49 protein-coding genes, 1 tRNA gene and 1 pseudogene are annotated in these 52,865 nt (G+C 72.4%); 25 read left to right on the forward strand and 26 right to left on the reverse strand.

Going from position 1 to position 52,865, the window contains the following annotated elements; all coding sequences use genetic code 11:
- Positions 1–146: 146 nt before the first annotated feature.
- From mshC to ACFXPL_RS28115, 4 genes are all read right to left on the reverse strand, one after another.
- A complete protein-coding gene (mshC, locus tag ACFXPL_RS28100; protein ID WP_384924776.1) occupies positions 147–1,376 on the reverse strand; it encodes a cysteine--1-D-myo-inosityl 2-amino-2-deoxy-alpha-D-glucopyranoside ligase in 1,230 nt (409 codons plus the stop codon).
- A gap of 137 nt (positions 1,377–1,513) precedes the next feature.
- Positions 1,514–2,449: an SCO1664 family protein gene (locus tag ACFXPL_RS28105; protein ID WP_384924777.1), complete on the reverse strand. Its 936-nt coding sequence runs from the start codon at positions 2,447–2,449 to the stop codon at positions 1,514–1,516.
- Complete coding sequence (locus ACFXPL_RS28110; RefSeq protein ID WP_384924779.1) at positions 2,413–3,003, reverse strand: DUF3090 domain-containing protein; 591 nt, start codon at positions 3,001–3,003, stop codon at positions 2,413–2,415. Before ACFXPL_RS28110 ends, ACFXPL_RS28105 begins: the two co-directional genes overlap by 37 nt.
- 120 nt (positions 3,004–3,123) lie before the next feature.
- A complete protein-coding gene (locus ACFXPL_RS28115; protein WP_384924781.1) occupies positions 3,124–3,810 on the reverse strand; it encodes a histidine phosphatase family protein in 687 nt (228 codons plus the stop codon).
- Positions 3,811–3,901: 91 nt separating this feature from the next.
- Between ACFXPL_RS28115 and ACFXPL_RS28120 the strand changes: the two genes are divergently transcribed.
- Positions 3,902–4,894, forward strand: a complete 993-nt coding sequence (locus ACFXPL_RS28120; RefSeq protein WP_384924783.1) for a magnesium and cobalt transport protein CorA — start codon at positions 3,902–3,904, stop codon at positions 4,892–4,894.
- 105 nt (positions 4,895–4,999) lie between these two features.
- Here ACFXPL_RS28120 and ACFXPL_RS28125 read toward each other — a convergent pair whose 3' ends face one another.
- Positions 5,000–5,785 (reverse strand): ferritin-like domain-containing protein, encoded by a 786-nt coding sequence (locus ACFXPL_RS28125; RefSeq protein ID WP_384924785.1) that lies wholly within the window; start codon positions 5,783–5,785, stop codon positions 5,000–5,002.
- A gap of 223 nt (positions 5,786–6,008) precedes the next feature.
- Positions 6,009–7,061, reverse strand: coding sequence for an LLM class F420-dependent oxidoreductase (locus ACFXPL_RS28130; protein ID WP_384924787.1), 1,053 nt, complete (start codon positions 7,059–7,061; stop codon positions 6,009–6,011).
- A 198-nt stretch (positions 7,062–7,259) separates the two neighbouring features.
- On the opposite strand from ACFXPL_RS28130, the gene ACFXPL_RS28135 reads away from it, so the two are divergent.
- Positions 7,260–8,243, forward strand: a complete 984-nt coding sequence (locus ACFXPL_RS28135; RefSeq protein WP_384924789.1) for an aldo/keto reductase — start codon at positions 7,260–7,262, stop codon at positions 8,241–8,243.
- Positions 8,244–8,281: 38 nt separating this feature from the next.
- A complete protein-coding gene (locus tag ACFXPL_RS28140) occupies positions 8,282–10,519 on the forward strand; it encodes a helix-hairpin-helix domain-containing protein (RefSeq protein WP_384924863.1) in 2,238 nt (745 codons plus the stop codon).
- A 50-nt stretch (positions 10,520–10,569) separates the two neighbouring features.
- Here the strand turns inward: ACFXPL_RS28140 and ACFXPL_RS28145 are convergent, their stop codons facing one another.
- The gene (locus ACFXPL_RS28145) at positions 10,570–11,220 is read right to left on the reverse strand and encodes a hypothetical protein (protein WP_384924791.1); all 651 of its coding nucleotides are present in this window, start codon (positions 11,218–11,220) and stop codon (positions 10,570–10,572) included.
- A gap of 47 nt (positions 11,221–11,267) precedes the next feature.
- On the opposite strand from ACFXPL_RS28145, the gene ACFXPL_RS28150 reads away from it, so the two are divergent.
- A complete protein-coding gene (locus tag ACFXPL_RS28150; RefSeq protein WP_114625034.1) occupies positions 11,268–11,456 on the forward strand; it encodes a DUF5703 family protein in 189 nt (62 codons plus the stop codon).
- 109 nt (positions 11,457–11,565) lie between these two features.
- Here ACFXPL_RS28150 and ACFXPL_RS28155 read toward each other — a convergent pair whose 3' ends face one another.
- From ACFXPL_RS28155 to ACFXPL_RS28165, 3 genes are all read right to left on the reverse strand, one after another.
- Positions 11,566–12,417, reverse strand: coding sequence for a chaplin (locus ACFXPL_RS28155; RefSeq protein WP_384924793.1), 852 nt, complete (start codon positions 12,415–12,417; stop codon positions 11,566–11,568).
- Between the two features lie 138 nt (positions 12,418–12,555).
- Positions 12,556–12,789, reverse strand: a complete 234-nt coding sequence (gene chpH / locus ACFXPL_RS28160) for a chaplin ChpH (RefSeq protein ID WP_384924795.1) — start codon at positions 12,787–12,789, stop codon at positions 12,556–12,558.
- Positions 12,790–12,931: 142 nt separating this feature from the next.
- Positions 12,932–14,257 (reverse strand): M20/M25/M40 family metallo-hydrolase, encoded by a 1,326-nt coding sequence (locus ACFXPL_RS28165; protein ID WP_384924797.1) that lies wholly within the window; start codon positions 14,255–14,257, stop codon positions 12,932–12,934.
- Positions 14,258–14,454: 197 nt separating this feature from the next.
- On the opposite strand from ACFXPL_RS28165, the gene ACFXPL_RS28170 reads away from it, so the two are divergent.
- Together ACFXPL_RS28170 and ACFXPL_RS28175 are read left to right on the forward strand one after the other, a co-directional pair.
- Positions 14,455–14,539: transfer RNA gene (locus ACFXPL_RS28170), tRNA-Leu, on the forward strand.
- A gap of 145 nt (positions 14,540–14,684) precedes the next feature.
- Positions 14,685–15,704, forward strand: a complete 1,020-nt coding sequence (locus tag ACFXPL_RS28175) for a DUF5954 family protein (protein ID WP_384924799.1) — start codon at positions 14,685–14,687, stop codon at positions 15,702–15,704.
- Positions 15,705–15,738: 34 nt separating this feature from the next.
- Here the strand turns inward: ACFXPL_RS28175 and ACFXPL_RS28180 are convergent, their stop codons facing one another.
- Complete coding sequence (locus ACFXPL_RS28180) at positions 15,739–16,563, reverse strand: CDP-alcohol phosphatidyltransferase family protein (RefSeq protein WP_384924865.1); 825 nt, start codon at positions 16,561–16,563, stop codon at positions 15,739–15,741.
- Positions 16,564–16,717: 154 nt separating this feature from the next.
- Between ACFXPL_RS28180 and ACFXPL_RS28185 the strand changes: the two genes are divergently transcribed.
- From ACFXPL_RS28185 to ACFXPL_RS28205, 5 genes and pseudogenes are all read left to right on the forward strand, one after another.
- A complete protein-coding gene (locus tag ACFXPL_RS28185) occupies positions 16,718–17,716 on the forward strand; it encodes a zinc-binding alcohol dehydrogenase (RefSeq protein WP_384924801.1) in 999 nt (332 codons plus the stop codon).
- A gap of 205 nt (positions 17,717–17,921) precedes the next feature.
- The gene (locus tag ACFXPL_RS28190) at positions 17,922–18,320 is read left to right on the forward strand and encodes a 6-pyruvoyl tetrahydropterin synthase family protein (protein ID WP_384924803.1); all 399 of its coding nucleotides are present in this window, start codon (positions 17,922–17,924) and stop codon (positions 18,318–18,320) included.
- Entirely contained in the window at positions 18,317–19,480 is a 1,164-nt protein-coding gene (locus ACFXPL_RS28195) for a glycosyltransferase family 4 protein (RefSeq protein ID WP_384924805.1), read from the forward strand. Before ACFXPL_RS28190 ends, ACFXPL_RS28195 begins: the two co-directional genes overlap by 4 nt.
- Positions 19,477–20,364: a methyltransferase domain-containing protein gene (locus ACFXPL_RS28200; RefSeq protein ID WP_384924807.1), complete on the forward strand. Its 888-nt coding sequence runs from the start codon at positions 19,477–19,479 to the stop codon at positions 20,362–20,364. The genes ACFXPL_RS28195 and ACFXPL_RS28200 overlap by 4 nt, the downstream gene beginning before the upstream one ends.
- Before the next feature lie 74 nt (positions 20,365–20,438).
- A pseudogene (locus tag ACFXPL_RS28205) lies at positions 20,439–21,251 on the forward strand (lysylphosphatidylglycerol synthase domain-containing protein); the annotation flags it as partial.
- Here the strand turns inward: ACFXPL_RS28205 and ACFXPL_RS28210 are convergent.
- Together ACFXPL_RS28210 and ACFXPL_RS28215 are read right to left on the reverse strand one after the other, a co-directional pair.
- Positions 21,180–22,250, reverse strand: a complete 1,071-nt coding sequence (locus ACFXPL_RS28210) for a RibD family protein (protein WP_384924867.1) — start codon at positions 22,248–22,250, stop codon at positions 21,180–21,182. The pseudogene ACFXPL_RS28205 and the gene ACFXPL_RS28210 sit on opposite strands and share 72 nt — an antisense overlap.
- Complete coding sequence (locus ACFXPL_RS28215; RefSeq protein WP_384924809.1) at positions 22,247–22,996, reverse strand: creatininase family protein; 750 nt, start codon at positions 22,994–22,996, stop codon at positions 22,247–22,249. Before ACFXPL_RS28215 ends, ACFXPL_RS28210 begins: the two co-directional genes overlap by 4 nt.
- A gap of 157 nt (positions 22,997–23,153) precedes the next feature.
- Between ACFXPL_RS28215 and ribA the strand changes: the two genes are divergently transcribed.
- Complete coding sequence (gene ribA, locus ACFXPL_RS28220) at positions 23,154–23,843, forward strand: GTP cyclohydrolase II (RefSeq protein ID WP_384924811.1); 690 nt, start codon at positions 23,154–23,156, stop codon at positions 23,841–23,843.
- A gap of 89 nt (positions 23,844–23,932) precedes the next feature.
- Here ribA and ACFXPL_RS28225 read toward each other — a convergent pair whose 3' ends face one another.
- On the reverse strand, positions 23,933–24,802 hold the full coding sequence (locus tag ACFXPL_RS28225) for a DMT family transporter (RefSeq protein ID WP_384924813.1): 870 nt from the start codon (positions 24,800–24,802) through the stop codon (positions 23,933–23,935).
- A 117-nt stretch (positions 24,803–24,919) separates the two neighbouring features.
- Here ACFXPL_RS28225 and ACFXPL_RS28230 point away from each other — a divergent pair, with 117 nt between their 5' ends.
- Positions 24,920–25,846, forward strand: a complete 927-nt coding sequence (locus ACFXPL_RS28230; protein ID WP_384924815.1) for a pseudouridine synthase — start codon at positions 24,920–24,922, stop codon at positions 25,844–25,846.
- 67 nt (positions 25,847–25,913) lie between these two features.
- On the opposite strand, the gene ACFXPL_RS28235 is transcribed toward ACFXPL_RS28230, so the two are convergent.
- The 3 genes from ACFXPL_RS28235 to ACFXPL_RS28245 form a co-directional block, all read right to left on the reverse strand.
- Positions 25,914–26,543 (reverse strand): MBL fold metallo-hydrolase, encoded by a 630-nt coding sequence (locus ACFXPL_RS28235; RefSeq protein ID WP_384924817.1) that lies wholly within the window; start codon positions 26,541–26,543, stop codon positions 25,914–25,916.
- Positions 26,543–27,628: an S-(hydroxymethyl)mycothiol dehydrogenase gene (locus tag ACFXPL_RS28240; protein WP_384924819.1), complete on the reverse strand. Its 1,086-nt coding sequence runs from the start codon at positions 27,626–27,628 to the stop codon at positions 26,543–26,545. The genes ACFXPL_RS28235 and ACFXPL_RS28240 overlap by 1 nt, the downstream gene beginning before the upstream one ends.
- A 132-nt stretch (positions 27,629–27,760) precedes the next feature.
- Positions 27,761–28,462 (reverse strand): FadR/GntR family transcriptional regulator, encoded by a 702-nt coding sequence (locus tag ACFXPL_RS28245; RefSeq protein ID WP_384924821.1) that lies wholly within the window; start codon positions 28,460–28,462, stop codon positions 27,761–27,763.
- A gap of 178 nt (positions 28,463–28,640) precedes the next feature.
- On the opposite strand from ACFXPL_RS28245, the gene ACFXPL_RS28250 reads away from it, so the two are divergent.
- Complete coding sequence (locus ACFXPL_RS28250; protein WP_384924823.1) at positions 28,641–29,150, forward strand: gluconokinase; 510 nt, start codon at positions 28,641–28,643, stop codon at positions 29,148–29,150.
- A 20-nt stretch (positions 29,151–29,170) separates the two neighbouring features.
- Positions 29,171–30,568 (forward strand): gluconate:H+ symporter, encoded by a 1,398-nt coding sequence (locus ACFXPL_RS28255; RefSeq protein ID WP_384924825.1) that lies wholly within the window; start codon positions 29,171–29,173, stop codon positions 30,566–30,568.
- 107 nt (positions 30,569–30,675) lie between these two features.
- Here ACFXPL_RS28255 and ACFXPL_RS28260 read toward each other — a convergent pair whose 3' ends face one another.
- The 3 genes from ACFXPL_RS28260 to ACFXPL_RS28270 form a co-directional block, all read right to left on the reverse strand.
- Positions 30,676–32,214, reverse strand: coding sequence for an APC family permease (locus ACFXPL_RS28260; RefSeq protein WP_384924827.1), 1,539 nt, complete (start codon positions 32,212–32,214; stop codon positions 30,676–30,678).
- A gap of 89 nt (positions 32,215–32,303) precedes the next feature.
- The gene (locus ACFXPL_RS28265; protein WP_384924829.1) at positions 32,304–33,377 is read right to left on the reverse strand and encodes a hypothetical protein; all 1,074 of its coding nucleotides are present in this window, start codon (positions 33,375–33,377) and stop codon (positions 32,304–32,306) included.
- Between the two features lie 250 nt (positions 33,378–33,627).
- A complete protein-coding gene (locus ACFXPL_RS28270) occupies positions 33,628–35,283 on the reverse strand; it encodes an FAD-binding dehydrogenase (protein ID WP_384924831.1) in 1,656 nt (551 codons plus the stop codon).
- An 85-nt stretch (positions 35,284–35,368) separates the two neighbouring features.
- Here ACFXPL_RS28270 and ACFXPL_RS28275 point away from each other — a divergent pair, with 85 nt between their 5' ends.
- From ACFXPL_RS28275 to ACFXPL_RS28285, 3 genes are read left to right on the forward strand one after another with little or no spacing between them, the layout of a single operon-like run.
- Entirely contained in the window at positions 35,369–35,968 is a 600-nt protein-coding gene (locus ACFXPL_RS28275) for an NUDIX domain-containing protein (protein ID WP_384924833.1), read from the forward strand.
- Positions 35,969–35,978: 10 nt separating this feature from the next.
- Positions 35,979–36,371 (forward strand): YidH family protein, encoded by a 393-nt coding sequence (locus tag ACFXPL_RS28280; protein WP_384924835.1) that lies wholly within the window; start codon positions 35,979–35,981, stop codon positions 36,369–36,371.
- Complete coding sequence (locus tag ACFXPL_RS28285) at positions 36,368–36,691, forward strand: DUF202 domain-containing protein (RefSeq protein WP_384924837.1); 324 nt, start codon at positions 36,368–36,370, stop codon at positions 36,689–36,691. The genes ACFXPL_RS28280 and ACFXPL_RS28285 overlap by 4 nt, the downstream gene beginning before the upstream one ends.
- A gap of 113 nt (positions 36,692–36,804) precedes the next feature.
- Here ACFXPL_RS28285 and ACFXPL_RS28290 read toward each other — a convergent pair whose 3' ends face one another.
- A complete protein-coding gene (locus tag ACFXPL_RS28290) occupies positions 36,805–37,731 on the reverse strand; it encodes an NADP-dependent oxidoreductase (RefSeq protein ID WP_384924839.1) in 927 nt (308 codons plus the stop codon).
- Between the two features lie 329 nt (positions 37,732–38,060).
- Here ACFXPL_RS28290 and ACFXPL_RS28295 point away from each other — a divergent pair, with 329 nt between their 5' ends.
- The 3 genes from ACFXPL_RS28295 (at position 38,061) to ACFXPL_RS28305 (ending at position 41,391) form a co-directional block, all read left to right on the forward strand.
- On the forward strand, positions 38,061–38,972 hold the full coding sequence (locus tag ACFXPL_RS28295; protein ID WP_384924841.1) for an MBL fold metallo-hydrolase: 912 nt from the start codon (positions 38,061–38,063) through the stop codon (positions 38,970–38,972).
- Positions 38,973–39,126: 154 nt separating this feature from the next.
- Positions 39,127–40,149, forward strand: a complete 1,023-nt coding sequence (locus ACFXPL_RS28300) for a phosphotransferase family protein (RefSeq protein WP_384924843.1) — start codon at positions 39,127–39,129, stop codon at positions 40,147–40,149.
- 9 nt (positions 40,150–40,158) lie between these two features.
- On the forward strand, positions 40,159–41,391 hold the full coding sequence (locus ACFXPL_RS28305) for an acyl-CoA dehydrogenase family protein (RefSeq protein ID WP_384924845.1): 1,233 nt from the start codon (positions 40,159–40,161) through the stop codon (positions 41,389–41,391).
- Between the two features lie 132 nt (positions 41,392–41,523).
- Here the strand turns inward: ACFXPL_RS28305 and ACFXPL_RS28310 are convergent, their stop codons facing one another.
- The 3 genes from ACFXPL_RS28310 to ACFXPL_RS28320 all read right to left on the reverse strand — a co-directional run bounded on the left by ACFXPL_RS28310 (position 41,524) and on the right by ACFXPL_RS28320 (position 44,619).
- On the reverse strand, positions 41,524–42,117 hold the full coding sequence (locus ACFXPL_RS28310; protein ID WP_384924847.1) for a TetR/AcrR family transcriptional regulator: 594 nt from the start codon (positions 42,115–42,117) through the stop codon (positions 41,524–41,526).
- An 82-nt stretch (positions 42,118–42,199) separates the two neighbouring features.
- Entirely contained in the window at positions 42,200–43,876 is a 1,677-nt protein-coding gene (locus ACFXPL_RS28315; protein WP_384924849.1) for a class I adenylate-forming enzyme family protein, read from the reverse strand.
- Complete coding sequence (locus ACFXPL_RS28320; protein ID WP_384924851.1) at positions 43,855–44,619, reverse strand: SDR family oxidoreductase; 765 nt, start codon at positions 44,617–44,619, stop codon at positions 43,855–43,857. Before ACFXPL_RS28320 ends, ACFXPL_RS28315 begins: the two co-directional genes overlap by 22 nt.
- Before the next feature lie 247 nt (positions 44,620–44,866).
- Here ACFXPL_RS28320 and ACFXPL_RS28325 point away from each other — a divergent pair, with 247 nt between their 5' ends.
- The gene (locus tag ACFXPL_RS28325; RefSeq protein WP_384924853.1) at positions 44,867–46,150 is read left to right on the forward strand and encodes an exo-beta-N-acetylmuramidase NamZ domain-containing protein; all 1,284 of its coding nucleotides are present in this window, start codon (positions 44,867–44,869) and stop codon (positions 46,148–46,150) included.
- Between the two features lie 175 nt (positions 46,151–46,325).
- Entirely contained in the window at positions 46,326–47,645 is a 1,320-nt protein-coding gene (locus tag ACFXPL_RS28330) for an MFS transporter (protein ID WP_384924869.1), read from the forward strand.
- 130 nt (positions 47,646–47,775) lie between these two features.
- Here the strand turns inward: ACFXPL_RS28330 and ACFXPL_RS28335 are convergent, their stop codons facing one another.
- Positions 47,776–50,628 carry a penicillin acylase family protein gene (locus ACFXPL_RS28335; RefSeq protein WP_384924855.1) on the reverse strand — a complete coding sequence of 951 codons (2,853 nt, stop codon included), beginning with the start codon at positions 50,626–50,628 and terminating at the stop codon, positions 47,776–47,778.
- Between the two features lie 251 nt (positions 50,629–50,879).
- Here ACFXPL_RS28335 and ACFXPL_RS28340 point away from each other — a divergent pair, with 251 nt between their 5' ends.
- Positions 50,880–51,491: a hypothetical protein gene (locus tag ACFXPL_RS28340; protein WP_384924857.1), complete on the forward strand. Its 612-nt coding sequence runs from the start codon at positions 50,880–50,882 to the stop codon at positions 51,489–51,491.
- A gap of 148 nt (positions 51,492–51,639) precedes the next feature.
- Here ACFXPL_RS28340 and soxR read toward each other — a convergent pair whose 3' ends face one another.
- Positions 51,640–52,128 carry a redox-sensitive transcriptional activator SoxR gene (gene soxR / locus ACFXPL_RS28345; RefSeq protein WP_384924859.1) on the reverse strand — a complete coding sequence of 163 codons (489 nt, stop codon included), beginning with the start codon at positions 52,126–52,128 and terminating at the stop codon, positions 51,640–51,642.
- 122 nt (positions 52,129–52,250) lie between these two features.
- Here soxR and ACFXPL_RS28350 point away from each other — a divergent pair, with 122 nt between their 5' ends.
- Positions 52,251–52,712 carry a MaoC family dehydratase gene (locus tag ACFXPL_RS28350; RefSeq protein ID WP_384924861.1) on the forward strand — a complete coding sequence of 154 codons (462 nt, stop codon included), beginning with the start codon at positions 52,251–52,253 and terminating at the stop codon, positions 52,710–52,712.
- The last annotated feature ends 153 nt before the right edge of the window (positions 52,713–52,865 follow it).

Genomic DNA, 52,865 nt, shown 5'->3' on the forward strand with positions numbered 1-52,865 from the left:
CTCTCCGGGTGTGTGTTGGGTTTGCGTGTGTGTGTTTTTTTGTTTTAGGCGCTGGGGTGGGGCGCCGTGCGTCTCGTGCCGGGGGCGGCCGGGGGGCCGCCCCCCCCCTCCTCTCCGTACAGCCGTTCAGTGTTCCGTACGACGTGTCAGAGCGCGACGCCCAGAAGGGCGTCGACCGTACGGGACACCACGCCGGGCGCCCCCTCGTCCGTACCGCCCGTGGTCTCCTGGAGCACCGCCCAGCGGTCGACGGCCGCGAGCGCGGCCGGGGCGTCCAGATCGTCGGCCAGTGCCTCTCGGACCTCTTCGACCAGCGCCTCGGCCGAGGGGCCGTCGGGCCGCGACACCGCGGCCCGCCAGCGCGCGAGGCGGTCCACGGCGTCCTGGAGGACCTGGTCCGTCCACTCCCAGTCGGAGCGGTAGTGGTGCGCGAGCAGCGCGAGCCGGATCGCCGCCGGGTCCACGCCGTCGCGGCGCAGCGCCGAGACGAAGACCAGATTGCCCTTGGACTTGGACATCTTCTCGCCGTCCAGGGCGACCATGCCGGCGTGCACATAGGCCCGGGCGAACGGGTGCTCCCCGGTGAGGGCCTGCGCGTGCGAGGCGCCCATCTCGTGATGCGGGAAGGCGAGGTCGCTGCCGCCGCCCTGGACGTCGAAGCCCATGCCGAGATGGTCGAGGGCGATGGCCACGCACTCGATGTGCCAGCCGGGCCGGCCGCGGCCCAGAGAGCCGCCGTCCCAGCTCGGCTCGCCGGGGCGGGCCGCCAGCCAGAGGATCGGGTCGAGGGGGTTCTTCTTGCCGGGCCGGTCCGGGTCGCCGCCGCGCTCGGCCGAAAGCAGCCGCATCGCCTCGGTGTCCAGCCGGGAGACCTCACCGAAGTGCGGATCGGCCGCCACGGAGAAGTAGACGTCGCCTTCGAGTTCGTACGCGGCGCCGGCGTCGCGCAGCCGTTCCACCAGCGGCACGATGCCCGGTATCGCCTCGACGGCGCCGATGTAGTGCTGGGGCGGCAGCATACGCAGGGCGGTCATGTCCTCCCGGAAGAGCGCCGTCTCGCGCTCCGCGAGTCCGACCCAGTCCTCCCCGTCGCGCTGCGCCCGCTCCAGCAGGGGATCGTCGACATCGGTCACGTTCTGGACGTAGTGGACCTGCCGCTTCGTGTCGAGCCACACGCGCTGCACAAGGTCGAACGCGTTGTAGGTCGCCGCGTGACCCATGTGGGTCGCGTCGTACGGCGTGATGCCGCAGACGTAGATACGGGCGACGGGACCGGGCTCAAGGGTGACTCGGCCATCGGTCGACGTGTCATGAATCCTGAGGTCGCGGCCCTTGCCAGGCAGGGCGGGGACCTCGGAAGCGGGCCAGGCATGCATGTCATGAGCGTAACCGGACGGAACTTCCGGATACGAACCGGATACCCGCCATTGGCCGGTTGGGCGCTCTTGCGCGATCCGTCCCGCCGTGCTCCGCGGGGACGGGCGCGGACCGCTCCAGGGGGCCGGCCCCGGTGTCACACCGGCGGCCAGGGGATCGCGGGCCACTGGCCCGACGGCTCGGGGTGACGGCCCGTGTGGCGCAGCTCACGGATTCTGGCCCGTACGGCGTCGGTCTCGGCCGGGGTGATGAGTTCGGCCAGCCGGGTGGCGAGGGGCGCGCCGTCCGCGAGGGCCTCCGTCAGCCGGGCGAGCACGTCCAGCGCCTCACCGGTCAGCGGTTCGCCGGCCCAGCCCCAGAGCAGGGTGCGCAGCTTGTCGTCCACGTTGAAGGTGACGCCGTGGTCGATGGCGTAGAGCCGTCCGCCGGGGGCGGGCAGCAGATGGCCGCCCTTGCGGTCGCCGTTGTTGATCACCGCGTCGAGCACGGCGAGGCGCCGCAGCCGTGCGTCGTCGGCGTGCACCAGCAGGGCGGTCCTGCCCTCGCCCACCTCGGCGGACCCGACGGCCTTCCAGCCGTCGCCGGGCTCGTCGTCCTCGACGAGGGCCAGCAGCGGCGGCGTCCCGTCGGCGCTCCCGTCGTCCTCCTGCGGTTCGATCCAGAGCTGGCACATGCCCTCGCCGTACGGTCCTTCGCGCAGGACCGTCGGCGGGACGAGTCCCCAGCCGGTCGCCTCGGAGACCTCGTACGCCGCCACCTCGCGCTGTGCGAGCGTCCCGTCGGGGAAGTCCCACAGGGGCCGCTCGCCCGCGACCGGCTTGTAGACGCAGTGGGCCGTACGGCCCTCGTAGGAGACGGAGCAGTACAGCACGGCGTTGGACGCCTCGCGTATCCGGCCACGTACGGTCAGCTCCCCGTGGGCGACCAGGTCCCTGTCCGACGGGCCCGGTCCTTCCGGACCGTCTCCGGTCGGACCTGGGGTGACCGGACCTGTGGCGGCCGGACCGGCCGCGGGCGGACCGGCCGCGGGCGCGGTCACGCGTCCCGCCGGTATCCGTTCTGGCGCGGGCATACGTGTCCTTCCGGGTCGAGCGGCAGGCTGCACAGCGGACAGGGTGGGCGGCCCGCGTTGACCACGTCCAGGGCGCGCTTGGCGAAGGCCCTGGCCTGGGCGCCGGAGAGCCGGACGCGGAGCATCGGGGGGCCGTTCTCCTCGTCCTGGAGCAGCCGCTCCTCGGCCTCGGCCAGGTCCTCGTCGGTGTCGGCGTCCAGCTCGACGAGCGCCTGGGCCTCGACGATCATGCGCTGTTCGTCGCCGTCCCAGGCCAGCGCCATCGTGCCGACGCGGAACTCCTCCTCGACGGGGGCGTCGAGCGGGGCGGAGTCGGCGATCTCGGAGGGCGCCATGACCGGTACAGGGGCGTTGCCGCCGGTGCGGCGGACCACCTCGTCCAGCAGTTCGTCGATCCGCTCGGCGAGCGCGGCCACCTGCGTCTTCTCCAGGGCGACGCTGGTCACGCGCCCCGCGGCGGAGGCCTGGAGGAAGAACGTACGACGTCCGGGCAGGCCGACCGTACCGGCCACGAAACGGTCCGGTGGATCGTAGAGGAACACCTGACGGGACACGTTCTGTCTCCCTCGGAAATCGTCGGAAAAGGCAAGGGGGAAGGGCATCGGGCGGACCGGAGGCCCAGGAGGGCAGTCCGGATCACGCGGACGGCCCGTCCACCCTACTGCGCGGAGCGATCACGGTGCTCCCGCGCCGCCCCCCACCACGCCCTCGCCGCCGCTCGCACTCGCGCGCGGCGCCAGCCCGTCGAGATCACCGGTGTCACCGAGGCGCAGGACAAACGGGCGCAACCGGGTGTAACGGACGGCGGTCAGTGAGCACGGATCCACATGGATCCGCTGAAAAAGGTCGAGGTGCATGCCGAGGGCGTCCGCCACGAGCGCCTTGATGATGTCCCCGTGCGAGCACATCAGAAAGACGGCGTCCTCCCCGTGCTCCTCGTCGATCCGCGCGTTCCACTCGCGGACCGACTCGACGGCGCGCGCCTGCATCGCGGCCATCGACTCGCCACCGGGGAACACGGCGGCGGAGGGGTGCTGCTGCACGACCTTCATCAGGGGCTCGTCGGCCAGCTCGGCCAGCTTGCGCCCGGACCAGTCGCCGTAGTGGCACTCGCCGATCCGGTCGTCGGTCCGCACCTCCAGCCCGGGGCGGGCGTCCAGCAGCGGCTGCAGGGTCTCCCGGCACCGTTGCAGCGGGCTGCTGACGACGGCGGCGAGCGGGACGTCCCCGAGCCGCCCGGGCAGCGCGGCGGCCTGTGCGGCGCCCCGCTCGTCCAGGGCGATGCCGGGCGTCCACCCGGCGAGCAGCCCCGCGGTGTTGGCGGTGGACCGTCCATGACGTACGAGGATCAACGTGGCCATGCCCGCAAGGGTAGGCGCTCGGTACGACAGCACACCGGACTCACCTATTCACAGCGGCGGGGGGATGCGGCCGTCATCAGAAAAGGGAAGAATGCCCGCCGTGATCGTGGACTGCGCCATCTACCGCGGCGGACGCCGCACCGACGGGCCCGCCGACTTCTCCGACGCCCTCGCCGAGGCGCGCGCCGAAGGGGACGCGTTCCTCTGGCTGGGGCTGCACGAGGCCACCGAGAAGGAGTTCGCCATGGTGAGCAGCGAGTTCGGGCTGCACCCCCTGGCGGTGGAGGACGCGCTCCACGCGCATCAGCGTCCCAAGCTGGAGGTCTACGACGACTCGCTCTTCGTGGTGCTCAAGCCGGTGGTGTACGAGCCGCAGGGCGACACCGTCACCACCGGTGAGCTGATGGTCTTCATAGGCGATTCCTTCGTGGTGACCGTCCGGCACGGCGAAGGTGCCCCACTGGCGGCGGTACGCGCACGGCTCGAAGCCGAACCCGACGTCCTCAAGCACGGCCCCACCGCCGTGCTGTACGCGGTGAGCGACGCGATCGTCGACCATTACGTCGAGGTCGCCGACGAACTCCAGTTGGACCTGGAGGAACTGGAGGCGGAGGTCTTCGCCCCGGACTCGGGCTCCTCGGCGCCGACGGCGGCGCGGATCTACAACTTCAAGCGGGAGGTGCTGGAGTTCCGCCGGGCCACCGGGCCGCTGGCGGCCCCCGTGGCGCGGCTGGCGGGCGCGGGCGTGCCGTTCGTCCACGAGCACGCGCAGCCGTTCTTCCGGGACGTCAACGACCATCTGCTGCATGTGAACGAGCAGGTCGACGGGTTGGACCGGCTGCTCACCGACATCCTGTCCGCGCACCTCGCGCAGATGGGCGTACGGCAGAACGACGACATGCGGAAGATCTCGGCGTGGGCGGCCATGGCCGCCGTACCGACGATGGTCGCGGGCATCTACGGCATGAACTTCAAGCACATGCCTGAACTGCGGTACGTGTGGGCGTACCCGGCGGTGATCGCCCTCATGGCGGTGGCGGTCGTCGGACTGCACCGGCAGTTCAAGCGGCGCGGCTGGCTCTGACCGTACGCGGGACGCCCACGCCCCTGACCGCGGACGGGGCCGGGGACGGGGCCGGCTCACGGTCCCGAGAGCCGGCTCAGAAGGCTCACGGTCCCGTAGGGCCGCTCAGAAGGCCGGTGCGGGCGTCGCGGGGCCGCCCAGCGGGTCGCGGCGCTCCGGCATCGTGAGGCCGACCATCCGGCGCCAGCCGACGAGGCGCTCGTACCCGTACACGGCGTGGATGCCGGCGGCGAGCAGACGGGCCTTCGGCGCCGGCCAGCCGAGTAGCCGGCCCATCCGGTCCATCACCGCGAGACTCACCTGTCGGTAGACCTCGATCTCGGCCAGGGCGCACTCCCGCAGGGCGCGCTGGATGGCGCGGCCGTGGCCGCGTCGGGCGAGCCAGAGCAATTCCTCGTGGCAGTAGGCGAGATGGTTCTCCTCGTCGGCGCGGATGATCCTGAGGGCCTTGCCGACCTCGGAGTGGTCGCCGAAGTACCTGACCAGCATCTCCATCTGGCCGGCGGCCCGCTGCTCGGTGATCCGGCTGTGGGCGAGGTACACGAGGATGTCGTGCTCCGTCAGCGTCTCGTCCCGGCGCAGCTTCGTATGGGCGAGTCCGATCCCGCGCCGCTCCAGCAGCATCGTGTAGTCGGCCTCGCTCGGGACCTCGGACGGTTCGAGCCCGCGCTTCTTCAGGAGGGCGTGAAAGATCCGCCCGTGCTTGTCCTCGTCGGCGCCGTGGCGGGTGATCTTCGGGGCGAGGTACCGCAGGGACTCGGGCACCAGGGCGGCGATCCGGCCGTTCTCCCAGCCGCCCTGCGCCTCGCCGCTGGCCGCGATGGAACAGAACAGCCGGAAGGAACGATCGTCGTCCAGGATCTCCTGGAACAGGCTTCGGGCCGAGAGCATCACTGCCACCTCCTTGCAGGCGTCCGCCCAAACGAGTCAACGGGCGTGCGCGGCGCGCGGCAACAGCAGCGGCGCCGCGCTGAGCCGAAAGGAGGAGCGTGACGGAGCGTCCGGCGCGTAACCGGGCGCGGGAGGCGGCGTTGTAGTAGGAGACGGCCGTGGCGGGGAGGACCCCGAGCCCCCGCCACGGCCGCGGACTCCGCCCAGCGGCCTCTCCGTTCGGCTACGAGACGAGACCGGCGCGCTCCAGGGCCTGGGTGCCGACGCGCAGCGCCGTGATCCGCTCGTCGAGGGTGAAGCCGGCGGGCGAGAGGGTCAGCGTGGTGACACCGGCGGCGGCGTAGGCGCTCATCCGGTCGGCGATCCGCTCGACGGGGCCGAGCAGTGTGGTCGAGTCGATCAGCTCGTGCGGTACGGCCGCCGACGCGCCGTCCTTGTCACCGGAGAGGTACGCGTCCTGGATCGCGGCAGCCTCCTTCTCGTACCCCATGCGCCGGGCGAGCTGGTTGTAGAAGTTCTGCTTGCGGCTGCCCATTCCGCCCACGTAGAGGGCGGTGTACGGGCGGAAGGTGTCGGCCAGGGCGTTGATGTCGTCACCGACCGCGATGGGCACGGTGGGGCAGACGTCGAAGCCGTCCATGGTGAGGCCCGCCTTCTCGCGGCCCGCCCGGAGCGGGCGGATCGCGGTCTCCTCCAGATGCTCGGCGGAGGGGAAGATCAGCAGCGCGCCGTCGGCGATCTCGCCGGTCTGCTCCAGGTTCCTGGGGCCGATCGCGGCGATGTAGAGCGGGATGTGCTCGCGCTCCGGGTGCACGGTCAGCTTGAGGGGCTTGCCCGGACCGCCGGGCAGCGGCAGCGTCCAGTGCTCGCCCTCGTACGTCAGCCGTTCGCGGCTCATGGCCCGGCGGACGATCTCGACGTACTCGCGGGTGCGGGCGAGGGGTTTGTCGAAGGTGACGCCGTACCAGCCTTCGGAGACCTGTGGTCCCGAGACGCCGAGGCCGAGCCGGAACCGGCCGCCGGAGAGCGAGTCGAGGGTGGCCGCCGTCATGGCGGTCATCGCGGGCTGCCGCGCGGGGATCTGGAGGATGGCGGAGCCGACGTCGATGGACTCCGTCTGCGCGGCGACCCAGCTCAGTACGGTCGGAGCGTCGGAACCGTACGCCTCGGCGGCCCAGCAGACGTCGTAGCCGAGCCGGTCGGCCTCCTGCGCGACCGCGAGGTTGTCGCTGTCCATCCCCGCGCCCCAGTACCCGAGGTTGATGCCGAGCCGCATGACCACTCCTTTGCCGATTGCGATCACCGGTCGCCGGTCGCCGTACGCCGGTGTTCCGCGGCCGACGGCCGATCAGCGATTACCGATGAGTAACGTCCCTGTGCCGGGGACTCTAGCGCGCGACACGGGCATCCGTCAGGGGGGCGGTTGTCCACAGGCTCTCTCCGCGTGGGGCCATGGCCAGTAATCTCAAGCCGCATGGAGCAGAGGCATCTCGGCCGTACCGGCCTGCGCGTGTCCCGGATCGGGCTCGGCACCCTGACCTGGGGCCGGGACACCGACGAGCATGACGCCGCCGATCAGTTGAAGGTCTTCTGGGAGGCGGGCGGGACGCTGGTCGACACGGCGGACGTGTACGGCGGCGGGGAGGCCGAATATCTGCTGGGCCAGCTCGTCGAGCGGCTGGTCCCGCGCCGGGATCTGATCATCGCGACGAAGGCCGGCAGCGTGCCCGATCCGTACCGCCGTTTCGACGGGTCGCGCGGACACCTGCTCGCCGCGCTGGACGAGTCGCTGGAGCGGCTCGGCACGGATTACGTGGACCTCTGGCAGCTCCACGCCTTCGACAGCGGCACCCCGTTGGAGGAGACCCTGCACGCGCTGGACATCGCGGTCAGCACGGGCCGCGCGCGGTACGCGGGGGTGTCGAACTTCTGCGGCTGGCAGCTCGCCAAGGCAGCCACCTGGCAGCTCGCCTCGCCCGGGATACGGACCCGGCTGGCCAGTACCCAGATGGAGTACTCACTGCTCCAGCGCGGGGTGGAGCGCGAGGTGCTGCCCGCGGCGCTCGATCTGGGGGTGGGGCTGCTGCCGTCGTCACCGCTCGGCCGCGGCGTGCTCACGGGCAAGTACCGGCACGGCACGCCGAGCGATTCACGGGGCGCGTCCGAGCAGATGGCACCGTTCGTCGAGCCCTATCTCGACGAGGCGGCGGGCCGGATCGTGGACGCGGTCGCGACGGCCGCGGAAGGGCTCGCGACGACGACACTGGAAGTGGCCCTGGCATGGGTCAGGGACCGACCGGGCGTGGTGGCGCCGATCATCGGCGCGCGCAACGCGCAGCAGCTCACGGCGGCTCTGTCAGTGGAGAGCCTTAGTCTTCCTGACGAGATCTGCCAGGCGCTCGACGACGTGTCGGCGCCCGTGCACCGCTATCCCGACCAGGACTGGAGCACGCTGTGAGTACGGACCGCGACCCCGCCGCCGAGGAGGCCGGACCCATGGCCGACGCCGCTGCCGCCGAGGGCGGTACGGACACCGACGGCGAGGCGGCCACGACCGGTACGGGGGCCGCCGCCGACGCCGCGGCCGAAACCGGCGCCGAGACCGACGCCAAGAGCGACGCCGAAACCGACGCCGCCAAGACCGACGCCGCAGAGGGCGCGGCCGCGGTCTCGGAGGCGCAGGCCGAGCTGGCCGCGCAGCGCGAGCTGCGGGAGCGGATCGAGCAGCGCAAGGCGGAGAAGGCCGGACCCATCGCCGCCGGGACGAAGCTGAGCGGGCAGGCCGCCGACCTGCTCGCGGCCGTACGGGCCATGGAGAGCGGCGAGCCGGTCGATCCGGCCCTGCTCCGCACGGCCGCGCCCGCGGCCGCCCCGGACCGCCCCCGAGCGCCCGCACAGCCGCAGCCCCGGCCGCCGGCGGAGCAGCGGTCAGCGCGGTCGCGCGCGGCGGCTCCCGAGACCGTGTCCGCCGTGCGGGCCGTGCTCGGGGCGGGCGGCGCGCCCGAGACGCTGGCGGGCGAGGTCTCCGACACGCTCGGGGAGCAGGCCCCGGAGCTGCTGCGGGAGAACCCCTGGCAGTTGCTCGCCGTGCCCGGAGTGCGGCCCGAGCAGGCCGACGGGTTCGCGCGGGCTCTCCTGGGCACCGCCTGTGGCCCCGGTGACGAGCGCAGGGCCACCGCGCTGGTGAGCTGGCTGCTGGAGCGGGCCGCCCTCCAGGGGCACACCGCGCTGGAGGCGTCGGCGGTACGGAGCGCGCTGGCCGGTCACTCCGTGCCCGACCCGGACGGTGCCGTACGGCACGCGGTGGAGGAGTCCGTGGTGCTCCGGTTCCCGGAGGACGACGAGGACGGGGAGGACGAGCCGGACGAGCCGGACGCTGACGAGCCCGTGGACGCCTCGGAGGCCATGGAGCCGGCGGGGAGTCAGGCCGACGGCGCCGGGGAGGGCCGGGAGCCGGCCGCCGAGCCGGCCCCGGTGCTGCTGGCGCTCGACCGGTACGCGCTGGCGGAGGACGCGCTCGCCGACGGCCTCGCGCGGCTGGCGAAGACCGGACAGGACGCCTCCTGGGAGGAGGCCGCGGCGGGCGCCCCGTCGCCTTCGGCGGCCGAGCTGATCCGCGCGGTGGCGGGGCACGGACTGGTCCTCCACTCGGGCGGTGAGGCGGCGCGCGCCGAGCCGGTCGCACTGGCCGTGGCGGCCCGCGCCCTCGGGGTGCGCACGGTCGTCGCGGTCCACAGCGAGAACGGCCGCGACCGGCCGTCGGCCGACGCGGACGCGGTCACGGTGGCCGGACTGCTCGCCGGCACGGAGGGCCCGGGGCGGGACGCGGACGGCCTGTTCGCGCTCGATCTCCTGGTGGTCCTGGACGCGCCGCAGCTCGATGTGGAGACGGCCGCGGTGCTCGTGGAGTCGCTGGCAGACGGCAGCCGGCTGGTGCTCAGCGGCGATCCGGGGGTGCTGTGGTCGGCGGGCGCGGGCCGGGTCTTCGCCGATCTGCTGGCGGCCGGGGTGTGCCCGCGGATCAGTTCCCGTACGCCCGACCCCGGGCCGATCGGCGAGTTGGTCTCGGGGATCGGCGTCGGTGAGCTGAACCAGGTGGCGGCGCCGGGCAAGGAGGTCGTGATCGTGCCCGTGCGCGACGCGGGCGAGGCGGTGCACCGTACGGTCCAGCTCGTCGCGGAATCCGTCCCGCGCGCCTTCGGTACGGAGGCCGGGCAGACACAGGTGATCACGGTGGGCCACGGCGGCTCGGCCGGCACCCGGGCGCTGAACGCGGCGCTCAAGCAGCGGCTCAACCCCGGCCCCGGCCGCTTCGGCGGCTTCGACCCGGGGGACCGGGTCGCGTACGTCCCCGCCCCCGGCAGGACGCTCCAGGGCACGGTGGTCTCCGCCGACGCCGAGGGGCTTCGACTGGAGTGCGGGGGCGCGGCGGTTCTCGTACCCAAGGACCGGGTGGAGCACGCCGTACGCCACGGCTGGGCGCTCACCGCGCACCAGGCGGCGGGGATGCGCTGGCCCGCGGCGGTCGTGGTCCTCCCCGGTGACGCCGCGCAGGGCCTGAGCCGCCCCTGGGTCTACACGGCCTTCAGCCGCGGGGACCATCACCTCTCCGTGGTCCACGGCGTCGACCAGGCCCTGCCGAAGGCGGTGTCGGACATCCCGTCCCAGGACCGCACCACCCGGCTGCGGGGCCAGCTGGAAGCACTGCTGGCCCCGGCGGCACAGCCGAGCTGACACCCGCCGCTCCCGCCGCCGCAGTGAGCGGCAGCGGCGGGAGCGACCGGTCAGGCGTCCTGTTCCTCCAGGTCGTCCAGGTCCGCGTCCAGGTCGTCCTCGTCGAAGACCGCGCTGACGTCGAAGCGGCAGACCACCTGCTGGGGGTCGGCCTGGTCGAAGGGGGCGGAGAGCCACTCCCCCGGTTCCGGGAGGTCGTCCGCGGCCGAGACCCACAGGGTGGAGTCGCCCTCCTCCAGGCCGAACTCCTTGTGCCGGGAGGCGATCTCGTCCGGTTCGTACTCACCGAAGAGCACACCGAGGGCCGCGTGCACACTGCCGCCCACCACCCCTCCGGTGTCGGTGTCGCCCTCGATGTCGGCGATGCGCTGTGCCTGGGCGAGCAGCCGCTGCGGCTCCACCACCGCGTAGTCGCGCCGGATCAGCACGCTGAGGGCGTTCGGTTCCTCGGGGCCGTTGTACGGGGGCAGGGAATCGTCCGGGTCCGGGATCTCGAAGGGCGTGACCTCGTCGTACCGGTTGTAGAGCCGCTCGTCGTAGACCTCGGCCGCGACGGCGAGGGCGTTGAACGCTTCGGAGACGGCCGGGTCGTCCTCACCCGTGCGATGTTCGACCGCCGCGAGGTGGCGGTCCAGGGCTACCTTCACCGCCTCGGCGGCGGCGCGTACCTCGGCAGCGGTGGGCTGCGCAGCATCAGACATAGTGCAGACGCTATCCGTACCGGGGCTCTGCCCGCACAATAGATGCGATGCCGGAATACGAATTTGTCGACGTGTACGTGCCGCGCGGGGTCTCCCGCAAGGATGCGGCCCGTCTGCTCACCGATCACGCCGAGTACGGGCACTGGGAACTGGACCGCCTGAGCCTGCACCGGGACGGCAGCCGCAGGGTGCGGCTGCGCCGGCGCATCATCCGTCAGGTACGCGCCACCTGGTGAACGTGACGGAGCGGGCCCCGCTGCTGCGAGGCCCGCCCTGGCATGCCCTTGGCCCGGTCCCGCCCGTACGCGTGCGTCGGTACGGGGCGGTTACGGGCCGGCCGCGTGGCTACGCGGCGGACCGGGCGCGGCGGTAGAGGATCGTGCCCGCGAGGAGCAGTCCGGCGCCCGCCGGAATCGCGATCCCGAGCCCGCCGGCCCCGGTCGAGGCGAGGACGTCGGTGCCCTCGGTCTGCTCGACGGTCCGGGAGACCGGCTGCGTCTCAGGGGTGCTCGGGGCCGGGGGGATGGCACGTTCCTCGGTGGGACCGCCCGGCCCACCCGGCTCACCCGGCTTGCCCGGCTCGGTCGGCTTGGCCGGGGTGGTCGGCGTGACCGGCTCCTCCGGGCGCTCCGGGCCGGGACGGCTGGGAACCGAGCCGTTGCCGCAGGTGTTGCCGAAGGCCGGGTTGAGCAGCCCGACGAGGTCGACGCTGTTCCCGCACACGTTCACGGGGACGTCGATCGGTACCTCGACGGAGTTGCCGGAACCGACTCCGGGAGAGTCGATCGCGCCGCCTCCCGCGTGGGAGCCGCCGGACGGTTGGGTGTGGGTGGCTCCGGGGTGCGAGCCCCCGGTGTGCGAGCCCCCGCCCGCGTGCGAGCCCCCGCCGTAACCGCCGTTGTCGTTCCCGTGCCCGCCGCCGTGGCCACTGCCGTGGCCGCCGGACGGCTTGCCCGAGAAGTTGCCGCACTTGTTGCCGAAGGCCGGATTGAGCACCCCGACGACATCCACGGTGTTGCCGCACACGTTGACCGGCACATGCACCGGAACCTGCACGTTGTTCCCCGACAGCACGCCAGGGGAGCCGACGGCGGCGCCGTCCGCTCCCGCGTCCGCCTGCGCGTACCCACCGCCGAGCGCGAGCACTCCGCTCGCCGCCGCCACGGTGATCAGGCCCTTGCGCGTGACCTGTCTCATAGCTTCCATCCCTGCCTTCTACCTTGCGGGACTGCCCTGGGCATCGGTGCCGGGGCAGGATGCCCAGCGGCCCCGGAGCGCATGGCACGCGCTCCGGGGCCGCTCGGGCTCAGACCCTCACGGGTGAGAGATACGACGTCACTTGTTGACGCAGGTGTTGCCGAAGGCGGGGTTCAGCAGCCCGATCACGTCGACCGTGTTACCGCACACGTTCACCGGAAGGTGGATCGGAACCTGCACCACGTTGCCCGAGAGCACACCGGGGGAACCGATGGCGGCACCCTGGGCGCCCGCGTCGGCAACGGCCATGCCCGCACCCGCGAGCACCAGACCACCAGTGACTGCCGCAGCAGCGACGACCTTCTTGATCATTATTCCTCCTTGTTGGCAAACGCGGTCCCAGCCGCGGACCGCACACCTGTAACGAAGGGGAAGTAATGAGGCTACGAGCCTATGAGTGCATTCACTCTTCTCAGTCAACGACGCACACGTGGACGATTTTCCGTTCGGCCAGTCAGCTCTGGTCGATGAAGCGGTCGAGGACCCGCACACCGAACTTCAGACCATCCACCGGTACCCGCTCGTCCACCCCGTGGAACATTCCGGCGAAGTCCAGCTCCGGCGGCAGCTTGAGCGGCGCGAAGCCGAAGCCGCGGATCCCGAGGTCGTCGAAGGACTTGGCGTCGGTGCCACCGGAGAGCATGTACGGAACGGCCCGCGCGATCGGGTCCTCCGCCGAGAGCGCGCTCTGCATGGCGTCCACCAGGTTCCCGTCGAAGCTGGTCTCCAGCGCCTTGTCGCCGTGCACGTCCTCGCGCCGCACGCGCGGGCCGAGGATCCGGTCGAGGTCCGTGAGGAACTCCTCCTCGTACCCGGGCAGGAAGCGGCCGTCGACATGGGCGGTCGCCTGGCCGGGAATGACGTTCACCTTGTAGCCGGCGCCGAGCATGGTGGGGGCCGCGGAGTTGCGCAGGGTGGCGCCGATCATCTTCGCGATGCCGCCGAGCTTGGCGAGCGTCGCCTCCATGTCCTCCGGGTCGAGCGGGGTACCGAGCGCGTCGGACAGCTCGTCCAGGAAGGACCGTACGGTCTTGGTCACGCGTACCGGCCACTGGTGGTTGCCGAGCCGGCCCACGGCCTCGCACAGCTCGGTGATCGCGTTGTCGTTGTTGGTCATCGAGCCGTGGCCGGCGGTGCCGTCCACGGTCAGCCGCATCCAGTGCATGCCCTTCTGGGCCGTCTCGACGAGGTAGAGACGCAGGTTCTCGTTGACGGTGAAGGAGAAGCCGCCGACCTCGCTGATCGCTTCCGTGACGCCCTCGAAGAGGCCGGGGTGGTGGTCGACGAGGTAGCGCGCGCCGTACGTGCCGCCCGCCTCCTCGTCGGCGAGGAAGGCCAGCACGATGTCGCGCGGGGGCTTACGGCCGCTGCGCATCCGGTCGCGTACGACCGCGAGGGTCATCGCGTCCATGTCCTTCATGTCGACCGCGCCCCGGCCCCACACGCAGCCGTCCGCGATCTCGCCTCCGAACGGGTCGTACGTCCAGTCCTCGGCGTTGGCCGGCACGACGTCGGTGTGGCCGTGGATGAGCAGGGCGGGCCGTGACGGGTCCTCCCCCTCGATCCTGGCCACGGTGGAGGCGCGGCCCTGGTGCGACTCGAAGATCTTCGGTTCGAGCCCCACCTCGGCGAGCTTCTCCGCGACGTACTCCGCGGCGGCCCGCTCCCCGGGGCCCGAGTGGTCCCCGTAGTTGCTGGTGTCGATCCGGATCAGATCCCGGCAGAGGTCGACGACCTCGTCCTCGCCCGATACGGTCCTGCCCGCGTTCGGCTCGCTCACGCTGCTCACTCCCACGGTCGTTGCTGGTGGTCCTCGCTGGTGGTCCTCCCCATCCTCCCGCGCCGGACCCCCTCACCCAAGGGCGGACCCCACCCGTCACACGCCCGTCACACGGATCGGGGCGTGATCGGGCACCGTCGAATGTTTGCTATGGTTTTCCACGTCGGAACGGCCCAGGGCCTCCCGGCAGACACCTTGTCCGGGTGGCGGAATGGCAGACGCGCTAGCTTGAGGTGCTAGTGCCCTTTATCGGGCGTGGGGGTTCAAGTCCCCCCTCGGACACTCATACAGGCATCGAGGGATCGGGCTGTGACTCAAGGTCACGGCCCGATTTTCTGTTCCCCGCGCTCCACACGTCCCGCACACGGTTCGGGGGATTTGAAGGGATCGGGTCAGATCTGCCCGCCGAACCCACAACAATGTGCGCATGGCTGATGACTGGAAGCGACAGTTGGACCGGCTCCACGCGGGACTGGTGGAGCGTGACGATCCCGCCGCGTGGGTGGCCGAGGCCGACGCCGTCGACGCGTCCCTCCGCTATCCGTACCTCGCGCTGCGTGGGCCGGTCTTCGGTGTGGCCGCGCGGGATCCCAGGACCGACGGGCACTGGCGGCTGATCCAGCAGACGACCGACGGAACACCCCAGCAGGCCCGGGACGCGCTCCACTCGCGTCTCTGGTTCAAGGCCAAGGACGACACCGACGACCGCGCGGTGCGCCGCGAGCTGCTGGCCGCGGTCGCGGTCCTCGAACGTGAGCCGGTCAACGAGCTGGAGGTCCTCGGGGTGCGCTACCGGGTCGTACGGGGGGACGAGTTCGCCCGGAGCGGGGACGACGGTCTGGAGCCGCCCCGGCCGAGCGACCGGGAGCCGGCCGGGCTGTCCTGGGGCGGCGCGGACACCACCTCGTCGCCGGACCCCGGCTTCGTCCTGGACCCGGAGCACGGCGACACCGGCCCTTCGGCGGCCGCCCTGCGGCTGGGGCTGCGGGAGTTCGCCTACTCCGGCGCGCGCTTCCCCGACGACGTACGCGGGGACTCGGAGCGGGCGGTCACCACGCATCCCGACATCGTGATGCTGCCGGTCGGCTTCGGTGTGACCGAACAGGACGAGAAGGGGTGGCGGCCCCGGGGCGCCCTCATGCCCACCCCGCACGACGCGCGGCGGCTGCTGTACCACGGGATGTCCGAGACCTGGCCGCTCGTCCACCGGTTCGACGACGGGCAGAAGGCCGCGTACACCCGGGCCGCCGAGAGGTTCAGGGCCGCCGGCCGCGCCGACGAGGCGCGCGTGGACGGCCTGGTGTTCCGTATCTGCCGCATCGAACGCCTGCTGCGCACCGGCCCGGACGGACCGGAGCCGCCCCGCCCGTCGGACCAGGACGTCGACGGGCCGTGCAAGATGCACCCGACCATGGACGAGGACGGAACCCTGCACTACGAGGAGTGAACGCGACGGACCCCGCGCGCCCGCCTCCCCGGCGCTACTTGTCCGCGGCGGGAGGCGGGGTCCGTACGGCGCCCACCAGGGCGCGCGGTGACACCGCGGGCGGGGTGGCCGCAGTGGTACGCCGGTCGCGTCCCGCCCGCCACAGCCAGACGATGTCGCGGGCGAAGGACCAGGTCAGCAGCGCCAGCGCCGCCAGGACCACGGCGAGCGCGGGCAGGTGAGGAAGGAATCCGGCGGTCGCCACCAGAAGGGCGATGCCCTGGAGCGCGGCGACCGTCTTGCGGGCCATGCTCGGCGGGAGCGCGCCGTTGAGCCACGGGAGGACCCGGGCCGCCGCGACGAAGACGTACCGCATCGCGCCGATGAGCAGCACCCACGGTCCCAGCGACAGGGCGACGTACGCGCTGAGCACCAGGATCAGGAAGGCGTCGACCTCCATGTCGAAGCGCGCCCCGAGGGCGGAGACGGAGCCGATGCGCCGGGCCACCTGGCCGTCGACCGCGTCCAGGACCAGCGCCACCGTGGTGAGCGTGACCAGGAGCGCGACGGGGGCCCGGTGCGTGAAGGCGTCCGCGACCAGCGCGGTCACGGCGCCGACGAGCGTGGCCCGGGTGAGCGTGACGCCGTTGGCCGGGCCGAAGGGTCCCGGCCAGGTGCGGGAGAGCGCGCGGGTGAGCACGGCCCAGGTGCCCGCCGTGAACACCAGGCCCGCCAGCCAGCCGGCCGGGCCCAGTCCGGTCACCGTGGAGACCAGGGCCAGCAGGAGGAGCTGGGCGCCCGCGCCCACGGCCGTCTCCTGGCGGAGCAGCCCCGTGCGGCGCGACAGCCGGGTGGGGTAGGTCTCGTTCAGGTCGTACATGTGGTTCAGGTGGTACTTGTTCAGGTGGTACGTGTCGTTCAGGGCCACCGTTGCACCCTCCGGCCGTGTGACAGAGTCGATTGGCGCCGCGTACCGTGCGCGGCCTCGTGAACTAAGAACGTGAACCGTCACCCCAGCGTTCAGGAGGACATCGATGGAGCGCGCCGCACGCGCCTTCTGGCTCCGCTCACCCGGCCACGGCGAGATACGGGAGGTCGCCCTTCCCGAACCCGGCGACGGCGACGTCCTGGTGCGTACGCTCTGCTCCGGGGTGAGCCGGGGTACGGAGACCCTGGTCTTCCGCGGCGGAGTGCCGCGCAGTCAGCACACCGTGATGCGGGCGCCGTTCCAGGACGGTGAGTTCCCCGGGCCCGTCAAGTACGGCTACCTCAACGTGGGTCTGGTCGAGGAGGGCCCGCCCGAGCTGCGGGGGCGTACGGTCTTCTGCCTCTACCCGCACCAGACGCGGTACGTGGTCCCGGCGAGCGCGGTGACGCCCGTGCCGGACGGTGTGCCCGCCGGGCGGGCCATTCTGGCCGGGACGGTGGAGACCGCGGTGAACGCCCTGTGGGACGCGGCGCCGATGATCGGGGACCGGGTCGCCGTGGTCGGCGGCGGCATGATCGGCTGCTCCGTCGCCGCGCTGCTCGCCCGCTACCCGGGCGTCCGGGTCCAGTTGGTGGACGCGGAGCCCGCGCGGGCCGGGATCGCCGAGGCGCTCGGGGTGGGTTTCGCGCTCCCCGGCGACGCGCTGGGCGGCTGCGATCTGGTCGTCCACGCGAGCGCCACCGAGGCGGGGCTCGCGCGCTCCCTCGAACTGCTCGCCCCTGAGGGGACCGTCGTGGAGCTGAGCTGGTACGGCGACCGGCGGGTCTCCCTGCCGCTGGGCGAGGCGTTCCACTCACGGCGGCTGACCCTGCGCGGCAGCCAGGTCGGCACGGTCTCCCCGGCGCGCAGCGCCCGCCGGAGCTTCGCCGACCGGCTCGCGCTCTCCCTGGAGCTGCTGGCGGAGCCCGCCTTCGACGCGCTGGTCACCGGCGAGTGCGGTTTCGAGGAGCTGCCGCGGGTGCTGCCCGGGATCGCCGCCGGGGAACTGCCGGGGCTCTGCCACCGCGTGGTGTACGGGCCGGACGCGGGCCTGCCGGGCGGCTGACGGGGCTCCTCCTGGCGGGTGGAGTGGTCGCCCCGGGCGGGTGGGGAGGCGGCTCCCGGGCCCGTGGTGGGGTGGCCGGTGTGCGGGGGCGGCCGTGGCTTGAACCCGTCTGAACAGGAGGGACGGATCGGCCGTACTACACAGCATTCCCCGGCTACGCGTGCCGGGGCCGAGGCCAGACGTGCCGCACCTGGAGGGTCATCCGTTGTTCAGCATCACCGTCCGCGACCACATCATGATCGCCCACAGCCTGCGCGGGGAGGTCTTCGGACCCGCGCAGCGCCTGCACGGGGCGACGTTCCTCGTGGACGCCACCTTCCGCCGCCCCGAGCTGGACGCCGACAGCATCGTGGTCGACATCGGCCTGGCCACCAGGGAACTGGGCGGTGTGGTCGGCGAGCTGACCTACCGGAACCTCGACGAGGAGCCCGATCTGGCCGGGATCAACACCTCCACCGAGGTCCTGGCGAAGATCATCGCGGACCGGCTCGCGGACCGGGTGCACGCCGGGGCGCTCGGCGAGGGCGCCCGCGGGCTGGCCACCGTCCAGGTCACCCTGCACGAGTCGCATGTCGCGTGGGCGAGTTACGAGCGCGCCCTGTGAGCGGTGCCGACGCCGGACGCGGTGCCGACGCCTCCGCGTCCGGCGCGCCCGCGCGTACGGCGCCACCCGCACGCGCGGTGCATCTCGTCATGCCCGGTGGCGTCGACGACCCGGCCGCGCCGAGCGGCGGCAACACGTACGACCGGCGCGTCTGCCGGGAGCTGCCCGGCGCGGGCTGGCGGGTCCGTGAACACACCGTGGCGGGCGCCTGGCCCCGGCCCGGGGACGCGGCCCGTACCGGACTGGCCGCTCTGCTGGCCGGCTTCGCGGACGGCGCGGTCGTGCTGCTCGACGGGATCGTCGCCTGCGGCGTCCCCGGTGTCGTCGCCCCCGAGGCCGCGCGGCTGCGGCTGGCGGTGCTGGTGCATCTGCCGCTGGCCGACGAGACGGGGCTCGCGCCCGCCGACGCGGCGGAACTCGACGACCGCGAACGCCGGACACTGCGCGCCGTGCCCGCGGTCGTGGCCACCAGCGACTGGGCGGCGCGGCGGCTCGTACGCCACCACGGGCTCGCCCCGGAGCGGGTCCATGTCGCCGCGCCCGGCGCCGACATCGCGCCCCTGGCGGCGGGGTCGGCGGACGGCTCGCGGCTGCTCTGCGTGGCCACCGTCACCCCGCGCAAGGGACAGCACCGGCTGGTGGAGGCCCTGGCGGCCCTCGCGGACCTGCCGTGGAGCTGTGTCCTCGCGGGCGGGCTCGCCCAGGATCCCGGGTATGTCGCCGGGTTGCGGGAGCTGATCGGGCGGCACGGCCTCGGCGACCGGGTGCGTCTGGCCGGCCCGCTGGCCGGCGTGGAGCTGGCCGAACGGTACGCCGCCGCCGATCTGCTGGTGCTCGCCTCGCACGCCGAGACGTACGGCATGGCGGTGACCGAGGCCCTCGCCCGCGGTGTACCCGTACTGACGACGGACGTGGGCGGGCTCCCCGAGGCCGTCGGGCGGGCGCCGGACGGCACCGTACCGGGGGTTCTGGTCGCCCCGGACGATCCGGCGGCGCTCACCGCGGCGCTGCGGGACTGGCTCGGGGGGCCGGACACGCGGCGCGCGCTGACGGCAGCGGCGCGGGGGCGGCGGACCGCGCTGGACGGGTGGGGGACGACATCACGGAGTCTGGCCGGTGCGCTGGAACAGCTCCGTCAGGAAACCGGGAGGGCCGCGTGACCACTTCAGAAGCTCCGCGTTCAGTAGCTCCGCGCTCGGAGGCGACCCGTTACGCCCCCGCGTGGCTGGAACTGCGGGAGGGCCCGGACGGCGCGGCGCGGGCGACGGAACTCCTCGACGCGCTGCGCGGCAGACTGGCCGGACCCGCCGGAAACGGTGAACGGGCCCTGGTCATCCACGACCTGGGGTGCGGCACCGGCTCCATGGGGCGCTGGCTCGCTCCCCGGCTGGCCGGACCGCAGCGGTGGGTCCTGCACGACCACGACCCCGAGCTGCTGGAGCTGGCCGCCGCGCGGACGCCCCGTACGGCCGCCGACGGCAGCCGGGTCACGGTCGCCACCGAGCGCCGCGACCTCGCGGAGCTGACGGCGGACGGTCTGGCCGGCGCCTCGCTGGTGACGGCCTCCGCGCTGCTGGACGTGCTCACGCGCGAGGAGGTGGACGCGCTCGCCGCCGCCTGCGCCGGGGCGGGCTGCCCGGCGCTGCTGGCGCTCTCCGTGGTGGGCCGGGTCGAGCTGAGCCCGGCCGATCCGCTGGACGCGGAGCTGGCCGAGGCGTTCAACGCGCACCAGCGGCGGGCCGAGCACGGCCGGAGCATGCTGGGCCCCGACGCCGTCGCGGTGGCCGCCGCCGCCTTCGCGCGGTGCGGGGCGACCGTACGGGTGCACGCGAGCCCGTGGCGGCTCGGCGCCGCCGAGTCGGCGCTGGCGGGCGAGTGGCTACGGGGCTGGGTCGGCGCGGCCTGTGAGCAGCGGCCGGATCTCGCGGCGCCCGCCGAGGAGTATCTGCGGCGCCGTCTGGAGCAGTGCGCGGCGGGCGGGCTGCGGGTGGTCGTGCACCACAGCGATCTGCTGGCGCTGCCCCGGACGGGCGGCGCCGCGTGACGGCGCGGGGTGCCGGGACCCCGCGTACGCCGGAGAACGGACCGCTCGGCGGGGCGCTGCGGGGGCGGCTCGGGATGGTCGCGGGTGCGGCCATCCTCGGGGTCCTGGTGTGGCAGCTCGGCACCGGTCCCCTGCTGGACGGGGTGCGCGGGATCGACGGGCGCACGCTGCTGGCCGCGCTCGGACTCGGGCTGGTCACCACCGTGTTCAGCGCCTGGCGCTGGTGTCTGGTAGCCCGTGGTCTGGGCATCCGGCTGCCGCTGCGCGGCGCCGTGGCGGACTACTACCGGGCGCTGTTCCTGAACGCGGCGCTGCCCGGCGGGGTCCTCGGTGACGTGCACCGGGCGGTACGGCACGGGCGGAGCGCCGGTGATGTCGGCCGGGGCGTCCGCGCGGTCGTCCTCGAACGGGTCGCGGGGCAGGTCGTGCTGGTCGCGGTCGGGGTGACGCTGCTGGCAGGGTGGCCGTCGGAGGCTCCGGCGGCGGCCCGCCGGGCCGTGCTGGACACCCTCGGGACGCCGGGCGCGTCGGTGGTGGTCGCGGTGGTGGCCGCTCCGGTTGCTCTGGCCGTGGCCGCCGGGCGGCGGCGCGCGGCGCCCGGCGTCTCGCGGCGGCGCCGCGCGGTGCGGACGGTGCTCGCGGAGGTGCGGCTCGGGCTGCTCGCCCGGCGGAGCTGGCCGGGGGTGGCGTTCGCGTCGGTCGTGGTGCTGGCCGGGTTCCTCGCCACGTTCCTGCTCGCCGCCCGGGCCGCGGGGGTGACGGCGCCCGCGGCCGAGCTGCTGCCCCTGATGGTGCTGGCGCTCCTCGCGATGGCGCTACCGCTGAACGTCGGCGGCTGGGGGCCCCGGGAGGGCGCCACCGCCTGGGCCTTCGGGGCCGCGGGGCTGGGCGCTGCCCAGGGGCTGACCGTCGCCGTGGTGTACGGGATGCTCTCGCTCGCCGCGAGCCTGCCAGGTCTCGGGGTGCTCGCCGTCCAGTGGTGGGCCGGGGCGCGGCGTCCCCAGGTCGAGTTCGAAGAGGGTGTCCTCGCCGAGGGCTGCGCGCCGGGTCGGGGGGCGCAGGGCGTCGCGCATCACCGGCGTACCGGCGAAGCGGAGTCCGGGGACGCCGTCGCCGAGGAGGACCGGCGCCACCGTGACGTAGAGCCGGTGCAGGGCCTGTTCGCTCAGGAAGCGGGAGACGGTGACGCCGCCGCCCTCGATCAGCACCCGGCCCAGGCCGCGCCGCGCGAGCACGCGCACCAGGTTGGCGGGGGCGAACGCGGCGCTGTCCGGAAGGGTCAGCACCTCCACTCCGCAGCCGTGGGCGTCCAGGTCGCCGTCCGCGGTGGTGTGCCCGCGCTCGCGGTCGGCGCTCACCACCCACAAGGTGGGGGCTGACCCGTCGGTGAACACCTTGCGACGCGGCGGTACCCGGCGGTGCGGGTCGAGGACGACCCGTACGGGGTTGGCCCCGGCGCAGGCGCGCACCGTGAGCTGGGGGTCGTCGGCGACGGCCGTACCGGCTCCGACGACCACCGCGTCGGCGAGCGCGCGCAGGCGGTGGAGATGACGGCGGTCCTCCTCGCCGGTGACGTAGTCGGCGTCTCCCGTACGGGTCGCGATGAAGCCGTCGAGGCTCTGGCCGAGCTGGGCGAAGGTGAGGCGCGGTCCGGCCAGGCAGAGCGGCAGATAGCGGTCGGCCAGCTCCCGCGCGCCGGGCGAGGCGTCCCGGTTCCAGCGCGGTGCGCCGTCGGTGTCCCGGAGGAGACCGGCGGCTTCGGCGTCCGCCGCGGTCCTGACCGTACGGAGCAGTTCCCACGCCTCTTCGGTGTCCAGCGCTGTCCGGGACGGCGCCGGTGCGGACGGAACCGGTCGGGACGGCGCGGCGGTGCGGCGGCCGGTCATCGGGACTCCTGGCGGGTGAGAAGGGAAAGGTAGTCACCGAAGGAGTCGACCAGCCCGGCCAGCAGTTCCTTTCCCTTCGCGGCGGACGCCCGCGACGGCCGGCCTATGACGCCGGACTCCGTATAGGCGGCCATGCCGAGCGTGAGGAGATGCTTCCGGTCGTCGGCGACGCAATCGGAGGTTTCATAACCGGGCCGCACGAGTTCGGGATGCGCGTGCAGCAGGATGGATGTCTCGACTTCACCCGCGTGCATATCGCTGTGCGAAGAGGTCTCCACACCCGCCCGGTTCCTCGCCGCGTCCCAGTCGGCCGATCCGGGGAAAAGCGCCATGCGCGTTCCGCTTCCGGCGGATTCCTGAACCACGTTGCGCAGTACGTAATTTCCGCCGTGCGCGTTCACCAGAATCAGGGATTTCATTCCGGACCGGCGGAGGGATCCCGCGATGTCGCGGACGACGGCGTGGAGCGTCGCGGCGGAAATGCTCACGGTCCCGGGCCAGTCGGCGTGTTCGTGCGAGCAGGAGACGGTGATCGGCGGGAGTGGTTGGACCGGGTGCGCGGCGGCTATCTCGCGGGCGATGACGCAGGCCACGACCGTGTCGGTCACCAGCGGGAGGTACGCGCCGTGTTGCTCGAAGCTGCCGACGGGGAGGATGGCGACCTGGGGCCGGGCGGCCCGTATGTCCTCCGTCGTCTCCCGGGGCAGCAGACCGGGCGTCACCGGTGGTGTTCCCGAACCGTTCATTTTCTCCGGTCCTCTCTTTCCGCGTGCGTATCGACGGGAGCAGACTACGCGGCAATGGTGCGGCGATCGTCCGAACGTGACGAAGGCGACCGTCGGTTGATGCCCTTTTACCTTTCTTCCCGTTCACCGGAAGCGGTTCAGCGGATATGATTGGAGCATGACAGACAGTGATGGCGTGTGCCTCGAAAGTACTCGTTCATCAGGTGTCGAACGAGCGGCGAAAGTACGGCTGTCCACCGTGCACGGAGACTTTCTCGCAGTCGGCTACCTGGACCGTAATCGAGGGGATGAACAAATAGCCCTGGTATACGGCGATGTCACGGGGGACGGAGCCCTCACCCGTGTGCATTCGGAGTGTCTGACCGGGGACGCCTTCGGCTCCAAGCACTGCGAGTGCGGTGAACAGCTCGGTGCGGCGCTGGACGCCATCGTGCGCGAGGGGCGGGGCGTCCTCCTCTATCTCCAGGGCCACGAAGGGCGCGGGATCGGCCTGTTGGCGAAGCTGCGGGCGATGCAGCTCCAGGCGGAGGGCCTGGACACGGTCGAGGCCAACCTCGCCCTCGGGCTGCCGGCGGATGCCCGGGACTACCGGGTGGCGGCGGAGATGCTGCACGATCTGGGGGTGCGCTCGGTACGGCTGCTGTCCAACAACCCGCGCAAGAGCGAGGCGTTGCTGCGGCACGGCATCAAGGTCGCCGAACAGGTTCCGCTGCTGATAACGCCGTGCGAGGAGAACCTCTCGTATCTGCGGACCAAGCGGGAGCGGCTGGACCACCATCTGCCGCATCTGGACGGCCCTGTGCGCGAGGGCGCTCCCGTCGACACCGCGGACGCCGTGGCCCCGTGAGCGCCGCGGCCGGCATGTCCGGCTGAGCGGCACCGTCCGCACGCCGCCGCCGTCACCGCCACCCCGCCGCCGTCTCCGCGCCGTCCCGGTCAGCGGACGCGGCGCGGGGGCGGCGGTCCTCCCCCGGCCAGCGGGGAGCGGGCCAGTTCCACACAGCCCGCCGCGATCAGGGCGATCGCGGCGAGTTCGGGCAGCAGCCACCAGCCGGTCCGCACGCTCTCGCCGTAGAGGGTCACGCCGTACGCGATGCTGATCAGCGCGTCGCCAAGAGTGAGCATCGGCTGGGAGGCGGCCAGCGAGCCCGCCTGAAGCGCGTTCTGGAGCAGGAAGAGCGCGCCCACCCCGGCGACGGCCATGGCGTAGAGCTGCCAGGAGGCGAAGAGCGCGCCGGCCCCGCCGTGGTCGAGGCGGGCCACGGCGTCCTTCATCAGGGCGGCGGTCAGCGCGTATCCGCAGGCGGCGGCGAGCCCGAGGAGCGCGGCGCGCGGATTGCCGCGCAGCCGCAGCGCCCAGAAGATCACCAGTGCTTCGAAGACCCCCGTGAGCAGCAGCGCCATGATCCAGGCGGTCCCGGGGACGCTCTCGGAGCCGCCGCCGGGGGCAGCGGCGGCCAGCCCCAGGGCCAGACCGCCCGTGACGGCGGCGGCCCCGACCCAGACGGAGCGGGGCACCCGGATCCTGAAGAGACGGCCCGCGAGCAGCAGGGTGGCGGGCAGTTCGATGACGAAGATCGGCTGGACCACGGCGATCGGCCCGGTCGCGAGCGCCACCGCCTGGCAGACCGCGGCCACGAGTACCAGACCGATCCCCGCCAGCCAGACCGGTTGGCGCAGCAGCTTCTGGATCAGCGAGAGACGCATCGCCTGGGAGTCGGGGACGGTGGCCGCGGCGCGGCGCTGGAGCACCGCGCCGGAACCGTTGCTGAGCGCGGTCAGGATGGCGAACAGGACACTGATCACCGGCCCATCATGCGGGCGCCGCCGACCGGATCCGTTCTCATCCCGGCGCTGTGCCGCAGGTCCGGGGGCCGAACGGGGGACACGGCCGCGCCGCCGCCCCCGGTACGCTGTCGGCCCGTGCCCCGCAGACACCCCGCCCCGTCGCCCTCGCCCCTCCCCCAGCGGGACGGCGTCGATCCCGTACGGCTGCGGCTGCCTCCGGATCCGGACGGGCGGTGGGTGACGGTGCGGGACCATCTGGTGGCGCGGTTCGGGGACGCCGTCGGCGTGGGGCGCGTCGAGGCGATGGTGCGGGAGGGCCGGTTCGTCGGGGAGGGCGGTCCTGTCGGTGCCGCCGAGCCGTACGCCGCCGGGCGGTATGTCTGGTTCCACCGGGACTTCGCCCCCGAGGAGCGGGTGCCGTTCGAGGTCGGGGTGGTGTACCGGGACGAGCGGATCGTCGTCGCCGACAAGCCGCATTTCCTGGCCACCACCCCGCGCGGCCGGCATGTCACCGAGACCGCGCAGGCGCGGCTGCGGCGTGAGCTGGGACTGCCGGCGCTCCAGCCGGCGCACCGTCTCGACCGGCTGACGGCGGGGCTGGTGCTCTTCGTCGTACGGGCCGGGGACCGGGGCGCCTACCAGACGATGTTCCGGGACCGGCTGGTGCGCAAGGAGTACGAGGGGGTGGCGCCGTACGATCCGGCGGTGGCGCTGCCCGTCACCGTGCGCGGCCGGATCGAGAAGGAGCGCGGGGTGATCGCCGCGCGGGAGGTGGCGGGCGAACCCAACGCGGAGAGCCGGATCGAGCTGCTGGAGCACCGGGGCGGGTACGGCCGTTACCGGCTGCTGCCGGTCACCGGCCGTACCCATCAGCTCCGGGTCCACATGTGCGGTCTCGGGCTGCCGCTCCTGGACGACCCGGTCTACCCGGTCGTCCAGGAGTCCACGCCCGACGACTACGGACGGCCGCTGCAACTCCTCGCCAGGGTGCTGGAGTTCACCGATCCGGTGACGGGCGAGGAGCACCGGTTCGAGAGCCGGCTGCGGCTGCGCCCGCTCTGACCGGCCGGGTCCGGATCAGTGTCCGACCGGCCCCGGCCTGCTCAGTGGCCGACCGGCCCGGTCCGGCTCAGTGGCCGCGCCGGATCCACTCGGAGAGGTGCGGTGCTTCGGCGCCGATGGTCGTCGGGTCGCCGTGGCCCGTCCGTACGACCGTCTCCGGCGGCAGGGTGAGGAGCCGGTCGCGGATCGAGTCGATGATGGTCGGGAAGTGCGAGAACGACCGTCCGGTGGCGCCCGGGCCGCCCTGGAAGAGGGTGTCGCCGGTGAAGACCGTCGCCGCCTCGGGGGCGTACAGGCAGACCGCGCCCGGCGCGTGCCCCGGCGTGTGGAGCACGGTCAGGGTGGTGCCGGCGACGGCGATCGTGGCGCCGTCGGTCAGTTCGCCGTCCGGCAGCCGCTCGGGGTGGGTCTGCTTCCAGAGCGGCAGGTCGTCGGGGTGCAGCAGGACGGGCGCGCCGGTGGCGGCGGCGAGCGCGGGGGCCGCGTCGATGTGGTCGTTGTGCGCGTGGGTGCAGACGATCGCGCGCAGCGCCCGGCCGTTCAGCGCGGCCTCGATGGCGGCGGCGTCGTGGGCGGCGTCGATGACGATCGCCTCGGAGTCGTCACCGACGATCCAGACGTTGTTGTCGACGTCCCACGTGCCGCCGTCGAGGGCGAAGGTGCCGGAGGTGACCAGGTGGTCGATACGGACGGACATCAGAAGACCACCACCGAGCGCAGGACGTCACCCTCGTGCATCCGCTCGAACGCCTTCTCGATGTCGTCGAGGCCGATGGTCTCGGTGACGAACGCGGCGAGGTCGATCCGGCCCTGCTGGTGGAGGTCGACGAGCATCGGGAAGTCACGGGAGGGCAGACAGTCGCCGTACCAGGACGACTTGAGGGCGCCGCCGCGGCCGAACACGTCGAGCAGCGGCAGTTCGAGCTTCATCTCGGGGGTGGGGACGCCGACCAGGACGACGGTGCCGGCCAGATCGCGGGCGTAGAACGCCTGCTGGTACGTCTCCGGGCGGCCGACCGCCTCGATGACGACGTCCGCGCCGTTGCCGCCGGTCAGCTCGCGGATCGCCTCGACGGCGTCGCGGGAGCGGGAGTTGACGGTGTGGGTGGCGCCCATCGAGACCGCCGTCGCCAGCTTGCGGTCGTCGATGTCGACGGCGATGATCCGGGCCGCGCCCGCGAGCCGCGCGCCGACGATCGCCGCGTCACCGACGCCGCCGCAGCCGATGACCGCGACGGAGTCGCCGCGTCCGACCTGCCCGGTGTTGATCGCGGCGCCGATGCCCGCCATCACACCGCAGCCGAGGAGACCCGCGACGGCCGGGGAGACCGACGGGTCGACCTTGGTGCACTGGCCGGCCGCGACCAGCGTCTTCTCGGCGAAGGCGCCGATACCGAGGGCCGGGGAGAGCTCCGTGCCGTCGGTCAGCGTCATCTTCTGCCGGGCGTTGTGCGTGTCGAAGCAGTACTGGGGGCGGCCCCGCCTGCACGCCCGGCACGTTCCGCACACCGCGCGCCAGTTGAGGATGACGAAGCCGCCGGGGGCGACCTCCGTGACACCGTCACCGACCGACTCGACCACACCGGCGGCCTCATGGCCGAGGAGGAAGGGGAACTCGTCGTTGATCCCGCCCTGCTTGTAGTGCAGATCGGTGTGGCAGACGCCGCACGCCTGCACCTTCACCACGGCCTCGCCGGGGCCGGGGTCGGGTACGACGATCGTCTCGACCCGTACCGGCTCGTTCTTGCCGGGGGCGATGACCCCTTGCACCTGCTGCGCCATGCCAGGACCTGCCTTTCGTCATACCTGCTGACATACCGGGGAGCCGGAGGCGCCGCGAGGCGCTCTCCGTTCCTTCCCCCACTATCCCGTGTGCCGGGGTTCCGGAGTGACCCCCGGTCCTGTTGTGGCTCGTCAGGGCGCCAGAACGTCCAGTTCTTCGAGGGCGCCGACGGCGATCTCCCGGGTGAGTTCCTCGGCGCGGACGAAGTCGCCCTCCCGTACGGCCTCCGCGACCCCCACGTGCAGGGTGACGGCGGCGGGGTCGGGGTCGTCGAACATCACCTGGTGCCGCGTGCGTCCGGTGAGGACCTCGGCGACCACGTCACCGAGCCGGGCGAACATCTCGTTGCCCGACGCGTTGAGGACCACCCGGTGGAAGGCGATGTCGTGGACCAGGTACTCCCCCAGCCGGCCCCCGCGCGAGGTGGCGACCATGCCGAGCGCCTGCTCGGTGAGGGCGGCGCACTGCTCGGGCGTGGCGTGCCGGGCGGCGAGGCCGGCCGCGACCGGTTCGACCGCCGAGCGCAGTGTGGTCAGGGAGCGGAGCTGGCGGGGGCGGTCGGGGCCGGCGAGGCGCCAGCGGATGACGCGGGGATCGTAGACGTTCCACTCCTCGGTGGGCCGTACGGTCACGCCGACGCGGCGCCGGGACTCCACCAGGTGCATGGATTCGAGGACGCGGACCACTTCCCTGACGACGGTCCGCGAGACCTCGAAGCGCTGGGCGACCTCGTCCGTACGGACGACGCCGCCCGGGGGGTACTCGCCGGAGGTGATCGCGAGACCGAGGGTGTCCAGCACACGGGTATGCAAGCCCCGGCCTTCTGTGGTCATGCGGCAAGCCTACGGGGCACGGGCCGAGAGTAAAAAGTACGACGTTTAGATCACAACCTCTTGAATATGTCGTACCTAATAGGTTTCAGTGGCGCGACGGACCGATGTCCGCGTCCGCGCGGGACCGATGCCGAGGATCCGCGCGGGACCGATGTCGAAGAAGACAGCGAGGCATGACATGAACACCCCCCAGGTCGTCGTGGTGATGGGCGTGGCAGGGACCGGCAAGACCACGGTCGGCCCCCTGCTCGCCGCCGCGCTGGGCGTCCCGTACGCCGAGGGCGACGAGTTCCATTCGCCGGAGAACATCGCCAAGATGTCCGCCGGCACCCCGCTGGAGGACGCCGACCGGTGGCCCTGGCTGGACGCGATCGGGGAGTGGGCCCACGGCCGGGCCGGACTCGGCGGGGTGGTCAGCAGTTCCGCGCTCAAGCGCGCCTACCGCGACCGGCTGCGGTCCGCCGCCCCTGGCGCCGTCTTCCTCCACCTCGCCGGCGAGCGCTCGCTCGTCGAACAGCGGATGTCCGAACGCAAGGGGCACTACATGCCCACCGCGCTGCTCGACTCGCAGTACGCGGCGCTGGAGAACCTGGGGGCCGACGAGACGGGTGTCACCGTCGACGTCGCGGGCACCCCGGAGGAAATCACCGAACGAGCCGTCGCCACGCTGCGCCGGCTCGAAAGCTGAAGGAAGTTCCCGTGATACCCGTGACCGGTCTCAGTGTCGAGACACTGGCAGCGGACGCCGCAGAGCCCATCACCTCTGCGGGCAACGCGCAGTTGGGCCTTGCCGTCCTCGCCGGCATAGCCGTCATCGTCCTGCTCATCACCCTCTTCAAACTCCACGCCTTCCTGGCCCTGACCATCGGCTCACTGGCGCTCGGCGCCTTCGCGGGCGCACCGCTGGACAAGGTCATCACCAGCTTCTCCACCGGCCTCGGCTCCACGGTCGCCGGGGTGGGCGTGCTGATCGCGCTCGGCGCGATCCTCGGCAAACTGCTCGCGGACTCCGGCGGCGCCGACCAGATCGTCGACACGATCCTCGCGAGAACGAGCGGGCGCGCGATGCCCTGGGCGATGGTCCTGATCGCCTCGGTGATCGGGCTGCCGCTCTTCTTCGAGGTCGGCATCGTGCTGCTGATCCCGGTGGTGCTGCTCGTCGCCAAGCGCGGCAACTACTCGCTGATGCGGATCGGCATCCCGGCGCTGGCCGGGCTCTCCGTGATGCACGGGCTGATCCCGCCGCACCCGGGGCCGCTGGTCGCGATCGACGCGATCGGCGCCGACCTCGGGGTCACGCTGGCGCTGGGTGTGGTCGTCGCCATCCCGACCGTGATCATCGCGGGCCCGCTGTTCTCGCGGTACGCGGCCCGCTGGGTGGACCTCCCGGCGCCCGAGTCGATGATCCCGCAGCGCACCTCGGACGATCTGGCGAAGCGCCCCAGCTTCGCCGCGACCGTCGCCACGGTGCTGCTGCCCGTGGTGATGATGCTGGCCAAGGCGCTCGTCGACATCGTCGTGGACGACCCGGAGCACACCGTCCAGCGGATCGCGGACGTGGTCGGCTCCCCGCTGATCGCGCTGCTGGCCGCCGTCCTGGTGGGGATCTTCACGCTGGGCCGCGCGGCCGGGTTCACCAAGGGCCGGATCTCCACCACCGTCGAGAAGTCGCTGGGCCCGATCGCGGGCGTCCTGATGATCGTCGGCGCCGGTGGCGGTTTCAAGCAGACGCTGGTCGACTCCGGGGTGGGCCAGATGATCCTGGACCTCTCCAAGGACTGGTCGATCCCCGCGCTGCTGCTGGGCTGGCTGATCGCCGTCGCGATCCGGCTGGCCACGGGCTCGGCGACGGTGGCGACCATTTCGGCCGCCGGCCTGGTGGCGCCGCTGGCCGCGGACATGTCCACCACGCACGCCGCGCTCCTGGTGCTGGCGATCGGCGCGGGCTCGGTCTTCTTCAGCCATGTGAACGACGCCGGGTTCTGGCTGGTGAAGGAGTACTTCGGGATGAGCGTGGGGCAGACGCTGAAGACGTGGTCGGTGATGGAGACCATCATCTCCGTCGTCGGCCTCGGGTCCGTGCTGCTGCTGTCACTGGTCGTCTAGGAAGCCGCTGGAGCCGTCACGGGCTCCCGAGGAAACGCCCGCGGCCCGGGAAACCAGGGCCGCGGGCGTTCGTCACGCGCCCAGCCTGAGCTCGTACGGGGTGGACCTCATACGGAGGCCGTCTGCGCCGACTCGGCCGCCTTCTCCAACTGGAACGCCTCGTTCCCGAGCCCGATCCGGGCGTGCACCTCGGGCTTGACGGAGCGCAGCACCACTCCGTACACGAGACCCGCGACCAGCGCGACGCCGATGATCGCGGGCAGGATCCAGCTCAGCGAGGAGCCGGGGCCCGCGTCGATCAGGACGCCGAAGTCCTTGACGGTGTAGAAGGCGATCGCCAGGAGCGCGACGATGGCCAGCCCGGACGCGACCAGGCGCGGGGCGTGGGCGCGTCCGGCGCCACGCTTGACGAAGAAGGCGATGACGGCACAGGAGGCGAGCGCCATCAGCGTGATGATGCCGAGCGCGCCGACGCTGCCCATCCAGGTGAACAGGCGCAGCACCGGCGCCGTAGGGTCGCCGGTCGGCTTGTCGTCGGTGAGGGCGAAGGCGGCGATGGCGGCCACGGAGATCAGCGACTGGAGGACGGAGCCGGAGGCGGGCGCTCCGCTGGACCGGGTGGTACGGCCGAAGGTCGCGGGCAGCAGGCCCTCGCGGCCCATGGCGAAGGCGTAGCGGGCGACGACGTTGTGGAAGCTGAGCAGCGCGGCGAACATGCCCGTCACGAACAGGACGTGCAGGACGTCGGCGAAGGTGGCGCCGAGCCGCGCCTCGGTGAGTCCGAAGAGCAGGCCGGGGCCCTGTTCCGCCGAGGTCTTGACGATCGAGCCCGGTCCGGTGGCGACGGTCAGGGCCCAGGCGCTCAAAGCCAGGAACAGCGAGGCGTAGCCGACGGCCAGGAACATCACGCGGGAGACGACGACCTGGGGCCGGTTGGTCTCCTCCGCGTACACGGGGGCCTGTTCGCAGCCGACGAAGGCGGCGACGCAGAAGCAGAGCGCGGTGCCGAAGCCGGCGCCCGTGACCATGCCGGGGTCGAAGGCCGTGAAGGACAGGCCCTCGGGACCCGGGGAGGTGAGGGTGGCGACGTCGAAGATGACCACGAGGACGCACTCGACGGCCAGCAGCACCCCGAGGACCTTGGCGTTGAGGTCGATCTTCAGCCAGCCGAGGAACCCGACGACCGCGGCGGCGCCGAGGGCCGGGACCCACCAGGGCACGGAGAGGTCCAGATAGGTGGCGAAGAGCCCGGAGACCTCGAAGCCGAGCAGACCGTAGACGGCGAACTGCATGGCGCTGTACGCGACGAGCGCGAGGAGGGAGGCGCCGGCGCCCGCCGTCGGGCCGAGGCCGCGGGCGATGTACGCGTAGAAGGCACCGGCGTTGTGGACGTGCCGGCTCATCTCCGCGTACCCGAAGCTGAACAGCACCAGGACGATGCCGAGGATCACGTAGAGCAGCGGCTGACCGACGATGCCCATGACACCGAAGACGGTGGGCATGACGCCGGCGACGACCAGCATCGGCGCGCTCGCGGCGAGTACGGAGAGCAGGAGGCCCACCGTGCCGAGCCGGTCGGCGCGCAGCGCGCGGTCCTGCCCTTTGTACGTGTTGATCTCAGCGGTGCTCGGTCTGCCCGTCGACATGACAGGGGTGTCCTCTCGGAGTTCACTTGCGCGGAACAAAACATGCGGAACAGCGGGGATCGTTCGGAGCGGGTTCCGGAGCGGGTCATTCAGGCGGAGCCGAGCGCGGTGTCGCGCGCGGCGAGGAAGGCGGTGTGCGGATCCTGGTCCGGGTAGGCCCAGGGCGCCGGGGTGATGTGGCGGCCGATGCGGTGGAAGAGCGCGGCGGCCTCGGCGAGCCGTCCTTCGTGGAACAGGGCGTGGGCCAGGAAGTTCAGGTCCACGCGGTTGCGCGGATGTTCCTCGCCCTCCCACTCCAGCCACCAGTCGAACGCGCCCTTGAGTACCTGGCGGGCGCGCCGTCCGGTCCAGTGCCCCGAGGCCGCGGGGTCGGAGGGCTCGTGTCCGGTGGCGGCGAGCGCGCGGTAGCGCTCGGCGTGGGCGACGACGGGGAGCACGGAGAGCGGCGAGTCCGCGGGAGCCTGTTCGGCGGCCCAGGACGCGAAGTCGTAGACCTCGTGGAACGCTTCGTGGCCGGGTTCGGTGGGGCGTTCCGCGAGCCGGGCCGCCATCAGGTGGTGCGCGTGGTGGTGGTCGGGGTGGCGGGTCCTGACCTCGTCGAAGAAGCGGGAGGTCTCTTCCTCGGTGCCGAGGGTACGGGCGAGGAGCAGCAGGCCGAGCCAGGGGGTGGGGTCGGCGGGGGCCCGCCGGATCGCGTCGCGGCAGGCGTCCCTGGCACGCTGTTCCTTCGCCCGGTCCTTGCTGTCCCGGGCCTTGCCGCCGTCCCTGCCGTGGGTCCGGCCGCTGTTCCAGCCGTTGCTCCAGCCGCTGTCTTTTCCGCTGTCTTTTCCGCCGTCCTTGCCGTGGAGTACGGCGAGGACGTCGGCGCAGGCGAGCAGGGTGGCCGCGTCGGCGCTGTCGGGTTCTGCGAGGAGCCAGTCCCCGGCCCAGGTGGCGGCGCCGGCGGCCTGGGCGAGAACGATGACGCGATGGCCGCGTCGGTCCCAGTCGTCGCCGGTGGCGGCGAGGAGGGTGCGAGCTTCGGACCAGCGGCCTTGGGCCAACTGATCTCTTATGGCGCCCAGTTCGGCGTCGTCAAGGGCCGGATCGAAGAACTGGGCGGAGCGTAAGTTCCGTTGCGCCCGTCTTCGGGAACGGCCCAGGGGTGGCGGAGGCGGGGGCATTCCGCGTAATCCTCCAGGGCACATGTTCGAGCGATGATCGCGCACAGCCAATCGGAGGTAACGCTCCGCGTCAAGAGCCTATTTGTTACATAGCCGCGCCAACTGGCCTACACAGAAGGGGTGTTGGTGCCGAGGCGTGGGCAACTCGGGGGCCGCTCGGAGCCCGGCCGAGGCCCGGCCCCGGCCCGAGCGGCCCGGTCGCGACCTGCGTCAACGTCCACCAACCAGCCGCCCGTTCCGGGGAGTTGGGTCAGCCGAGGGCGCGGGCCGCCGCCCGGCCCGCGGTACGCCCCGAGAAGATGCAACCGCCCAGAAAGGTGCCCTCCAGCGAGCGGTAGCCGTGCACCCCACCGCCGCCGAACCCGGCCGCCTCGCCCGCCGCGTACACACCGGGCAGCGGATCGCCCCCGGCGGTGAGCACCCGCGAGGACAGGTCGGTCTCCAGGCCGCCGAGCGACTTACGGGTCAGGATGTTCAGCCGTACGGCGATCAGCGGGCCCGCCTTCGGGTCGAGGATGCGGTGCGGGCGCGCGGTACGGATCAGCTTGTCGCCGAGGAACTTGCGGGCGCCCCGGACCGCCGTGACCTGGGAGTCCTTGGTGAAGGGGTTGGCGATCTCACGGTCGCGCGCGACGATCTCACGGCGCAGCGCGGCCTCGTCGATCAGCGGTTCCTCGGTGAGCGCGTTCATACCGCGTACCAGGGCGCCGAGGTCCTTCTCGACGACGAAGTCGGCACCCTTGTCCATGAACGCCCTTACCGGGCCCGGTACATCGGCGCGCGCCCGCCCCAGCACATCGCGGACGGACTTCCCCGTGAGGTCAGGGTTCTGCTCGGAGCCCGAGAGGGCGAACTCCTTGCCGATGATGCGCCGGTCGAGCACGAACCAGGTGTGGTCGTGGCCGGAACGCATGATGTGCTCCAGTGTGCCGAGCGTGTCGAAGCCGGGGAAGAGCGGCACGGGCAGCCGCTTGCCGCGCGCGTCCAGCCAGAGCGAGGAAGGTCCCGGCAGGATCCGGATGCCGTGCCGGGCCCAGATCGGGTTCCAGTTCTCGATGCCCTCGGTGTAGTGCCACATCCGGTCGCGGTTGATGTGGTGCGCGCCCGCCGCCTCCGCGATGCCGAGCATCAGCCCGTCGACGTGCGCGGGCACCCCGGAGAGCATCTTCCGCGGCGGGGTGCCGAGCCGCTCGGGCCACTGGGCGCGCACCAGGTCGTGGTTGCCGCCGATGCCGCCCGAGGTGACGATCACGGCCTGGGCCCGCAGCGAGAAGGCGCCGGTGACCGCACGGCTGCTCGCGGTGCCGCGGGCGGCGTCACTGGGCTCCAGGGTCTCGCCGGTCACGGTGTCCACGGCGCCGGCCGTCGAACCGAGCCCGGTGACACGGTGGCGGAAACGGAAGGTCACCAGGCCTTGGGCGACGCCCGCGCGCACCCGCCGCTCGAAGGGCGCGACGACGCCGGGTCCGGTGCCCCAGGTGATGTGGAAGCGCGGCACGGAGTTGCCGTGGCCGGTCGCGTCGTAACCGCCGCGCTCCGCCCAGCCGACCACCGGGAAGAACCGCATGCCCTGCCCGTGCAGCCAGGCGCGCTTCTCGCCCGCCGCGAAGCCGACGTACGCCTCGGCCCACTTGCGCGGCCAGTGGTCCTCGGGGCGGTCGAACCCGGCTGTGCCGAACCAGTCCTGGAGGGCGAGGTCGTGGCTGTCCTTGACGCGGAGCCTGCGCTGTTCGGGCGAGTCGACGAAGAACAGCCCGCCGAAGGACCAGTGCGCCTGTCCGCCGATCGACCGCTCGGGCTCCTGGTCGAGGACGATGACGGAGCGGCCCGCGTCGACCAGTTCGGCGGTGGCGACCAGGCCCGCGAGGCCGGCCCCGATCACGATCACATCGGCGTCGTACGCCATGGTTTCCATCCTTCACGGGCCGGGAGGGCGAGTGGTCCGATCTTCCGTACGGGCGAGTAACGAGTCAACTGGTTGGATGGACGCCATGAGTGCCGCAGACGAGATCCTGGACATAGTCGACGAGAACGATCACGTCATCGGGCAGGCGCCGCGCGGAGAGGCGTATGCGAAGGGCCTGATCCACCGCAGTGTCCACGTGTTCGTGCGCGAGCCGCGGGGCCGGGTCTTCGTCCACCGCAGAACGGCGGTCAAGCTGGCCTTCCCCTCGATGTACGACATGTTCGTGGGCGGGGTCGTCGCCGCGGGCGAGGGCTACGACGAGGCGGCGCTGCGCGAGGCGGAGGAGGAGCTGGGGGTGTCGGGGCTCGACCGCCCCGTACCGCTGTTCTCGTTCCTCTACGAGTCCGCCGAGGACGGCGGGTTCCGCTCGTGGTCGCGGGTGTACGAGGTGGTCTGCGCGCTGCCGGTGCGCCCCCAGGTGGAGGAGGTCGCCTGGCACGCCTTCGTCCCTGAGGAGGAGCTGGAGCGGCGGCTGGCCGCCGGGCCCGGCGGGTGGGAGTGGGTGCCGGACGGGGCCGAGGCGTACGAGCGGCTCAAGGCGCTGCGCGCTACGGGCGCGGCGGACGGGACGGGCGCGGCGGGCGCGTCCGACGCGACGGATGGGACGGGCGTGGCGGACGCGTAGGGTGCGGTAGGTGATCGACTTTGCACGGAGCCTCCGGCTGTGGTTCTCGCCCCGGCGGATCGGCGAGGAGGGCACGACCCCGGACTACCGCTTCTCGCTGGCCAACGAGCGGACGTTCCTGGCCTGGATCCGTACGGCGCTCGCGCTGGTCGGCGGCGGGTTCGCGGTCGACCAGTTCCTGCCCGACCTGCGCTGGGGCGTACGGGCCGGGCTCGCGGTGGCGCTGCTCGCGGCGGGGGCGCTGTGCGCGCTGCGCGCGGTCAACCACTGGGTGCGGTGCGAGCGGGCCATGCGGCGCGGCGAGGACCTGCCGGTCTCCGGCTTCCCGACGCTGCTGAGCCTGGCGGTGGGGCTGGTCGCGGTGGCGATGCTGGTGATCGTCGTCCTGGGCCGGGCCGGATGACGGCCCCGGCGGCGGCCCCGGAACGCGACCCGGGGCTCCAGCCGGAACGTACCCGGCTGGCGTGGCGCCGTACGACGCTCTCCTGCACGGTGGTCGCGATCCTGGGCGCCCGCCAGGCCATCCACGGCGGCGCGACGGCGGCGGGTCTGACGGGCGCGGCCCTGAGCGCGCTGGTCTGGCTCGGCTTCCTGGGCGTGGCGCACCGGCGGCTGAGGGCGCTGGAGGCGGCGAGGCCGCCGCGCCTCTCGGAGCGGGGCGCGCTCACGGCGACGGCCTGCACCCTGCTGCTGGCGGCGTTCGCGGTGACGGTGCTGGTCTGACGGCCGCGCCACCGGGACCGGCCGCGTCGCCGGGACCGGCCGCGTCGCCGGGACCGGGCGCGTCGATCCATGGTCCCGGTCGGTCCGTGGTCCCGGTCGGTCCGCGATTCCGGTCAGTCCGTGGTGACGATCACCTTGCCGCCCGCTCCGCCCGCCTCCGCGAAGCGGAACGCGTCCGCGGCCTGCTCCAGGGGGAACGTCCGTGCCACCCCCACCGACAGCACGCCCTGCTCCGCCAGGCCCGCCAGCTCCGTCAGGTCGGCGGCGTCGGGGCGGACGAAGGCGTAGCTGCCGCCCAGGTCGGTGACGCCGGCGTCCGCGATGGAGGCCAGTCGGCCGCCGGGCGCGAGCAGTCCCGGCGTCGCGCGGAGGAGGTCGCCGCCGATGATGTCGAACGCCGCGTCCACCCCGTCGGGCGCCAGGGCCCGTACCTGGGCGGCCAGATCGTCCCCGTATGTGACCGCCTCGCCACCGAGCGCCCGGATGTGGTCCTGGCCGGACGCGCGGGCGGCGCCGATGACCCGCGCGCCGAGGTGGCGGGCGAGCTGGACGGCGGCCGAGCCGACCGCGCCCGCCGCCGCGTGGACGAGCACGGTCTCGCCGGGCCGTACGCGCAGCACCCGGTGGAGCACCTGGTGGGCGGTGAGTCCGACCAGCGGCAGCCCGGCCGCCTCCGCGAACGCGAGCGAACTGGGCTTGTGCGCGAGGGTCCTGTCGGGGGCGGCCACGTACTGCGCGAAGGTGCCCCGGGAGAGGAAGTCCTCGCGGACGTACCCGATGACCTCGTCCCCGGCGGCGAACCCGGTGACCGCCGCGCCGGGCCGGACGACGACACCGGCCACGTCCCACCCCGGGATCACCGGGAAGACCGTGTCGAGGACCCCGTCGAGATAGCCCTCGCGGCACTTCCAGTCGACGGGATTCACGGCCGCGGCCCGCACCTCGACCAGGACGGAGTCGGGGCCCACCTTCGGCTCGGGATGGTCGCCGTACTCCAGGACCTCGGGGCCGCCGTAACGGCGGTAGCTGATGGCCTTCATACCCCGCAGCCTCTGCCGCGCTCACGCCTCGCGCAAGCCGGAACGATCTGTTCCCGCCACGGCCGCCGTACCGGGGGTTCCGATGCGCGGGGCTTCCGTGCCGGTTCCGCCCCGGCTCCTCCCCGGTTCGCGTAGCGCGCGGGAACGACGTCGGGGAGCCGCCGTTCGGCGGAGTACCGGGACGTGTTCGCGGCGGCACGGGGCGGGGCAAGCGGGGCGGGGCGGGGCAGGCGGCGCGGGGGCGGTCGGCTCCGGTCAGGGGTGCCTTTCTCGTGGGCTCCGTGAACTGGCAGGCTCAGGGGGAGATTTCCACCCCCACAGGAGTTCCGATGACTGCCACCGATCCGTACACCGTCCGCCTCGCCCCCGGAGTCCACGCCTATGTCCAGCCCGACGGCGGCTGGTGTCTGAACAACGCCGGGTTCATCAGTGACGGCGACGCGACGCTCCTCGTCGACACCACGGCCACCGAACGGCGGGCCCGGCTGCTGCGTGAGGCGATCCTGCTGGCCGGGGTGGAGCTGCCCCGCACCATCGTCACCACGCACCACCACGGCGATCACACGTACGGAAACAGCGTGTTCCTGCCGGAGGCCACCGTCGTCGGTCATGAGGCGTGCCGGAGCGAGCAGCTCGCGGCGGGCCATCAGCTCCATCTGATCTGGCCCGGGACCGACTTCGGCGACGTCGGCATCATCCCGCCGAGCGTGACCTACAGCGACCGGCTCACCCTTCACGTGGGCGGGACCGAGGTGCGGGTGATCCACCCGGGCGTGGCGCACACGCGCGGGGACTCGATCGTCCATCTCCCCGAGCACGGCATCGTCTTCACCGGTGACCTGGTCTTCCAGGGCGGCACGCCGTTCGTCCCGATGGGCTCGCTGCGCGGTTCCCTGCGGGCGCTGGACCTGCTGCGCTCGCTGGACGCGTCCGTCGTCGTACCGGGCCACGGACCGCTCACCGACCCGTCGGCGTACGACGCGACGGAGCGCTGTCTCCGGTACGTCGCCGAGCTGGCCGAGGAGAGTTACGCCCAGGGGCTCACTCCGCTGGAGGCCGCGCTCCGGGCCGACCTCGGGGAGTTCGGGGAGCTGCGCGAGAGCGAGCGGCTGGTGGCCAACCTGCACCGCGCGTACGCCGAGCTGGCCGGCGAGCCCGAGGGCTCGCCGCTCGATGTGAGCACCGTCTTCACGGACATGACGACGATGAACGACGGGGTGCCGGTGGCCTGCCACGCCTGACGCACCGCCTTCCTCGGGCCGGCCCGGGGCAGTCGCGGGGCGGCCCCGGGGACGGCCCGGAGGTGACAGACACTGGACGACATACCGACTGGTCGGCATCATGGGAGCGACCGCCCGTCCGTCTGTCCGCCCGACGTCCATGGAGGTACGCCCGATGAGCCCAGCCCCCACGCCAGGACTCGATCCCGAGCGGCTTCGTGGCCATCTCGACCGCGCGCGCCCCGGCCTGGTGGGCGGTCCTCTCGGCGCACGGCTGATCGAGGGCGGCCGGTCGAACCTGACGTACGCCGTCACGGACGGAACCGGCCGCTGGGTGGTCCGCAGACCCCCGCTGGGCCATGTGCTGGCCACCGCGCACGACATGAAGCGCGAGTACCGGGTGATCGAGGCACTGCACCCGACCGCCGTGCCCGTTCCCGAACCACTGCTGCTCTGCGAGGACGAGTCGGTGCTCGGCGCTCCGTTCTACGTCATGGAACACGTGGCGGGCACGCCGTACCGTACGGCCGAACAGCTCGCCCCGCTCGGTCCCGGGCGCACCCGCGCCGCCGTGCTCGCCCTGGTCGACACCCTGGTCGACCTGCACGCCGTCGACCCCGGTGCGGTCGGGCTCGGGGACTTCGGCCGGCCGGAGGGCTTTCTCGACCGGCAGCTCCGCCGCTGGGGCAAGCAGCTCGACGCGTCCCGCAGCCGCGAGCTGCCCGGCATCGACGAACTCCAGGCGGCCCTCGGCCGGTCACTGCCCGTCTCCCCCGCGCCCACGGTGATCCACGGCGACTACCGGCTCGACAACGTCCTGCTCGGCACGGACGACCGGATCAACGCCGTACTGGACTGGGAGATGTCCACGCTCGGCGACCCGCTCACCGATCTCGGGCTGCTGGTGATGTACAGCGCGCCCCTGGAGGTGACGGGCTCCCCGATCAGCACGACGGCCGGGGCCGCGGGTCATCCCACCCCGGGTGAACTGATCGAGCGGTACGCGGCCGGCTCGGGGCGGGACACGGACGGCATCTCCTGGTACACGGCGTTCGCCTGGTTCAAGCTCGCCGTGATCCTGGAGGGCATTCACTACCGCTACACCCTCCACCAGACCGTGGGGCAGGGCTTCGACCGGATCGGCGCCCTCGTCCCCGTCTTCATCGAGCACGGTCTCACCACCCTCCAGGAAGGCTGAGTACCCCTGATGGACTTCGCATTCGACGCCCGCACCGAAGAGCTGCGGGCCAGGCTGCTCACTTTCATGGACGAGCACATCTACCCGGCCGAGGAGGTCGCGCGGGAGCAGCGGTCCCGGCTGGCCGACCCGTGGGGCACCCCCGCGGTGGTCGAGGAGCTGAAGGCCGAGGCGCGCGCGCGGGGGCTGTGGAACCTTTTCTTCGTAGACCAGCACAGCCTTCCGGACGGCGAGTACGGGGCCGGGCTGACCAATCTGCAGTACGCGCCGCTCGCCGAGATCTCCGGCCGCTCCCCCGAGCTGGCCCCCACCGCGCTGAACTGCGCGGCCCCCGACACCGGAAACATGGAAGTGCTCGCCCAGTTCGGCTCGGAGGAGCAGCGCAAGCAGTGGCTGGAGCCGCTGCTCGCGGGCGAGATCCGGTCGGCGTTCGCGATGACGGAGCCGGAGGTCGCCTCGTCCGACGCGACGAATGTCCGTACCAGCATCCGGCGCGACGGCGACGAGTACGTCGTCAACGGCCGCAAGTGGTACATCTCCGGAGCGATGAACCCGGCCTGTGCCGTCTTCATCGTGATGGGCAAGACCGACCCGGACGGCGCCGACCCGCGCCGCCAGCAGTCGATGATCCTGGTCCCCCGGGACACCCCGGGCGTCGAGGTGCGCCGGGCGATGCGGGTGTACGGCTACGAGGACCACTCCCACGGGGGCCATGCCGAGGTCGTCTTCGACAACGTACGGGTACCCGCCTCGCATCTCGTCGGTGAGGAGGGCGGCGGATTCGCCATCGCGCAGGCCAGGCTGGGCCCCGGCCGTATCCACCACTGCATGCGGCTGATCGGTATGGCCGAGCGGGCGATCGAGCTGATGTGCCGCCGGGCCCTGTCCCGTACGGCGTTCGGGAAGCCGATCGCCGAGCAGGGGGTCGTCCAGAACTGGATCGCGGACGCCCGGGTGACGGTCGAACAGCTCCGGCTGCTCGTGCTCAAGACGGCCTGGCTGATGGACACCGTAGGCAACCGCGGGGCGCACACGGAGATCCAGGCCATCAAGATCGCGACGCCGCGCGCGGTCGTGGACATCATCGACTCGGCCGTCCAGTTGCACGGCGCGGGTGGCATCAGCCAGGACTTCCCGTTGGCGGAGCTGTGGGCCTCGGCACGGACGCTCCGGCTGGCGGACGGTCCCGACGAGGTGCACCAGCGGTCACTGGCCCGGCGGGAGTTGAAGAAGTACAGGTGAACCTCCGGTCAGCGGAGAAGCCGCCGCACGGGCAGGGTGCGTTACGGACCACGTGCCGCACGGGCAGGGCGCGTTACGCGCGGGACGCCACGCCTGCCATGTGCGCCACGCGCGCCACGCCTGCCACGCCGTTCACGGGCGCAGCGCGCGCAGCAGCAGGTCCGCGAGGTGGTCCGCCACCTGGCGCGGGGTGAGCGGGCCGTCCGGCCGGTACCAGGTGGAGAGGTGGTGGACGGAGCCGAAGTGGTAGTCGACCACGAGGTCGGCCGGGGTGGCGGTGGAGAAGACCCCCGTGCGCTGGCCCTCCTCGATGAGCGCGCGGAACCGCTCGTGGTAGCGGCGCCGTTCCGTCCGTACCTGCTTGTTCTTCTCCGGGCTGAGGTGGTGCATGGAGCGGAAGAAGATCGCGGCGTCGTCCAGGTTCTCGATGGTCGTCACGACGACGTCGGCGGCGGCGTCGCGCAGCCGGCGCTCCACCGGCCCGTCCGCGTTCGCGAAGCCGTCGAGACGTTCCTGCTGGAGGCGGAGCACCCGGGCGTAGACCTCCTGGAGAAGGTCTTCCTTGGAGCCGAAGTAGTGGTAGAGCGCGCCCTTGGTGACGCCGGCCGCCTCGACGATCTCCTGGACGGACGTCCGGTCGTAGCCGCGCTCCGCGAAGAGCCGGGTGGCGGCGGCCAGCAGCCGCCGCGGGACGGGCTCGCCCTGCCCGTCCGTCGTCCTGGCCATCTGCCACCACCCGCCTTCCGCTCCGTGTCACCCCCGGATGGCCCCTCCGGGTCCGGTGAGGGACTGTCCCCGCCTGGGACGCTCAGTTGCGGGAACGCAGTTCCCGCCTGAGGATCTTCCCACTCGTGGTCTTGGGCAGCTCGGGCAGTATCTCGACCTCCCGCGGGTACTTGTACGCGGCGAGCCGCTCCCGGCAGTACGCGGTCAGCTCGGCGGGCTCCACCGTGGCGCCGGGACGCGTGCTGACGTACGCCTTGACGCTCTCGCCCCGATAGGCGTCGGGGACACCGATCACCGCGGCCTCGCGCACCGCCGGATGGGTGTAGAGCACGTCCTCGACCTCGCGCGGCCAGACCTTGAAGCCCGACGCGTTGATCATGTCCTTCTTCCGGTCGACGACGTAGAGCCAGCCGTCCGGGTCCATGAAGCCGATGTCTCCGGTGCGCAGTTCGCCGTCCGGGAACGCCTCGGCGGTGGCCGCCGGGTCGTTCCAGTAGCCGGTGACGACCTGGGGGCCGCGTACCGCGATCTCCCCCGGCTCCCCGAACGGGCGTTCGCAGCCCTGCTCGTCGATGATCCGTACGACCGTGTCAGGGCCCGGCACACCGACCGAGAGCGTCCCGGAGACCGGGTCCACCGGGGCTTCCCACTGGGGCGGTACGGAGGCGCAGGGCGCGGTGCACTCGGTGAGGCCGTAACCGTTGCGCAGATACGGGCCGAGCCCCGCGCGGAACTTCTCGACCAGCGCGGGCGGCAGCGGCGCGCCGCCCGAGGAGATCACCTGGAAGGAGGCGAAGTGCTCGCGGGTGACGTCCGGGTGGGCGGCGAGCGCCATGAAGGCGGTGGCGGGGCCGACGGTGTACGCGGGCCGGTGCTCGGCGAACGCGTCGAGGACGACGCCGGGCTGGAAGCGGTACGCGAGGGCGAGGGTGCCCGCGTTGGCGACGCACGCCGCGAGTTCGCAGACCATGCCGGTGATGTGGAAGAGCGGGGCGAGCGCGAAGTAGCAGGCGCCTTCGGCGATGGGGTGGCCGGCCCGCTGCCGTTCGGCGTTGACCATGATGTTGGCGTGGGAGTTCATGGCCCCCTTGGGTTTGCCGCTGGTCCCGGAGGTGTAGCTGATCAGCGCGGTGTCGGTGGCGGCCGGGTCGCGCCCGGCGGGCGCCGCCGATCCGCCGCGGGCCACGGTCAGCAGGTCGTCGGTGTCGGCGGGCGGCGGCTGCCGGGGGAAGCCGAGGACGCGAGGGTCGTCGCGGGTCTGGAAGTCCAGTTCGCAGGCGGTGAGGGCGATCCGTACGGGCGAGTCGGCGGCCGTCTCGCGCAGGAACGCCTCCCAGGTGCGGTCCGCGCAGATCACGGCCGTGACCTGGGCGTCGCCAAGGACATGGGCGACCTCGGCGGACTTGTACATGGGGTTGAGCGGGACGACGGTCGCGCCGGCCTTCCACGCGCCGAGCAGGGCGAGGACGAAGTGCGGGGTGTTCTGGAGCATGATCGCGACGCGGTCGCCGCGCGCGAGGCCCCGGGCGGCGAGATGGCCGGCCACGGAGTCGGAGAGCGCGTCCGTCTCCCGGTAGTCGAGCCGCCCGTCGAAGTAGGCGAGGGCGGTGCGTTCCGGCGCACGCCGGGCGGCGGTGCGCAGGGCGTGCACGAGCGAGACGGGCGGGTCGACGGGGGCCCGCTGGGCCTCGTCGAGCCGGCCGAGCCAGGGCTTGGCGGAGTAGAGGGACGCGGTGGTCACCGGGCATCTCCCTCCCACTTCTGCTGGATGTGGTTCATGGTGGAGAGCCAGCGGTCGGGGTCCTCGGCGCGTGCCCTGTGGAAGCCCGCGACCTCCGGGTGCGGCAGGACGAGGAAACGGTCCTGCGCCATGGCGTCGAAGAGGGCGTCGGCGACGGCCTCGGGTTCGATCGCGGTGGGCATGAGGACAAGGTCTCCGGCGCTTCCGGTGGCGGCGAGCATGTCCGTACGGACTCCCTGCGGACAGATCGCGTGGACCTTGAGGCCGCGGTGGCGATAGGTCAGCGACAGCCATTCGGCGTAGGCGAGCGCGCCGTGCTTGGTGACGCTGTACGGGGCCGCGCCGATCATGGTGAGCAGCCCGGCGGCGGAGACCGTGGAGACGAACCGGCCGGCGCCGCGCTCCAGCCAGTCGGGAAGCAGGACACGGCTCGCCCGGACGTGCGCCATGACGTTGACGTCCCAGGCGGCGGCCCAGACGTCCTCGGCGGCGAACGCGTCGCCGCCGGAGCCTACGCCGGCGTTGGCGCAGTAGATGTCGACGGTGCCGCCGAGGGCGTCACGGGCCTCGGCCACGACGAGGGAGGCGTCGCCGGGGACGGCGGTGGCGCCGATCTCGTCGGCGACGGCAGTGGCCTTCCCTCCGTCGAGGTCGTTGACCACGACGCGGGCGCCCTCGGCGGCGAATCTGCGGGCGAGGGCGGCGCCGATGCCGCCACCGGCCCCTGTGACCACAACCCCTGCACCGTGCACCGCGCTCATCGGGCCTGCCTTTCGGGCGTTCCGTTTCCGTCATGGAGTTCCGGACTTCCTCCGAACAGACTAACCAGTCGGTATGTCACGGGGAAGAGGAGCGGAAAACCGCCGGGCGGCCTCGTTCCCCCGGCGGGCGCGGGGCGCTAGCCTGCGTGGCCATGACAGACACCGGCCGAACCCACGACGGCCGATCCGACGCGGCACGTATCGACGCCGGCCGAGCACACGACCGCCGATCCACGGAGGTAGCGCGATGAGCCTGTCCAGACGGGGATTGCTGGCCGCCGGGGGCGCGGTCGGCGCGGCGGGGGCGACGGGCGCGGCGAGAGCCACCGCGTCACCGGCCACACCGCCCGCCGCGCCGCGCTCCGGCGGCGGCACGCACCGTACGCGCGTACGGACCGGCTTCGACCGGCTGGCCGCCGACGGCTACCGGCTGCTCTCCGGCCGCACGGTCGGCGTCGTCACCAACCCGACCGGGATCACGGCCGGCGTGCGCCACATCGTGGATGTGATGCACGCGGACGACCGCGTTCGCCTGACCGCCGTCTTCGGCCCGGAGCACGGCTTCCGGGGTACGGCGCAGGCGGGCGGCTCGGAAGGGCGGTACGACGATCCGGCGACCGGGCTGCCGGTCTACGACACGTATCTCAAGAGCGGGCAGCCGCTGGCGGACGTCTTCACCGCCTCAGGGGTCGACACCGTCGTCTTCGACATCCAGGACGCGGGCGCGCGCTTCTACACGTACATCTGGACGCTGTACGACTGCATGGAGGCGGCGGCGCTCGCCGGCAAGCGGTTCGTCGTGCTGGACCGCCCCAACCCGGTCACCGGCCGCGCGGCCCTCGGCCCGGTCCTCCGGCCGGAGTTCGCGACGTTCGTCGGCCGCCGGCCGATCGCGCAGGCGCACGGCATGACGGTCACGGAGCTGGCGCGGCTCTTCAACGGTGAGTTCCTGGCGCGCCCGGTCCCCCTGGAGACCGTACGGATGTCGGGGTGGGGCCGGGACGACTTCTTCGACGCGACGGGGCTGCCGTGGGTGCCGCCGAGCCCCAACATGCCGACGCCCGAGACGGCGTTGGTGTACGCGGGGACCTGCCTCTTCGAGGGGACCAACCTGTCGGAGGGGCGCGGCACCACGCGCCCGTTCGAACTGCTGGGCGCGGAGGACGTCGACGGTCGCTGGGCCGAGGCGGCGAACGCGCTGGAACTGCCGGGGGTGCGCTTCCGCGAGGCGTACTTCGCACCGACCTTCTCGAAGTTCCAGGGGAAGACGATCGGCGGGGTCCAGCTCCACGTCCACGACCGCGAGTCGTTCGATCCGGTACGGACCGGGATCGGGCTGCTGGTGACGGCGAAGCGGTCGTGGAGCGGGTTCGCCTGGCGCTCCGACCACTGGATCGACAAGCTGACCGGATCGGCGGACGTCCGCACGATGATCGACGCGGGCGCGGGGCCGGACGAGGTGGCCGACGCCTGGCAGGACGGACTGGCCGCGTTCCGTGCCGTACGGAGGAAGTATCTGCTCTACCGGTGAGGCACCCGGCGACATGGCACGCGCCGTGCCGGGTCGGGCCGGCCCGTCCTGAACCGTCGCGGGCCGCACGGGAGCCCCGTACGGCCGATAACAGTCGGTGGCGCCCCGATATCCGAGCGTCGTCAACAGACGCCGTTGACCGCTCCGTTCGGCGGCGTTGAAAGTGCCTGTCGTGATCGACAACACCCTGTCCCCCACGTCCACGGATCCCGCCGCGGACTCGCCGGAGAGTCCGGAGAGCGCGCGCCGGGTGGCCGTGGCGAGCTTCATCGGCAACACCGTCGAGCTCTACGACTTCTTCCTCTACGGCATGGCGGCGGCGCTCGTCCTCGACGATGTCTTCTTCCCCAACCTCTCCCCCCTCAACGCCACGCTCGCCTCCTTCTCCACGTACGCGGTCGCCTTCGTGGCCCGCCCGATCGGCTCAATCGTCTTCGGCCATTTCGGCGACCGTGTCGGCCGCAAGTCCGTCCTGGTCGCCTCGCTGCTGCTGATGGGCGTGTCGACCGCGCTGGTGGGACTGTTGCCGGGCTACGACACCCTGGGCGTCTGGGCACCCCTGCTGCTCGTCCTGCTCCGTTTCCTCCAGGGCATCGGGATCGGGGGCGAGTGGGGCGGCGCGGTGCTGCTCGCCGTGGAGCACGCGCCGCGCGGCCGGCGCGGGCTGTACGCGGCCTTCCCCCAACTCGGCCCGCCCGTCGGGTTCTCCGCCGCGACCGGCGCCTTCTGGCTGGTCTCCGCGACGCTCGACGAGGCGGCCTTCACGAGCTGGGGCTGGCGCGTACCGTTCCTGCTCTCCTTCGTGCTGGTCGCGGTCGGGCTGGTGGTACGGCTGAAGATCAGCGAAACCCCGGTGTTCGCACGGTCCGTGGCGCGGCGGGAGGCGAGCGGGGCGCCCATGGTGGAGCTCTTCCGCCGCCACACGCGGGAGTTGCTGCTCGGCGCGGGGGCGATGGCCGTCGTGTACGCCCTCTTCTACACGTCGATGACCTACAGCCTGTCGTACGCCACGACGGTCCTGGGCCTGCCGCGCACCACGATGCTCGGCCTGTCCCTCGTCGCCTGCCTCTTCCTCGCGGCCGGGATCTGGCTCTCCGCCACCCGCTCCGACACGGCGGGGCGGCGCCGGCCGGCGCTGCTGGGGTGCGGGCTGGCGGTGGTCTGGGGGCCGCTGCTGTTCCCGCTGCTCGACACCGGGCGGCCGGTGCTGATGGCGCTGGCCCTGGGCGGGGCGACGTTCTGCGTGGGCGTGGCGTCCGGCCCGATGGGCGCGTACCTGCCGGAACTGTTCCCCGCCCGGGTCCGCTACTCGGGCGCGTCCCTCGCGTACAACCTGGGCGGCGTCCTGGGTGGCGCGGTCTCCCCCTTGGTCGTACCGCGCCTTCAGCCGGCCTTCGGCTCGGCGTCGGTGGGCTGGTACGTGAGCGCGACGGCCCTGGTGTCCCTGCTGTGCGTGCGGGCGCTGCCGGAGACGCGGGAGCGCCCGTTGGGCTGATCCCTTCCGTCCGGTCCGGGAGCGCCCGTGGGCCGGACCGGGCGGTCCGGTCCGGCCCACGGGTCATCCCCTCGGCGGTAGGTGGCACACCGGTACGTGGCTCACCGGTACGGGCTCGTCGGTACGTGACTCACCGGTGCGAGGGGAACTCCACCACCTGCTGGTACGTCGGCCTGTTCTGCCAGTTGACCTTCGGGTGGCTGATGCCGCCCAGCGCCCGGTGGATGATCGTGTCCGTGCACCACTGGTCGCCCGCCGAGCAGTTGTCGTCGCCCGGGTAGACCGTGTTCGCCGGTACCGCCGCCGCCGTCCTGAGGGTCGTCAGCAGGATGTCGCGACAGGCGCTGAGCGAGCCGCCGCCGCAGTAGGTCTTCGGCGTCGCGCCCTGGACCGGGTCGCCGAGGACCTGCCTGAGGTCCTTGTCGACATACCCCCACCAGCCGTACTGGAACGACGAGCCGCTGTGCGCGCCCGTCGGGCCGTGGCTGGAGGCCGGGGACTCGTCGATCGGCAGTGAGGCCGTCAGCGCGGTGTAGAGACCGTCGCCGAGACCTGGCTTGAACTGTGCCTCCACCAGCCTCGGCCACCACGCGTCCATGGTGCGGACCGCCGCCGCGTTGCCGTACGTGTGCGAGCCCTGCGCGGTCTCCTTGCGGAGCGCGCCGGCCGTCCGCCAGGTCTCCAGTTGCTGGACGACCGTGTTGAGCGCGGAGTCGGTGACGGGCGCCGAGCGGATCACCTTCAGCAGCTCGGGCAGGACCTGTTCGCCCCTCAGGTCCGCCAGGGCCGCGTTGGCCATCGCGCGGGTGAGGGAGGCGCGGGTGACGCCGCCCGCCGCCACCAGTTTCCGCACCCGGTCGTCGAGCAGATTGCCCCGGTGCACCGCGCCGTAGCCGAATCCGGCGGCGTCGTAGTCCTTGGCCTGCCGGTTGTTCCAGGAGATGTAGTAGTCCTGCCCGATGGACCGCGGATGCTGGGCGAAGGGGGTGTACGCGGCCTCGTTGTACACCGGGTCGAAGCCCTGCCATTCGTACGCGCGTTCCGCCTTCACCGGGAGCGAGGCGTCGACACCGGACGCCCGGACCGGGTTCAGGCCGCTGTTGTAGTAGGCGGCGGTGCGGGAGTCCGCGTAGAACCAGTTGAAGGCGTAACCGACCTTGTGCGCGGCCTGCTGGAAGGCCGCCGCGTCCGTCATGAACGCGGGGTCGTTGAACATCTGGAAGCCGATGATCGAGTCGGCCTCGTGGCGGTAGGTGGTGCGCAGCGAGGTGTACGCGACGGGCTTGCCGCCCGTGGTCGCGCGGTGCGTGACCATGCCGTACTTGGTGCGCCAGACCTGGAGCCGGTACGAGCCCTCGGCGGTGGAGTCGGCCGTGGTGGGCTTCCAGGCGTTCTTGCGCTCCATCTTCTCCATCGGGGTGCAGACGGAGCGGAAGAGGTACGACGTGGACGCCTTGGTGGCGGCCGATCCGTCGGGCTCGCACAGCTCGACCGCGTAGGTGTCGGTGATGTCCTGCTGCGAGGAGGTCGCGCTCCACGCGTAGTCCTGGCCGCGCCCCATCTGTACGTACATGCCGACGCCGGCGAAGGAGACGCCGCGGGCGCTGATGCCGGGGCCCTGGAGTTCCTGGAGCATCATCAACTGTGGCGCGAAATAGCCGGTCTGCGGGCCGAAGACGGCGATCGGGTTGCCGCTCCTCGTGTGCGCGCCGGAGACCAGCAGCGCGTTGGACATGCCGCGCTTGGCCGAGAGGGACCCGGCGGGGATGACGCCGTCGTCGAAGATGCCCTGGAGCGGCTTCAGCTTCTCGGGCGTGTCGACCGGGGCCAGGGCCTTGGTGACGGCCGAGCCGGTCCTGTCGTACACGAGGGGTTCGGCGGCGACGGAGCCCGCGTCGGGCAGGGCGGTGCCGCGCGGCTGGTCGGGCTTCTGCGCGTACGGGAAGCTGGTGCCGTCATGGACGGTGAGGACGGCCTCGGGGTCGTTGCGCTGCCGGAAGGACTCCCAGAGGGCGGTGCCTTCGGCCACGCCGTACTTCTGCTGGGCGGCGAGGAGGGAGAGCGCGGCCTGCACCTCGCCGCCGCCTCCGCCGCCGAACTGGCCGCCGACGACCGACGCTATGGAGATCAGGTCGGTGAGCTTGAAGGGCTGGATCTCCCCGACGTTGGTGATGGAGTCGATCTTCCCGGTGAGGACGTACTCGCCGGGGAAGTAGCGGCCGTCCTTGGCCTTCTGCCGGTAGGCGTTGATGCCGTCGACGTACGCCTGGGCATCGGCCATGGCCTGCTCGCCGCGCGCGCCCTCGGTGGCCCTGATCCGCTCCATCTGGGCCTCGTACTCGGCCTCGGTGTACGGGGCGGAGGGCCAGAACTGCTGCTCAAGGCCCTGGTTGGCGAGTGCGCCGCCGGCGAAGGAGGTCAGTTCGCCGCGGCCGATGTGGCGGAAGAGATCCATCATCCAGAGCCGGTCCTGCCCGGCCGCGTAGCCCGCGCCGAACTCGGTGCCGTAGCGGGTGGTGCCCTTGATGTGCGGGACGCCGGTCTTCTTGTCGCGGGTGATGGTGACGTCGGAGCGCGGCGAGATGACGGACTCGGCCTGGTCGGACGGTACGCCGAAGGAGGCGTCGTTGAAGAAGTCGGTGATCTTGGCGTCGGTGAGAGCGTCCTGTCCGGCCACGAGGGAGTCGTAGCGGCCGAGCTGGTCCGAGGCGTGGGCGGGGAACGTCCCGAACAGCCGGTTGCCGAGAATGTCGGCGAGGGTGGCGTTGCCGTTCTGTCCCGGCGGCAGGATGTCGGCGCACTGCCCCTGACAGAGGTCGGGGTCGGCGGCGCTGACGGCGGCGGCCGCGGTGGGGGCCTGGGCGGTGGACGGGGCGGGTGCGGCGGTGGCCTGCGACTGGGGTGTCAGCAGGGCCGCGCCCAGCGCGAACACCGCGGCGGCGGTGAGGGTGGCGCGGTTGAGTCTTCCGGTGCGTCGTCGCATGGGGTGCTCCTCGGGGAGGCCGGTGCGCCGGAGGTTACCGGCGGTATGACTCGCCGGTAAGGTGAACATCAGTCACCTTTTCCGGATCCTCACACCCGAAATGCCTCCGGTTCCTGTGAATCGGCTTCGAACTCTGCTCGATATGAACCTGAATGACCGGATCCATGGCTGCCATCTGTTTTTTGATGGAGCCGAATGGGGCAGGCGTACGTCCATTCCTCAACGCCGAACAGCGACGGAGGTGGCAGACGATGGCCGGATTCCGGAGTCTCGCGAGACAGGTGCGCGACCCGCGGTGCGACCTGGCCTTGCGACGGTATTCACTGCGCAAGTGCCTGGAGCGGTTCGCCCCTTACGGGCACCGGGCGACCTGGGACCATCTGTGCGCGAGGCACAGCATGGAGCCGGAGGACAGGGCGCCGGACCCGGCGCGGCTGACGGCCGCGCTGGAAGAACTGGAAGAGGCGCGGGCCGTCTGGCTCGCGTACGAGATGGAGTTCGCCGAGCGGCGCAGGCGCGAGAAGCACGACGGGCTGAGGCGGCCCGGGAGCTGCGACGACTGGCACCGGCGGACGTGGGGCGGGAACGGCGTCGCACGGTGCGACAACCCGGCGGTCCATCCGTCGGAGTCGCTCGCCGAGGTACTGCGCCGGCTGATCTCGGGGCTGAAGAGCGGTCCCGGCGCCTCCTGCCCCGTCTGCGCGGAGCGCGGGTTCGTCTGGCGGCCCGACCTGTCGAACGAGCCGTGGTCGGGACCGGTCTGCACGGGGTGCGGCATCGTCGTGCCGCTGCCCGTCCTCACGTCCGAGGCGCTGGCCCGCGCGAAGCGGATGCGGCTGAGGGACCTGGCGTCGGTGGCCTAGGCTCTGTGGGGGCGAGTCCGGGACACGGGACGCCCCCCACGGAGTCGGTACGGAGTCGGCACGAGGTCCGGCCCGCGGCCAGGGCCGGAGGCCAGGGACAGACCGGCTCAGGACAGACCGGCTCGGGGCAGGTCCGCCCGGGGCCGGGTCAGCTCGGGGCCGGGTCGGAGTTCCGGGTGACGCGGCGCTCCGGCATCAGGCTCGAACCCGTCATGCGGTCGCCGAAGATGTCGTCGGGGTTGGACAGGACGCAGGTCTCCAGGGAGAGACAGCCGCAGCCGATGCAGTCCGTGAGATGGTCCCGCAGCCGGCCGAGCTGCTTGATGCGCTCGTCCAGCGCCGCCCGCCAGGCCCCCGAGAGCCTGGCCCAGTCGTCGTGGTTCGGCGTGCGCTCCTCGGGGAGTCCCGCGAGGGCTTCCCGGATCGTCGCGAGCGGTATACCGACCCGTTGGGCCGCCCGTACGAAGGCCACGCGCCGCAGCATGTCCCGGGAGTAGCGGCGCTGGTTGCCGCTCGTCCTGCGACTGGTGATCAGCCCTTTGGCCTCGTAGAAGTGCAGAGCCGAGACAGCGGCGCCGCTGCGCGCCGACAACTGTCCGACCGTGAGTTCGCTGATCGTCTCCGGGATCTGTGGCATCCCCCGGAGCCTACTGCCCTCGTTGACATCGGCGGTCGCGCGCCACATGCTCATGCTGAGCAAGCGCTTGGACAGACGTGTGAGCGGATTTTTCCACTCCTTCGAGAGGCGGCACCAGGGACATGGCCGAGCCGAGGATCTTCACCTCAGCCGAGGAGCTGCGCGCCGGGGTCGGCGAGCAGTTGGGGCACAGCGAATGGCTGGAGGTCGACCAGAAGCGGATCGACCTCTTCGCCGAGGCCACCGGCGATCACCAGTGGATCCACGTGGACCCGGAACGCGCGGCGACGGGCCCGTTCGGGACGACGATCGCGCACGGCTATCTGACGCTGTCGCTGCTGCCCGCGCTCGTACCGCAGGTCGTACGCGTCGAGAACGTGAAGATGGGCATCAACTACGGCACGAACAAGGTCCGCTTCCCCTCCCCCGTGCCGGTCGGCTCGCGGCTGCGCGCGACGGCCGTCCTGAAGGATGTCGCGGAGGCGGGCGGCGGCGTACAGATCACCACCCTCGTCACGATCGAACGCGAGGGCGGCGACAAGCCGGCCTGCGTGGCGGAGTCCGTGTCGCGCTACTTCTTCTGAGCACCACTGCTGGGCACCCGCTCCAGGGCCCGCTTCACGAGCGCCCGCTCGGGAGCCTCCGCTCGGGAACGCCCGCTTGTGAGCGCTGTCCCGTGGGGGGGGGCGGGGGGTACCCGGCCCCCGCCCCGCGAGCCGGGGCCGGACCCGGGGCTG

The sequence above is a fragment of the Streptomyces sp. NPDC059092 genome, assembly GCF_042756365.1.
Classification (GTDB): Bacteria; Actinomycetota; Actinomycetes; order Streptomycetales; family Streptomycetaceae; genus Streptomyces.

Bases quoted from the DNA above. Each gene is read 5' to 3' on its own strand.
- mshC (WP_384924776.1), bottom strand. From the start codon at position 1,376: ATGCATGCCTGGCCCGCTTCCGAGGTCCCCGCCCTGCCTGGCAAGGGC.
- ACFXPL_RS28105 (WP_384924777.1), bottom strand. From the start codon at position 2,449: ATGCCCGCGCCAGAACGGATACCGGCGGGACGCGTGACCGCGCCCGCG.
- ACFXPL_RS28115 (WP_384924781.1), bottom strand. From the start codon at position 3,810: ATGGCCACGTTGATCCTCGTACGTCATGGACGGTCCACCGCCAACACC.
- ACFXPL_RS28120 (WP_384924783.1), top strand. From the start codon at position 3,902: ATGCCCGCCGTGATCGTGGACTGCGCCATCTACCGCGGCGGACGCCGC.
- ACFXPL_RS28125 (WP_384924785.1), bottom strand. From the start codon at position 5,785: ATGCTCTCGGCCCGAAGCCTGTTCCAGGAGATCCTGGACGACGATCGT.
- ACFXPL_RS28130 (WP_384924787.1), bottom strand. From the start codon at position 7,061: ATGCGGCTCGGCATCAACCTCGGGTACTGGGGCGCGGGGATGGACAGC.
- ACFXPL_RS28135 (WP_384924789.1), top strand. From the start codon at position 7,260: ATGGAGCAGAGGCATCTCGGCCGTACCGGCCTGCGCGTGTCCCGGATC.
- ACFXPL_RS28140 (WP_384924863.1), top strand. From the start codon at position 8,282: ATGGCCGACGCCGCTGCCGCCGAGGGCGGTACGGACACCGACGGCGAG.
- ACFXPL_RS28145 (WP_384924791.1), bottom strand. From the start codon at position 11,220: ATGTCTGATGCTGCGCAGCCCACCGCTGCCGAGGTACGCGCCGCCGCC.
- ACFXPL_RS28150 (WP_114625034.1), top strand. From the start codon at position 11,268: ATGCCGGAATACGAATTTGTCGACGTGTACGTGCCGCGCGGGGTCTCC.
- ACFXPL_RS28155 (WP_384924793.1), bottom strand. From the start codon at position 12,417: ATGAGACAGGTCACGCGCAAGGGCCTGATCACCGTGGCGGCGGCGAGC.
- chpH (WP_384924795.1), bottom strand. From the start codon at position 12,789: ATGATCAAGAAGGTCGTCGCTGCTGCGGCAGTCACTGGTGGTCTGGTG.
- ACFXPL_RS28175 (WP_384924799.1), top strand. From the start codon at position 14,685: ATGGCTGATGACTGGAAGCGACAGTTGGACCGGCTCCACGCGGGACTG.
- ACFXPL_RS28180 (WP_384924865.1), bottom strand. From the start codon at position 16,563: ATGTACGACCTGAACGAGACCTACCCCACCCGGCTGTCGCGCCGCACG.
- ACFXPL_RS28185 (WP_384924801.1), top strand. From the start codon at position 16,718: ATGGAGCGCGCCGCACGCGCCTTCTGGCTCCGCTCACCCGGCCACGGC.
- ACFXPL_RS28210 (WP_384924867.1), bottom strand. From the start codon at position 22,250: ATGACCGGCCGCCGCACCGCCGCGCCGTCCCGACCGGTTCCGTCCGCA.
- ACFXPL_RS28215 (WP_384924809.1), bottom strand. From the start codon at position 22,996: ATGAACGGTTCGGGAACACCACCGGTGACGCCCGGTCTGCTGCCCCGG.
- ribA (WP_384924811.1), top strand. From the start codon at position 23,154: ATGACAGACAGTGATGGCGTGTGCCTCGAAAGTACTCGTTCATCAGGT.
- ACFXPL_RS28235 (WP_384924817.1), bottom strand. From the start codon at position 26,543: ATGTCCGTCCGTATCGACCACCTGGTCACCTCCGGCACCTTCGCCCTC.
- ACFXPL_RS28240 (WP_384924819.1), bottom strand. From the start codon at position 27,628: ATGGCGCAGCAGGTGCAAGGGGTCATCGCCCCCGGCAAGAACGAGCCG.
- ACFXPL_RS28245 (WP_384924821.1), bottom strand. From the start codon at position 28,462: ATGACCACAGAAGGCCGGGGCTTGCATACCCGTGTGCTGGACACCCTC.
- ACFXPL_RS28250 (WP_384924823.1), top strand. From the start codon at position 28,641: ATGAACACCCCCCAGGTCGTCGTGGTGATGGGCGTGGCAGGGACCGGC.
- ACFXPL_RS28260 (WP_384924827.1), bottom strand. From the start codon at position 32,214: ATGTCGACGGGCAGACCGAGCACCGCTGAGATCAACACGTACAAAGGG.
- ACFXPL_RS28265 (WP_384924829.1), bottom strand. From the start codon at position 33,377: ATGCCCCCGCCTCCGCCACCCCTGGGCCGTTCCCGAAGACGGGCGCAA.
- ACFXPL_RS28270 (WP_384924831.1), bottom strand. From the start codon at position 35,283: ATGGCGTACGACGCCGATGTGATCGTGATCGGGGCCGGCCTCGCGGGC.
- ACFXPL_RS28275 (WP_384924833.1), top strand. From the start codon at position 35,369: ATGAGTGCCGCAGACGAGATCCTGGACATAGTCGACGAGAACGATCAC.
- ACFXPL_RS28285 (WP_384924837.1), top strand. From the start codon at position 36,368: ATGACGGCCCCGGCGGCGGCCCCGGAACGCGACCCGGGGCTCCAGCCG.
- ACFXPL_RS28290 (WP_384924839.1), bottom strand. From the start codon at position 37,731: ATGAAGGCCATCAGCTACCGCCGTTACGGCGGCCCCGAGGTCCTGGAG.
- ACFXPL_RS28295 (WP_384924841.1), top strand. From the start codon at position 38,061: ATGACTGCCACCGATCCGTACACCGTCCGCCTCGCCCCCGGAGTCCAC.
- ACFXPL_RS28300 (WP_384924843.1), top strand. From the start codon at position 39,127: ATGAGCCCAGCCCCCACGCCAGGACTCGATCCCGAGCGGCTTCGTGGC.
- ACFXPL_RS28305 (WP_384924845.1), top strand. From the start codon at position 40,159: ATGGACTTCGCATTCGACGCCCGCACCGAAGAGCTGCGGGCCAGGCTG.
- ACFXPL_RS28310 (WP_384924847.1), bottom strand. From the start codon at position 42,117: ATGGCCAGGACGACGGACGGGCAGGGCGAGCCCGTCCCGCGGCGGCTG.
- ACFXPL_RS28320 (WP_384924851.1), bottom strand. From the start codon at position 44,619: ATGAGCGCGGTGCACGGTGCAGGGGTTGTGGTCACAGGGGCCGGTGGC.
- ACFXPL_RS28325 (WP_384924853.1), top strand. From the start codon at position 44,867: ATGAGCCTGTCCAGACGGGGATTGCTGGCCGCCGGGGGCGCGGTCGGC.
- ACFXPL_RS28335 (WP_384924855.1), bottom strand. From the start codon at position 50,628: ATGCGACGACGCACCGGAAGACTCAACCGCGCCACCCTCACCGCCGCC.
- ACFXPL_RS28340 (WP_384924857.1), top strand. From the start codon at position 50,880: ATGGCCGGATTCCGGAGTCTCGCGAGACAGGTGCGCGACCCGCGGTGC.
- soxR (WP_384924859.1), bottom strand. From the start codon at position 52,128: ATGCCACAGATCCCGGAGACGATCAGCGAACTCACGGTCGGACAGTTG.
- ACFXPL_RS28350 (WP_384924861.1), top strand. From the start codon at position 52,251: ATGGCCGAGCCGAGGATCTTCACCTCAGCCGAGGAGCTGCGCGCCGGG.